Consider the following 57671-nt stretch of genomic DNA (forward strand, 5'->3'; position numbering starts at 1 on the left):
CAGTTTTCGCTTTTCACGGTTGTAAGATCAAATAATCTTTAGTTTTTAAGGCTAAAAATCAGGTTTAGGTGTGTAGTGCTGGTGGTGTTTTTTGACTCTTCCGTACAACCAATAAACATGGTAACTTGTTGTTAGTTTTGCGCTTTTAAACTCCAACAACTAACAAGGCAATTCAAACGGTCAATAAAAACCACTGGTATTGCGAGTTAAATCATACTGATAACTGTGCGAAAAATTGTTATTATTTACCCTGTACTCAAACAGGTTATGCAATTAATCTATCAGTGTTAGTTGCTGATAACTTACCTATATATTGGAAAAATAACGGCAAATGAATAATAAAAATATCGCGTCAGCGAACAATAATCAAAGTTGGAATTTACTATTTTTCGCTTGGATATTAGCCACGAGTGGCACCTTAATTAGCTTGTTTTTTAGTGAAATAGTACAGTTACCTGTATGTGTCTTGTGTTGGTATCAACGTATTGCACTTTACCCTTTAGTGATCATGTTGCCTTTGGCGCTATTTCCTTTCGATGTTAAGATTATTCGCTACGCCAGTCCATTAGTTCTGTTAGGTTGGTTTGTGGCGTTATTTCATGTACTTGTTGTCGCCGGGCTTATCCCCGAAGGCGTGCAACCCTGTGTACAAGGCATACCTTGCTCTGAAACACATTTCACCTTATTGGGTTTTTTAAACATCCCAGTGATGTCATTATTAACCTTTAGCCTTATTGCCCTGTTACTCTTTCTCTCTAAAAAACAATGTACCCAGAACACTTATTAGGAATAACTATGAATAATAAAACTCTTTTTATCAGCGTCGCGGCGTTTATTGGCATTATTTTTATTGTTGGCGTGATGATGTACAAAAGCCAACAACCCTCAACAATAGCGAGTGAATACCTACCCGCATTGGAACGAATTGATGCCCCAGAAAAAGGAGGGCAACACGCTAAAGTGACTATTGTCGAGTTTTTCGATCCGGCTTGTGGTACTTGCAGTCAGTTTTACCCCTTGCTCAATAACCTAGTTAAAAAATATCAAGGTAAAGTGAAAGTTGTTATGCGTTATGCGCCGTTACACCAAGGCTCCGAAGATGTGGTTAAAATGCTGGCAGCTGCGCATCTACAAGGACAGTTTTGGCCGGCAGTTGCACTGTTATTTGCCAACCAAGAACGCTGGGTTGAAAATCATGTATCAAAACCACAACGTGCTTTATTGGCTATAAAAACCCTTGCATTAGATCATGAGCAACTCGATAAAGATTGGCAAAGCAGTACGGTTGCTAAAATTATTGCCCAAGATATAAAAGATGGACAAACCTTAAAAGTACGTGCGACACCGCAGTTCTTTGTGAATGGCAAACCATTGATTATCTTTGGCTATGACGAACTGGTTAAGTTAGTAGAAGCTGCGGTTGCTGAGGCTTATTAGTAATATTTTGCTGCTGCTCTAACTAGAGACTGCAGCAAATTTTTCGATTAAATAAGGCAAAAATTCTTCGCTCACTTTCGACAGGCTTTTATTTTCAAGGTACAAGGCATTAACAGTAAAGGTTAATGGCGGATTAAAAGAAGCAATGGCGGTGTTGTCTGATAAATTACCTTCTGCGGTAAATCGGTCTACCACACAAATGCCTGCGCCCTGAGCCACTAATCTGGCGGCAATGAAATAGGTTTGCACTTTAATTAACGATTCTAGGGTGATGTTGTCTTGCATCATTCTAGTCCAGAGTAGGTCTCCCAAAGGTCCACTGTCGCCAATATCAATATATTCAAATGCTATTAGTTGGCTCAAGCTTAACTCGCTCGGGCAGTCAGGGAAGTTTGCTTTGGGATACACTATAACTAACTCTGATTGAGCCAGCTCCATTGAGGTTATGCCAGGCATAATATTGGGCGCGAACAAAATGGCTAAATCACATTTATGCTCTAACAAGGTTTGCATTACCTCATCGTTATGTACAGTTTGCACGTTAAAGTTTACCTGAGGATGCTTTTGGTGATATTTTGCGATGGCAGTTGGAATAACATCAAAGCCTAATGCTGGACTGCAGGCTAAGCTGATTTGACCGTACTCAGATTTTTTAATGTTCTCTGCGGTATTCTTTATCGACCGCATTTGTTGGTATATTTTATCAACCTCATCAAAAAGCATTTCTGCTTCATCCGTTGGGATCAAACGTCCTTTGACCCGTTTAAATAAGTCAAAGCCGAGTTGCATCTCTGCGTGAGATAACACTTTACTGACTGAGGGCTGGGAAACGTGCAATATTTTTGCTGCATTGGTTATTGAGCCCATGGTGTAAATGGCGTGAAATATCTCAATATGTCTTAAGCGCATTTTTCTTTCCTAAGTGAGTTGAGCTAAATATTAATTTAAGCAAAAAAGTAAACGGTGAGTGTCCATAAACAGCCGGCAAGCGTTGCCGCATATATTGCCGGCACTAATTGAGATTTAACATGGTCCATTAAATCACAGCCTGTGGTCATGGCACTCAGTATGGTGGTGTCTGATATCGGTGAACATTGATCGCCAAACACGCTACCGTTAAGCACAGTGGCAAAACAAACCATCATAAAGAGCTCTGGGTTAGCAAGGCCCTGTGATTGGCAAACCGCCCAAGCTAGAGGCATAGCTAATGGAAAAGCGATCGCATAGGTGCCCCAACTGGTACCGGTAGAAAAAGCGATAACCATAGTGATTAACTGCAATAAAAGTGGCAACAGCCAAAAGGGTAGTTGTTCACCAAGCAGTGATACCAAATACAAGCCGCCACCTATTTCTTTGCTGATACTGCCAATAATAACCGCTAGCATTAAGATCACCGAAGCCAGCACCACGCCTTTTAGGCCATTACCAAAGCCATCAACAACATCAGTTAATGACATGCCTTTTATTAAGGCAATGCCAGCCGACAGTAATAACGCTGCGCCAAAAGCCCAGTTGATTTTAGGCGAGCCTAAAAATATAAAAGTGCTAACGGCAATAGTTATTAAGGTTACTAAAGGTAAGATAAATTCTAATACATGGGCGTTATATCCCGAAGGTACATCACAGGCTTGTAACTCTTTAGCACTTAACGGCCTTGCGCCTGGAGCATCTAACTGACCTGTCTTTAAGGCTCTTTGTTGAGCCTGACGAATTCGTTTACCTGAAAAAGTGGTGATATTTAAACACAATAATAAGGTGCCTATTACCGCAATAATGCCATAAAAGCTAAACGGGATACTGTTGAAAAAGAAGTTAAGTCGGTCTGCTTCTGTTGCCAAAAAGGCTACCCCAGGAACAAAAATTAACGCTTGTACGTAGGCGGGCCAAGCATTAAAAGCGATCACCAAGGCAATAGGCGAAGCCGTTGAGTCAACGATATAACTCATTTCTTCGTGGCTTACTTTGGCTTTATCAGCAAGCGGTCTGACCGTGGTACCGACTAAAACGGTACTCATAGTGCCGCCTTGGAAAAACAATAGCCCCAGCAGCCATGAAATTAGTTTGGCTGAGCGTGGCCCTTTAACAAAATGCTCGGTCATATAGTTAGCAAAAGCTTGGGCGGCACCGGTTTTAGACCAAATGCCTAATAAGCCGCCTAATAACCATAAATACAGTAACAATAGCCCAGCCGTGCTTTCTTTGGCTAAGTTGGGAATGATCACGGCATCCGTTAAATCGTATTTTCCTAACATTATTGCGCCGACTACTATGCCAGCAAACAGGGACGTTAGCGGCTCTCTAGTGAGCAGACATAAAGCAATGGTGATAAAAGCAGGCAGCAAAGACCACAGGCCAAAATGAAATGCCGGTTTAAGTAGGATTAATTGTTGCTCGTCATTTTTAACCCATTGCTGTGTTAATAGTGGCTGTAGGCTTAATTTATTTATGCTTGAATCTATGCTTAGGTTTAAGTTTTCTTGTGTGAGGGGAGATTGATGGTAAGGCACAATATCGGTAATTATGACTTCTTTGCCCTTATATTTATAGGCATCTTCACCTGACTCTGTGTGGTATGTATCATAAAGATAAGATTGCTCTAGCCAGGTTTTATCAACCGCGTTATTGACATAGAAAGCGAAAAACAACCCGAAACTAATAATAAGGAGGGCAAGACTATTATTTTTGTTCATTAATAACAGCCTACTTTGTTAATACGACTAGTGCATACCGAGGTGTTAAAGCTCTGAGTTGATGTAGACATGGCTAAAGACCTTGGTAAGTTGTTCAAGATAAAAAGGATTAAATAAGCGCTTATGAGTAAATAATATTACTCACTATTAATAGTTGAAACTAGTTCTAAGCTATAACCTTAGGTTATAGGATAAACTTCACTAGATAAAGCTGACCAGGCGTTTATTTTAACTTTTTAAATGAGCAGTGCTAATCTACTAAGGGGTTACAAATGGCAGGCTTAAATACAGCTGAATCACCAGGGCATTAGTAATATCTATAAAGAACGCGCCCACTAAAGGGACCACTAAGAATGCTTGCGGAGAGGGGCCATATCTAGCGACCAGTGATTCCATATTAGCAACCGCGGTAGGTGTTGCTCCTAAACCAAAACCACAGTGACCACCGGCAATAATGGCAGCATTATAATTTTTTCCCATGACCCTAAAGGTAATAAAATAAGCAAACATTATCAACATAAAAGTTTGCACTAAAATAATAAGGATCATGGGCAGGGCTAGGTTAGCCAATTCCCATACTTTTAGAGACATCAGGGCTAAGGCTAAAAAGATCGACAAAGCCATAGTGCCCCATAAATCAATACAAGCTCTACTGATAGTGTAGCGTTTAGAAAGCTCAGTTAAATTGGTCGCTAAGACGCCAAATAAAAGTGGCATTAAAAAGGCCGGTAAAATCACATCATTACTTTTTAACTGTAGGTAAATAACATGGCCAACCGACATACATAATAAAATAATGAATAAGGTTTCCATCATTTTTTTTGGCGTCACTAAATCATGATCTTCTGGATTAAAGGTTACCGTATCATCAAGCTCTTCATGATAACTATCGGCTTTAAGATTATAACGACTAATTAGCCTTTTACTGACTGGGCCACCAACTAAGCCACCTAACACCAAGCCCATAGTCGCTGCTGCCATAGCTAGTTCAAATACACTCGAAGGCATATTGTATTCACTAATAAATAAATCGGCATAAGTAGCGCCATTACCATGACCACCAGAGAGAGTGACAGAGCCACCAATTAAGCCCATTAAAGGATCCATGCCGGCACTGATGGCTAAGGAAACCCCCAGGGCATTTTGTAGCAGTAGGTATAAAGTCGCTACCGCTAAAAACAAGATAACTTTTGGACCACCCTTCACTAATAACGAGTAACTTGCCCCTAAGCCTACTGTGGTAAAAAATACCGTCATTAACGGGTTTTTAAAGCTCATATCAAAATTAAAGTGAATATCAAAAAAGCTATGGGCGATGGCGGCTACTATTGAAAATAGTATACCGCCGACAACGGGCTCTGGAATATTATTGTTACGTAAAAAAGCTACTTTGCTATTACAAAAATAACCTGAAAAAAGAATCATTAGCGCCACCACTAACGTTTCTAAGATGCCTATATTTAGGTCCATGATTAAACTCACTTTATAGTTATGCGCCAAGGCTAAGCTCAGTCAATAACGTATCGTTAAAGAGTGACTTTAATTAGGCTGTTTTTAGTATGAGGATTTTTGCTGACGATGGGTTACGCTCGGTTTAAAAGCGCTTACATCTTGTTTAAAACATCTTCTAGGGACTCTGCTTTTCGTATGCATGTCATTGTTAAGTCATTATCCTCACCACTGACAGTGTAAACCGCTACTCGAGGTAAGCTGTTGTAATCAAAATGATTGCTAAAGTAATAACCACCGGTGTCGTGCACCATGACATAGTCATTGAGTTCTAATTTAGGTAACTGTTGATTACTGCAAATGAGATCACCAGCAAAACAACAGGGGCCAGCAACATCGGTAGTTACTACTGCTGAGTTATCTTTTGTTTTTTCTATGCCTTCAGCGCTATAACCAGTGACTCTGATTGGCCATGATTTAGGTAAAAATGCGGTACGAGTCAGAATTTGCGCACCAGCATGGGTCGTGGCGATATGGCGTCCGCCAGCATTTTTTGTGTATTCTACCCGAGTAATAATAACGCCATTTTTTGCGACAATAGCACGGCCAAATTCAGTTTTTACCTGATACTTGTTGGTAAATAATAACGGTACTTGTGCTTTTAATACCTCTGCATAATCTTTAAAACTTGGTTTGATTACTTCCGAGCTAAAATTAACCGGTAAACCGCCACCAATATCTATACGTGTTATTTGCTGAGTACCAATGACAGCGTTTATTTCTTCGGCTAGCTCGGTAATGACCTTGATGCCATGGGCCATTAAGGTGAGTTCACAGCCTTGTGAACCAGTGTGAGTATGAATACTATTTAACCAGGGACGGGCTTTATAAATGGCAATGAGGGTTTGACGGTTATCTTTATCTAGTAGCGCATAACCAAACTTGGACGTTGTGGTCGCGGTACTGGTTGAGCCTATTTTACCACCACCAATTTGTGGATTAACACGAAAACCAATGACAGATTTACTGTCAGGAAATTCCAGCATTAGCGCATCAATGCGCGCAAGCTCTTGTAAGTTATCAATGTTAAGTGCTATGCCAGTTTTTATACAGGTACGTAAGTCTTGTAGGGTTTTTGCGGGTGAATCAAAGATGATATTTTGTGCGGTAAAACCCGCGGTAAGGGCGATTAACAGCTCGCCAGGACTCGCCACCTCCGCGCCCATACCATATTCACGTAGTGGCGCTAATACCTTAACTAAGGCATTGGCTTTTACTGCAAAGGTATGAAAAAAATTAGCGGGAAAAGCGTCATAAACATCACTAACGGTTTTTCTTAAACCGTCTAAATCCATCACGCCAATAGCGGTTAAATTATTATCGATAGCGTGTTCGTTGATAGCTGTTGTTATTATATTTTGTTTTCTGTTCATATTGGTATCTTTTTGAATGAAGGAAACATGCCACTGTTGGTATAACAGATGATTCTTTTTCGATACCCTTAAGATAAGGTAACAATATGAAAAGGGGTAATAGTTAATCTTTGTTAGGTAATAACTTGGGGTTATGCCCTTTAGTGACTTTGCCCATACTGCTAGAGAAACTGCGACTCAAAGTCCCATTTAAAATGCCACGGCAATTGCTCTTAAAGATGACCAGTTAAAAAGTACTCAGCATAAATTGCCATTAAACTTGCTACAACGTTTGGTTATACCTTAGTAAAACAAATGAATTTGCCTGTAAAAGCCGTACTAGCTACGCTTTTCTGTATAGCCATTGTATTAATAATTAATCCTTTGGCGTAGCACCTTTCCCCTGAAGGGAAGGGCTTTTATAATAACAATAAGGCAATTTATCGTGACTGTTACACCTGATTTAGAATTATGTCGTTTTATCAATGAGAACTATCATCAGGCAGATCTTTCTGTTTTTGAACGTTTTTCTCAACAAATGTTTAACAGCTTACTCAATGTTGATTTACACATGCTGTCAACATTACAGCGTTATCAAACCGCTTTTTTATTATGGCAATCCTTTGCTGGTCGTAGCGCCAATGAAAATAAAGTTATCATCAAAAATCGACGCCAACAAGGTGTCTTGGCCGAAGGCTCAGTCATACATATTATTACCGATGATAAAGCTTTTATTGTTGATTCAATTTCTGCGTTATTAAAAGCTCAGGGCTATAAAATTAATTTATTGTTACACCCTGTGGTTAATCGAAAAAAAATATATGCGCATAACACCACTACCTCATTAGGTTGTACTGATGACGAGTCGATTCTATATATTGAGCTTGCCAATCCGTTAGCGACAAATGTGATGGGCGAACTGGTCGAAACTATCCATAAGCTATTGGCTGATATAGCGAAAGTAAGTCAAGATTGGCCGTTAATGATGACTAAAAGTAAAAAAATAAGTCATCAAGCCTCTTGTTTAAGTGACCATAGCACCGAAAGGTTCTTATCGTGGCTTTGTCATCAACACTTTGTTTTTATTGGCTATAATGTTAGAACAATAGATGAGGCTGGTAACGCGGAACCAGTAACGGGCTGTTTAGGTGTTTTTCATGATGAGATTACCACCAGCAATGATGCCTTAATACTTTCATCCGCGGAGCTTAGTCGATTTATTGCTAGCAGCAATGCAATGATGGTCAGTAAGTCATTGCTAAAGTCAACGATACATAGACATGATTATCTTGATATAGTCAGTGTTAAGACGTTTTCTAAGCAAGGCGATCTGCTTGCTATTCATCAGTTTTCGGGCTTATTCACCCAAGTTGCTAATAACCTGCACCCTAATAAAATTCCTTTTATAAATGCTAAATTAACGCAGATTTTACAACTGCTTTGCTTGAAGCTAGATAGCCACGATTATCGTAATTTCATGCATATTCTCGCAGTTTTACCGAAAAGAGAGTTATATGAAAGTAGCGTTGAGCAATTACTGGTTTTAGCGCAGAGCATAGATAATCTTAACGTCAAAACTCAATCAGGCGCATTTATCAGAGAAAATGACTTTAATGGACAAGTGTCGGTGTTGGTCTTTGTTTCACAAGATGCTTTTTGTACCGATTTACGCGAAGAAATAGAGCATGAGTTAACCTCGGCTTATCAAGGTGAAATCTTATCTCGTCGTTCCATGCTTAATGATAATTACCTCGCTCAATGGCATTTCATTGTTAAAAAAGGCGAAGATCTTAGGAAAAAAATAGATATCTCGACGCTTATCGCTAGCATTGAAAGAAAAATACAAAGCTGGAGTGAAAATTTAAATACACTAATCAGCCAGTTATGGCGTGGCAAACAAGCGACTCAGTTGCTGGAAAAATATAAGGGCGCTTTTTCTAAAAGCTATCGAGAGCATTTTACCGCTAAACAAGCCATCAGAGCGATAAAAAATCTAGAGCGTTTAACGATTAAAAATCCCTATCAATTTGAAATTTATCGGTCAGCACAAGGTAAAGGCAATGAGCTTACCTTAAATATTTATACCTTAGGGCATAGCATTGCCTTGAGTGACTCTATTCCTATTTTAGAGCAGTTTGACTTTAGACCCTTGGATGAATTTAGTTTCAAAATGAACTTAGCTAAGACTAACGCCAATAGCCAGGGGGGTAATAATAGTTATAATCAAGCAACTAGTGGCACCCGTAGCAATATTTATAGCTATACCCTTGAGTATCCCAAGAGTGATGCAGATATTGGTGCTTTAAAAATTAATTTAGAACAAGCACTCGCGCAAGTTTGGGCCGGTAAAATTGAAAGTGATGGCTATAACAAGTTATTACTGGCTGCTCATCTCAACATTAGGCAAATTGTTATTATCCGCGCCTATGGCAAATACCTACGTCAATTAGGTCTGGGTTACTCTGAAGAGTACTACCAACAAGCCTTGAGCCATTACCCTGATATTGTTCACGGATTAATTAACTTATTTGAAACACGATTTACGTTAAGTGATCAAAGTATTGCTCAACGCGAAGCAGACGCTGAGGTCATCAAAGCTGAGTTATTAGCAAGTCTCACTACGGTGATAAAAATAGACCACGACAGAATTCTGCGTAACTTTATTGCGGCTATTTCGGCAACGATAAGAACGAATTTTTATCAAGTCTCACCAAGCGGTGAGCCTAAACACTATTGCGCTTTTAAAATTCGCAGTGGTGAAATTGATGATGCGCCAGAGCCTAGGCCTTATGTTGAAATCTTTGTCTATTCACCACAAGTTGAAGGTGTGCATTTACGGTTTGGCCCTGTCTCTCGAGGAGGTTTGCGCTGGTCTGATAGGCAAGAAGACTTTAGAACTGAAATTTTGGGATTAGTTAAGGCCCAACAAGTTAAAAATGTCGTTATAGTGCCACAAGGCGCTAAAGGCGGCTTTGTACCTAAGCAATTGCCGGTTAACGGCTCACGCGAAAGTATTCTTAACGAAGGCATTAGCTGTTATAAGGTGTTTATCTCTGCCTTATTAGATCTAACCGACAATAATTCCGCTGACGGTATAGTTAAACCGAAAGACGTGGTTTGTTTTGATGGTGATGATAGCTATTTAGTTGTTGCTGCGGATAAGGGCACGGCAACCTTTTCAGATATTGCTAATGCTCTTGCTGATGATTATGGCTTTTGGTTAGGCGATGCTTTTGCCTCGGGCGGCAGTGTTGGCTATGACCATAAAAAAATGGGTATTACCGCCAAAGGTGCTTGGGTGTCAGTACAGCGACACTTTAGCGAGATGGCTATTGATGTTCAACAAGATGAAATCAGTGTTATAGGTATCGGTGATATGTCTGGAGATGTCTTTGGTAATGGCATGTTATCTTCAAAAACTATAAAACTAGTGGCGGCCTTTGATCATCGCGATATATTTATCGACCCAACACCTAACAGCGCTTTGAGTTATGTTGAACGCAGCAGACTTTATCAGCTGGAACGCTCTTCATGGCAAGATTACGATAAAGCGTTAATGTCTGCCGGTGGTGGGGTTTTTAGCCGCTCGGTCAAGCATATTGAGTTAACACCACAAATAAAACAGTTACTGAATATTGATAGCAAGGTTAAACAGTTATCACCGAATGACTTAATCCGTCATGTTTTACTCTGCCAGGCGGATTTACTCTGGTTTGGCGGCATAGGCACTTATGTCAAAGCCAGTAGTGAAATGAATACTGAAGTAGGGGATAAGGCTAACGATCTGTTACGGGTTAATGGCAATGAATTACAGTGTAAAGTGATTGCTGAAGGAGGCAATTTAGGTTGCAGCCAATTGGCCAGAATAGAGTTTGCCAAAGGCGGCGGTAAAATAAATACCGATGCGGTTGATAACTCCGCTGGCGTTAATTGTTCCGACGCGGAAGTAAATATAAAAATATTGCTTAATGGCATAGTCGATAAGCAAAACATGACTAAAACGGAACGTAATAGCCTATTAGGCAGTATGACAGACGAAGTTGCTGCTATGGTGTTGCGTAATAATTATTATCAAGCGCAAGCGTTAAGCATTGATGAAGCGAATAGCCAATCTCATTTCGATAGTTTTACCCGTTTAAGCCAATACTTGGTCAATAGTGTCGGTCTAAATCGGGAGTTAGAATACTTACCCGATGATGAAGAGTTACAAGCGAGAAGTGTTGCTCAACAAGGGCTAACTCGGCCTGAGTTGGCCGTGTTGATGGCCTATTCTAAAATGGATGTCCATGATGCTTTATTACGAGAAAAACAATTAATAACCGATAGTTATTTCGAAAAGTACTTATTATCGGCATTTCCTGCAGTTTTAGCGCAAGAATACCAACAAGACATTCTAAATCATCCCTTAGGCAAGTTTCATTTACAACCTGATACCATGTCTGGCTGTGTTGATTCGCCCCTTGCGGTTGAAGGTGTTTGTGCCGACAAAGGCAGTACTGGTCGAGATCTCCGTTTTGATCGCGGTACCACACGACCACTATCTTCTGATGTTAAAAGACTTAACTTTTACACCCATTTTACCCATGAACTTACCGAAGATTTAGAGTTGTTTGCCGAAGGAATTTATTACCAAGCGGAACTTTCAAATCAATCCGAGCAAAACCATGGTGGTAGTAAACATCAATTTACCGTTGGCGCTGATGCTTTCTATAACCCTTTTGGCGAAGAAGTGATTGTGCGTAAATATCGCCCCGTTGATGTTGGACCAAGAACCGTTGTTGTTGATGATAGCAGCTTTAGAGTGCTTGCTGGCTTAAGAGGTTATATGGCGGATTGGGATTGGGAAAGTGCGGCTTTTTATAGTGCAGCTGAAACTAACGATAGCAGTACCCGTGTTGATGTAAATGCCTTTGCTGCCGCAGTTAACAGTACCGATAAAAACACTGCCTATAATATTTTTGGTGGTGCAGATGTCAATAACCCAAATACTATCGGCAATGTACCGTTAGTGCCTTCGTCAATTAGCGACCTATTTATGGTTAATTCCCATGTCGACTCAAAAACTAGCTTAGCTTCTATTGATTTTAAGGCTTCTAATAGTGAAATTTTTGAAATGCCAGCAGGAGATGCCGGCCTAGCGGTAGGTATTGAGTTTCGTCGTGAAACCTATTCAAGTGACAGAGACCAGTATGTAGATGGCAGTAGACCTTTTACCGATGCCTATGGTGTGGTTAATGACAGTTCTTTATACGGCAGTAGTGCCACCTCAGATGCCAGTGCAAGTCGTAATATTGGCTCAGTCTTTGCGGAAGTGATTTTGCCATTACTTGACAGTGGTGAGCAGTATGCAGAAGTGCAACTTGCCGCACGTTATGAAAACTTCTCCGATGCTGGCGATGCCTTAAAGCCTAAAGTTGCTTTCTTCTATAAACCGACCAACTGGCTTAGTTTACGCGCCTCTTATGCCGGTGGTTTTAAAGTACCGGGTTTACAGCAAAGTGCTGATAATAGCAGTATGCCACGTCGTAGTAGTAAATATGATCCGGTACTTGATGATAGTTATGCCATTATTGACAACCGTCTAGGTAATTCAAATCTTGAGTCAGAAGACAGCGTGAATACTTCTTTTGGTATCATCTTTGAACCGACCGACAACTTAACCTTCACCATAGACGCTTGGAATATTGAGCAAGAAAACCTAGTTTTCCTAACACCTTATGACACCGTAATTGCCTATGATTATATCCTACAACAACAAGGCTCAAGTGAGCCTACGGTAATTCGTGGTACTGATGGTACCGTTAGCGAAGTACGAAACAAATATAAAAATGCTTCCAAGCAAGAGCTGGCGGGTATTGATTTTGGCATAGTATATGATTTTGAAACGGCCATTGGTGACTTTGAATTTAACGTTAATGCTGCGTATTTATCTAAGTATGAGGTTTCTGTTGATGAAATTTCAGCCAAGGTACTTGCCGCACAAGAAGATTTAGCAACATACCCTAACCTTGAGAAGGTCACAGTTAAAGGGGTAGGCGATCAAATCTTACAAGATGGTAGCCCAGAATGGCGCGCTAAAAGCTCACTCAACTGGCGATTTAATGGTTGGGGCGCGGGTGTTAGTCTAAATTATGTTAGTGAATTTATTGATACCAGCACGGACGTAAAAATTGATGATGAAAAAGTATTTTTACCTATAGATAGCTTCACTACTATTGATGTGTATGGCTCTTATAGATTCTCAGAAGGTACTATGTTAGAGGGTTCGTATGTAAGAATAGGCGTTCGAAATATCGGTGATGAAGAGCCGCCAGTAGCCGATAATTATTGGCATGGTTACTCGGGTGATTATCATTCAAACCGTGGTCGTTACTTGTACATGAATCTGAGCAAAACTTTTTAGTCGAGCCATATTAATTTAAGCCTTTATTAATTTAAGCCTTTATTCATTATAAGTAAACGATAAACGTTATGGCTCGGTTAGTTAATACTAGTCGAGCCATATTAATGCAAAGCAACTAACAATTAGAAAATATGATGAAATTATTGAAAACTTCTTCGTTGTTATTACCCCTATTCTTGTTTTCTTGTACTACTGCTCATGTTATTGAAAAAGAAAGCCCGTCTGTTGTTGCACACACGACAACAGAGCAACTAACCGCTAGTGTCATAAGCTCGGCTGATGAAACCTCTCTTACTAGCGCAATTAAACCCGTTAAGCTAACGAGTATAACGAATCAATCTTGCGCTATTGGTAAGGTCAGGTTAACCGCTAACTTTGCCGCGGGCCGTATGGACGAATGTAAGCGCGTTGCTGAAAATGAATTCGACATTATTTTAGTCCCTGAAAATACCCCGATAAATTCAAGCCCTTGGTATGCTTTTAAAATACAGGCTGAGCAAAACACTGACATTAAAATCACCATGAGAGTTCGTGGTGATAATCATAGGTATCCGCCAAAAATCAGTCGTGATGGTAAAACCTGGCAACTGCAAAAATATAAGATAAAAGGTAAGCGCTTAATCATGAAGGTGACAGCATCGCCTAAGCCGATTATTATTGCTGCCCAAGAAATCATTAATAATCAATATTATGTAGATTGGGCTAAGAAATTAACCGATGAAAATAGCTTTACCCACAGTGTCTTAGGGCTATCAACACAAGGGCGGCCTATCTATAAAATTGAAAGCAGAAATCCCCAGACTAATGAATGGGTGATTATTCTAGGCCGACAACATCCGCCAGAAGTTACCGGTGCTTTGGCACTATTTCCTTTTGTAGAAACACTGTTATCAAGTAGCGAACTCAGTAATTATTTTCTAAGAAAGTACAATGTTTTAGTTATCCCAAACATAAACCCAGATGGCGTTGATGCGGGAAATTGGCGTAGTAATGCCAATGGTTTAGATTTAAACCGCGACTGGGTAAATTTCACACAAGTTGAGACCAGCCTGATCAATGATTATTTACTGCAATTGGTTGCTCAAGGACAAAAAATAAAGTTTGCGATAGATTTTCACTCCACCAAAAGTGATATCTTTTACACCATGCCAGTTGATTACGGTATTGAAAAGGCTTATTTTGTCAGACATTGGTTAGCTGAACTCGACCGTCAAATGCCTAATTTTAACGTGGTACTAAGACCCGGTAATAATCCTGATTTAGGTGTATCAAAGCAGTATTTCTCTGATAAGTTTGGTATTCATGCCATTACCTATGAAATGGGTGATAATACCGATCGTACTAAGATAAAACGTATTGCTTTTAAATCAGCTAACATACTGATGATTAATATGTTATCAGACGTTGACCATGACAAACAATAGGACCTTTTATGAGTATATTTGATGTGAAATTTCTGGCTATGAAAGTGATAGCTAAAAAGTCACTTAATAAAAAAACAATCGCCATGGCAGTAAGTTTAGCGTTATTAACGGCTTGTTTTGATGAAGGTAAAGTGGAAAATAATGGGCAAAGTGCAATACAAACTACGTTTGCGAGTAAGGTTGATTTATTAATCATTAACGGCACGGTTTACACCGGTGACAGTAGCCAAGCACAGCAGCTAGATATTGCCATTTGCCAGAAAATTATTTGCGGCTTATATCCTAGTGGTGAGCACAGTATTAAGGCGATAAAAACAATTGATGCCAAAGGCAAAATTGTTAGTCCTGGCTTTATTGACCCACATACCCATTCTTTGAGTGAGTTATTAAGTAAAGATAAAAACCACAATTTAAATTACTTAACCCAAGGTGTCACCACAGTAATTAATGGTAATGACGGCGGTGGCCCCGTTGATATCGCGGCCATGGCAGAAAAATTAACAGCCAATGGCATAGGCACTAATACCGCGTTATTAGTGGGGCACGGCAGTTTAAGAGAACAAGTGATGGGTAGAGCCGAGCGTTATGCGACGTCAGCAGAACTCAAGGAAATGTCGGCACTGTTAACAACGGCAATGCAAGCCGGCGCTATTGGCTTATCAACGGGTTTATACTATGTGCCCGGCAGTTATGCCAACACTGATGAAGTGATCCGTTTAGCAAAAATAGCCAGTCAGTATGGCGGTATTTATGACACCCATTTACGTGATGAAAGTACCTTTAATATAGGTTTTACTGCCGCGTTAGCTGAAGCCATTAATATTGCCGACAAGGCCGATATTCACCTGCATTTAGCGCATATAAAAGCACTAGGCGTTGATGTTTGGGGGCAAAGTGAGCAGGCCATAGCAATAATTACTCAAGCGCAACAAAATGGTACTTCGATATCTGCGGATCAATATCCCTGGTTAGCATCAGGGACCAAGCTGCGTAGTGCGGTTATGCCTAAATGGGTGATGGCGGATTCTAAACAAGCTTTTCATCAACGCTTAAAACAAGCGGATTTAGCTGAAAAGCTAGGCCAAGAGATCACTGAAAATATTCGCCGCAGAGGTGGCCCTGATTCGCTTTATATAACCGAGTTTACCGATAAAACCTTAGTAGGTTTGAATTTATTGCAAGTCGCAGAGCTGAAAAATTTGCCGATTGTTGCTACCGCTATTGCGTTAGTGCTAGAAGGGGAGGTTAGAGTGGCATCCTTTAATATGTCTCCACAAGATGTTGAACGGTTTATGGTGCAACCTTGGGTGGTTACTTCCTCAGATGGCACTAACGGTCATCCGAGAAAATACGCCAGTTTCCCTAAAAAATACCAAACCTATGTGGTCGATAAAAAGTTACTCACTATGGCCGAGTTTATCAATAGAAGTTCCTCGCAAACGGCAAAAATTCTGGGCCTTAGTGACCGTGGTAAGTTAAAAGTAGGTTATAAGGCCGATGTCATTGTTTTTGATCAACAAGCCTTTGCTCCTAAGGCAACCTTTAGCCAGTGGAATAATTATTCGGTAGGCGTAGAGCAGGTGATTGTTAACGGTACACTGGTGATAGAAAATTCACAGTATCAAGATATTCTAGCCGGAGAATTTATACAGTAAACTCAACTTGCTTTAGTTAAGCTGCGGCTACGCATAATTTATAAACGGTTTGAACTAATATAGGTAATATTGTCTATTTGCAGCGATTTTATTCTTGCTTATATGAGTTTATTTGAGTTCATTGGCCTTTCGGTAGTGACCTTGATAGTCAAAAATTCTGTTTTTAATACGCCAGTAATATTTCTGTTTTCTGGCAATGACAAAGTCCGGACAAGGTAATACGTTAGCTAGCTGCAATGCTTGTTGCAGGTTGCCCACTTCAAATGACTCAGTTGAGCCCAGTTGCACACCAATTTTAACACTAAGGCGTTTAGCAAAAATATCATTGAAGGCTTTAACTTGATTAGGTTTAGAAAAATCAAAAGATTCATTGAGTTCAGCCCCTTCTTCATCATGGTAAGTGATTTTTAACTTGCCAGCTCCCTTATCAGCTCCTTTGTCAGAGACCTCATCTAAACTCATTCCAGAACAGCGAATAATTTTAGCATCCTTAAGTTGCAGGGCCTTTTTTAACATGTCATCGGGGTCAACTAATACCTCGAAGCACTGCAAACAGGTTCGCGCAGCAATATCATTTTCACCCCCACAGTGCGGGCACTCTTTAAAGACAAAGCGATAGTCACATTGACGCTCTTTTGCTTGCTCTTCACTGGGTTCAGCTACGAGCCCTTGGCATCGTCGGCCGTAATGCTCAACTAAATAACCGTCATCATCACAGATGCCCCAAAATATATTGGGAAATTCACAACTTGGGCAAACGACTTGTACCGGCTGGCTTTTGTCATTCGGTTTTTTCTCACCCACTTCGGGGTGATAGAGGTCAAAATCATTGCCGGTATAGTCAATCACCAAGCAATCTTTTTTGTTCTCACTCAAACGCAGGCCACGACCGATTATTTGCTGATAGAGACTAACCGATTGTGTTGGCCGTAATATTGCGATCATATCGACATGGGGCGCATCAAAGCCAGTGGTTAATACCGAAACATTAACCAGGTATTTAATCTCTTTTCGTTTGAATGCCTTAATTAAATTATCGCGCTCAGTGCTGTCGGTGGCGCCGGTAATTAAGGCACTCAGTGTCGCGGGTAAGTAACTAAAAATTTCTTTGGCATGTTCAACCGTGGCCGCAAATATCATAATGCCTTGACGTTCATGCCCTAACTCAATGACCTGTTCAATAATGCCTTGAGTCACCCGGTGATTTTTATGTAAGAGATGATTCATATCCGTAGAACTATATTCGCCCGAGGCGTTTTCTCTAAGACTACTAAAGTCATAGTGCTCTATGGTGGCATCTACTAAGTTGGGTTCGGTTAAATACTTGCGTTTAATTAAGTAGCGCAGCGGTAGTTCATAAATACAGCGATCAAAAGGCCGTTTTTGTTCACTACGGATGAAGCCGCGATAATGCTTTTGATAAATCCAGCCCATGCCTAAACGATAAGGGGTTGCGGTTAAACCCAATAATTTCACCTCGGGATTAACCTGCATCAATTTCTGAATGATTTGTTGATACTGGTTAGTGCTTGACTCTTCCTTTAACTCTTGCTTTAACTCATCTTTTGACTTGTCTTTCAATTCGGCTTTTGATGTGTCTGGGCTGGCTAGGTTAACCCGGTGACATTCGTCAATAATAATTAATGAATAGGGCTCACTGAAATCATGTAGATTTCGGGCGGCCGATTGTATGCTGGCGAAGGTGACTTGGTGTTGAGTTTCTTTGAGTTTTAAACCCGCTGAATAAATACCTGCAGTTACCCCATATGTTTCGTATTTTTGATGATTCTGCTCTACCAATTCTTTAACGTGGGTCAGCACCAGTATTTTTCGTTTTGCTAAGCGAGCAAGCTCGGCGATCACTAAACTTTTACCTGAGCCCGTAGGTAAAACAATTACTGCAGATTCATTGGTTTTTCGGAAGTGTTTGAGCACCGCAGCAACGGCTTCTTGTTGGTAATCTCTAAGTTGAAAAACTGCCACGCAGTGGTGCTGCCTTATCGTGATGGAAAGTCGCCATAATAGCAAAAGAGTGGCCAAGTCTAAAACTTAAAGCAACTTTTATTCTTCATTAGTTTGCAGCTGGCTAATTTATAGGAAGAATAAAAAGAGAGAGTATTGTATTTTTTTCAGACGATTTATCTAGGTATACTTAGACATTGCTTTATAAACTATTCGTTAATCTTTCTAGCCAACTAGCCAACCATCCATGCAGCCAGCCCAATAAGTCCTATACGGAAAGAACGAGCCAATATCCAATATTAACAAAATGACTTAATTTATTTTTATGTGAGTTGTTAGCCCAAGTATGCTTAAGGATGGATCTTCGGTGGCAGATATATCGAAGGTGAAGACCCGCCGGATGGTTATAAATAGGCTGTTACTCATCCAGTTATATGTTCAGCTCTCGTCGTAGCTTTAGTTATAACCTAGTACATAGCTATAATTGCATTCATCAAAATCAAAGTATCTCATTAAGGGAGCACTTTCTTGGTTATCGTTACTCGCCATTGATTGCTTATTACTTGCTAAGTTAGTCGCTGAATTTTTTGCTGAGCTAGTGGCAAAGCTAGCTACTGGCTTATTGTTGTTATTGGTCTGTTGCTCTTGAGCATCGTCGGTATTAGCCATAATCATCACCTTGTTATAATCGTTATTAATCATCTTGGCTTACCATAATGTAATTTTTTTTTAAAAAATGAAAAGACTTAAGTTTTGTTCACCCATAAATAAAGGTTATGGCCTGATAGACACAGTATTTTCAAGGTATAGCATGGGCGTGAGTTAATTCACTTGAAATACTTTTTTGAAAATATCGCAAAGTAAATTCACCTTGTTAACTTCCCGGGGTGATCTTTTTGTCACCAAGGACAAGTTAAATTGATAGGTATGACTACTGGGTTTAATGATACGAATTTGACCTTGGTTTAATTCCTCTTGAATATAACTTTGTGGCATATAACCAAGATAACGGCCGGATAAGATCATGGCTTTACGGGTATCAAACTGATATGACTTAGCCGATAAATTTAGCTTCATTAACTGCGTTTTACCTTCACTGTCTATATCTATACCGGGATGAATGGCCGCGACTTCTGCTAAGGCTTGCTCTGAAATGGCACTATCAACTTGACTAAAAAAGGGATGTTCTTTCGCGCAACATAAGTAAATAGGCTCGTTTGACAGGGCGGTATAACTTAAGCCCTCTATCTGCTGATAACTTGGAAATAAACCGATATGGGCTTTATCTTTTAATAATTGCTTTTCAATGGTGGCAATGGATTCACCGTCTAAAACAATATGCAAGTTGGGTGAGTCATCGTGCAGCTGTTGAATAACTTGCGCCAGTTTCTGCTGTTTGAACGAGTCTAGCTGATCGGCGCATAAAATGACCAACTCACCACTTAGCTCTTTGCCCAAGGTACCGACCAGTAAAGAGAAGTCATTGAGCGAATCAAATAATTCTATTACTGCCCGGTAAACCGCTTGGCCGTCTTCGGTTAACGAAAAACCGCCTCGGCCACGACGACATAGCGTTAACTTCATCCGTGTTTCTAAGTTAGACATATGCACACTGATGGTTGAGCGGGTAATACCCAATGCCAGCTCTGCGGCAGCAAAACCCCCGTATTCAACCACTGAGCTGAAAATTCGCAATAAGCGTAAGTCATACTCAGTGACTGGCTTGGGGATGATCGAGGTGTTTTTCATAAATAATTCTCTCTATAAGTTTGGTCTAGTCCAAACAATAGGTTTAATGTTTTATATTTAACCTGAGTTTGTTATGGGTTTCAATAGGGACATAGAGAAAAGAGCAAAACACAGACAATTATGAAGGAGTAGGTTATGAAGGGTTTAGTTGATAAACAATTATTGAAAAATTTTTCCTATATTAATGGCAGCTGGCATAGCAGTGCCACTGAGTTTTCCGTAACCAATCCTGCCAATGGCGCAGAGATCATCAAGGTCAGCAATGCCGGCGTGGTTGAAACCAAGCTGGCAGTAAAAGCTGCGAAAGCGGCTCTAGCGATGTGGTCGGCAAAATCTGCGAACCAAAGAGCGACTTTATTGCGTAACTGGTTTGATTTAATGATGGAAAATATAGATGATTTAGCTCTAATTCTCACCTTAGAGCAAGGTAAACCTTTAGCTGAAGCCAAGGGGGAAGTTGCCTATGGCGCCTCGTTTATAGAGTGGTTTGCTGAAGAAGGTAAACGTGTTTACGGTGATATTATTCCTGCGCCATCAAATGACAAACGTATTATAGTAATTAAACAGCCGGTTGGTGTTGTTGCCTCCATTACCCCATGGAATTTTCCTAACGCCATGATTGCCCGTAAAGCGGCGGCGGCATTGGCGGCAGGTTGTACCTTTGTGGTACGGCCAGCAAAACAAACGCCGCTTTCTGCGCTTGCTATGGCAGAGCTTGCTGAAAGAGCGGGTATTCCTGCGGGAGTCTTCAATGTTGTTGTCGGTGAAGATGCGCGCGGCATGGGCGAAGTGTTAACACAGCACCCTGATATCGCAAAATTCACCTTTACCGGCTCAACGGCAGTGGGAAAAACCTTGCTTAGCCAATGTGCTACCTCAGTTAAAAAAGTATCCATGGAGCTAGGTGGCAATGCTCCCTTTATTGTTTTTGATGATGCCGATATTGATGCCGCAGTGCAGGGCGCTATGGCGTCTAAATACCGTAATGCCGGGCAGACTTGTGTCTGCACTAACCGTATTTTTGTACAGCAAGCTGTGCTGGCACAATTTACTGAAAAATTTGCCCAAGCGGTTAGTGAATTAACCCTGGGTGATGGCTTAGTTGACGGCGTAACCATAGGGCCGATGATTTCGGCGCAAGCGGTCAGTGATGTGGAAAGCTTAGTAAGTCAGTCTATTGCCGCTGGCGCGACATTAATCACCGGTGGTAAAAAAGATCCTGCCGGTGAGAATTTTTACCAAGCAACTATTTTAACCAATGTTACTAACGATATGCCCATTGCTGCCAATGAAATATTTGGCCCGGTATCACCTATTATTGCCTTTGACACTGAAGCTGAAGTGATTGCTATGGCAAATGATACTGAATATGGCTTAGCGGCTTATTTTTATTCTCGTGATATCGGCCGAATTTGGCGAGTAGCGGAAGGTTTAGAGTTCGGTATGATTGGCATCAACGAAGGCATAATTTCTAATGCCGCGGCACCGTTTGGTGGCGTAAAACAATCAGGCAATGGCCGCGAAGGCTCAAAGTACGGTTTAGACGATTATTTAGAAATCAAATATTTATGTATGGGCGGCTTGGATAAATAGCTTACCCCAGGGTAAAAATTACAAAAACCAGCACTAAAGTAGATATATTAATGGTGCTGGTCAGTTGATTGATAGAAAAATTGAACTAGGTAAATAAAATGACAAATGCAGAATTACAACAAAGAAAAACCCAGGTTATTGCCCGCGGGCAAGGCAATATGTACCCAGTGTATGTAGAGCGTGCACAAAACTCAGAGATTTGGGATGTAGAAGGTAAACGTTATATCGACTTTGGTACGGGCATTGCCGTGTGTAATACCGGTCACAGTCACCCAAAAGTTGTTGCCGCGGTAAAAGCACAATTGGAAAAATTTAGTCATACCTGCTTTATGGTAAACCCTTATGAAGTAGCAGTTGAACTAGCCGAAAAGTTAGTGGCAATTGCCCCTGGCGACTCAGAGAAAAAAGCTATTTTTGTTTCTACTGGCGCTGAAGCCGTAGAAAATTGTGTGAAAATAGCGCGTGCTCATACTGGCCGTCGTGGCATTATTGCTTTTAACGGTGGTTTTCATGGCCGTACCAATTTAACCATGGCGTTAACCGGTAAAATAACCCCTTATAAAAATTTATTTGGTCCTTTTCCCGGTGATATCTTCCATGCACCGTTCCCAATTGCTTGTCACGGTATTACCGTTGCGCAATCACTTAAAGCCATTGAAGATTTATTTAAAGTGGATATTGCGCCAACCGATGTTGCTGCCATTATTGTTGAGCCTATCCAAGGTGAAGGTGGATTTTATCAAGCGCCAAACGAGTTTTTACAAGCGTTGCGACAACTGTGTGATAAACACGGTATTGTTTTAATTGCCGATGAAATTCAAACCGGTTTTGCCCGTACCGGTAAAATGTTTAATTTTGAATACGCCAATGTTGAGCCCGATTTAATCACCATGGCAAAAGGTATTGCTGGTGGTTTCCCTATCGCTGCCGTTGTCGGTAAAGCTAACATTATGGATGCACCTTTGCCTGGCGGATTGGGCGGAACTTATGGTGGCTCTCCCGTTGCCTGTGCTGCAGCGTTGGCGGTACTTGATATTATTGAAGAAGAAAATTTAATAGCACGCGCTAATCACATTGGCGCACTATTTAACGAGCAGTTGTCACAATTACAACATAAATTTCCTGAGCTGATTTTAGAGGTGAGAAACAAGGGCGCTATGATTGCCATAGAGCTTATTTGTGCTGGTGATGTTGAACAGCCTAATACTGAGCTAACCCAAGCCATTATTGCCAATGCTGCTAAGTATGGTTTAGTACTATTAGCCTGTGGTTTTTATGGCAATGTTATTCGTTTTTTACCGGCATTGACCATCAGTGATGATCTTGTGCATGAAGGCCTTAATGACTTTACTCGCCTATTTACTGATGTAGTTGCCGAAATGGCCAAATAATAGCGATTAACCCTAACAAGCTAACTAACATGGCAAGCTAACGAATGAGTGACTCAGTTAAAAACTGAGTTACTCATTTTTACCTTTAAGTCATACTTTTAAGTCATGCCCTTAGGTTATGTATTATCTATAGATAAGAATGGCTGTTGCTGTAGTTGAGCGCTTTTGCTTGTTTATACTCGGTAATACTAGTCAGTACATTGCTTCATTGAAGCCTTTTTTAGCAAAAAACATGGAATAACTATGCGACAGCTTATAACACTAATAATTATCTTAGCCGCTTTGGGTTTTCAACCTAATGTCACTGCAAATCAAAGTCTTAGTATTACCGGTATTTTACTGGATGAATCACAACAACCCCTTAGTGAGGTAAATGTCACCCTAAACAATAAAACAGTGAGCAGTGATAAGCAGGGCCGTTTTGTCATGCCTATAGATAGCCCAGTGACTAACTCATCGGCGCAACAAGCTATTTATCAGCTTAGCTTTGCAAAAATAGACTATTTCAAAAGTATTCAAACCTTTAGTCATTATGAACTTTTCTATTTGTCCGCAGAAAATCGCCATGGCGTACTTGCTGATATCACCCTAGTGGCTAAAAAAGCTAAGCGAGTAATGCTAGCTTTTGGCGGTGATGTGATGATGGACCGTCGTTATTATAAGCCCTATTTTGGTGATGCTATCTTGATTCATCCAGAAACTCGGCTTAAAGACAGCAAAAAAATTGTTGAGCATATTAAAGCTTATATGAGTATCGCTGATTACGCGGCGGTAAACTTAGAAACACAAATAGCCGATAAAAATCCAGGTGAACGCGCGCCTAAGTCGGTTACCTTTTATTCGCATCCTGAAATTCTTGACGCTTTAGTATGGGCGGGTATTGATTACGTCAGTTTAGGCAATAACCATACCTATGATTACTTAGAACCCGGCATGGCATCGACCATAGCATTTTTAAAAGAAAGTCCACTGGATTTTTCTGGTGCTGGCATGAATGAGCAACAAGCGTTAAAGGCACATCGTCAAACAATCAATAATACTGAATTTTCCATGTTAGCTTATGTCGGTTGGGAAGGGCGCTCTGAGCCAACACAAACCGCTAATCATCAACATGGCGGCGCTGCTTATGGTTCGATGGCTAATATTATTAGCTCGGTGCAGCAAGAAGTAAGTCAAGATAGAATCACCATAGTGCAATATCATGGCAGTCAAGAATATGCCAGTAGCCCAACAGGCGTTACCGAGCAACGATTAAAATCGGCATTAGATCATGGTGCAGCGCTGGCCATTGCGCATCATCCTCATGTAAGCCAAGGTTTAGAGTTATATAACAATAAGTTAATTGCTTACTCAATGGGAAATTTCATCTTTGATCAGAATTTTAGTGCCACCCAACACAGTTTTATCTTGTATGTGTGGTTAGATGCAGGAAAATTCCATCGCGCGGAAATAGTGCCTTTATATGTCAAAGGTTATAAACCAACCCCTGCAACTGGGGTCAATCGTTATACCGTGATGAAGCGTTTAACCGTGCTTTCTAAGCTGCGAAATACCCATATTAGCCAATCAGGTGGTCACGGTGTTATCACGCCAAAAAATACGGCAACAACGGCGTCAGTAACCGTTAAGTCAGTTAACCTTAACCTAGTTGAGCCGACGTTCGTTAAAAAGAGCTCAATGCAACATAAGCTGACTTTTGCTCCGGGCAGTAAAATAGCGAGTTTGACTCATTTACCCTGGCATCAACAAATAAGTGCAGTATCTTTACCAAACGAGCAAGTAAAGTATCGATTAGGGAAAAACTTAATCAATGGCAGTGATTTTGAAGGCTTTTCAAGCTTTGATAGCCCAGAACGTGGCTTGTTTTTTGATAGAAGTATCATGAGCTTAAATAATTATGGTGCTAGCGGTAATACCAGTATGTCTTTAGCCCTGAACAAGCAACAAACAACGACTTTTGGTGTGAAGAGTTTTTGGCGGGTTTATTCAGCCAGTAGACCGATGACCATTAAAGCGAACTATCTGAGCAAAAATGCGGTTAAATTGCATTATTACTGGCAGGGCAGAAAAAGCAGACAAAAATTATTTGATGCTTTTAAAAACAGCCCTAAAAACTTAATCAAAACCCTAGTTCTAGCCGGGAGTGATAAGTGGCAAAGCGTGGAAGTCGATTTTAATTCACCCAGAGTTGGCTATAAAAGTTACCGCATTATGGTTGAAGCTGAACTCATTGATGGCAGCACGACTCAGTTGGCAATAGATGATTTTGCTGTTATTGAATGGCACAGTGCTTTTACTGATAAGGCAACACCACCGTTCTTTTCCCTTGATAGTCGTCAACCGGCTTATTTGGGTCTATCTAATGTCAGTCAACTGGATAAAACCAGCGCCAAAGGGGTTGTTGTTACCACAGAGTAATTTGGCAAGTTCAGTAGCCCGGCACATCGTTGGGCTTTTAAAGACGTGTATTAAATTAAAGGTGTAGAGATAAGTCAATAATCTACTCAGCAAACCAATGGCAGTAACAGCTTTTGTACTTGCATTAACAAATTATTTTCAATAGCACAATTTTACACTAAGGGAGTTGATTCAAATTACATTTTAGTACGTTAAATGTTGATCTATATCAAATAAAAGTGCTTAATATTGCTCTCCAACGATAATTATTTGATTACTAAGCTAAACTTTAGCTTTCAAATTACTTTACCGACTCACCTTTTTGGATATATCTTAATGAACCATACTTCCTCAAATGAAATAACCTTTTCAGCATCCGAACAACTGGTCTCCATTACCGACCTCGATGGCCGAATAACTTACGCTAATGATGAGTTTTGTCGTGTCTCAGGTTACTCCCTAGCTGAGTTGGTTGGCCAACATCATAATATAGTTCGTCATACCAGTATGCCTAAGGAGGCTTTTGCTGATTTATGGCAAAAGCTAAAGCGAGGTGATTCTTGGCGTGGTATGGTTAAAAATCGTTGCAAAACCGGTGGTTTTTACTGGGTTGATGCCTATATAACCCCGTTATATGAAAAAAATAAAGTTGTCGGTTATCAGTCAGTAAGAACTAAGCCAACCGATAGTCAAAAGCAAAAAGCTCAGCAGTTATATGACGGCTTTAATAATGGCAAATCCGTAGTCGATTTTAATGCTAACACCGGTCTAAAACGTATCATTGCTGCCGTTGTCATCCTGCTTGCTTGTATAGCAAACTGGCAGTATTCAGCACCATTAATCTCAACGGCTATTTTATTGACCACAATAGGGGCCATTTTTATCATTTTTACCGAGGAGTTGTTTGTTTTTCCAAAGGTAGCGGCACAGACTAAAATAGCAATTGATAGCCCCTCCCGATACATATTTTCAGGTAAAGGCTTAACCAGCATCATTAATTACCCCGCAGAGTTATATAAAGCAAGAATAAACACCATTTTAGGGCGCAGTAAAGATTCAGGCCGAGGTTTGCTAAAAGTAGCGACTGAACTTGAACAAGCCGCTAATAAAATGCTCGAAGGCATACATGAGGAAAACTCTCATCTTGCACAGTTTGCCACAGCAATCACTCAAATGAGCGCCACCATAGATGAGGTGAGTACCAATACCACCAATACTCATGATAAAATGGTTCATATTCAAGATGAATGTCAGCAAAATATTGAGATCACTAAAGTAACCCAGGCTAAAATAGTTACGCTAGCAGATGAAGTTGGCATAGCGGCAGAAAGTGCTCTTGAGTTAGTTAAGGATGTCGATAAAATTTCTGTCATTATGTCTGAAATACAAGGGATTGCCGACCAAACGAATCTACTGGCTTTAAATGCGGCTATTGAAGCGGCAAGGGCCGGTGAACAAGGCCGTGGTTTTGCCGTGGTTGCCGATGAAGTAAGAACCTTAGCAAGTAGAACCCAAGGTGCTACCGTGCAAATTGAAACGTCGGTAAAAGCGTTACAAACAACGTTAGAGCAATGGAGTAAGGTAATGCTGGCCAGTAAAGCTAATGCCGAAGAATGCTCACAAGACACCATGAAAATAACGGTAGCAATGGAAAATGTTATCACTAATGTCAATATGGTAAGTGATATGACCGCGCAAATAGCAACGGCAACTGAGGAGCAAAGTGTTGTCGCTAATCAAATCAATCAGAGCATTATCACCATAGACGGTATCTCGAAAAATAATGCGGATTTAGCTGAGCAGGTCAATAACTGTGGTATTGAAGTCAATAAAAGTGCTGAGTTAATAGAGGGTTTAAGTACCACCTTTAAATAATCAGCAGAGTCGAAACTAATTTTAACGATAAGACGCTAAATTTCAATATATAGCCAAACCACATCAAGATGCAGCTTCAAGTAGCGTGGCTATAACCTTGCAATAAATAAATCGTGCTACTTTATCCATACGGGTAAATTAGCACGGCTATTATCAATGATTTCAGCAACGTTATGGGTTGAAATCATCGATATAAGGCGCTGTTCTTCTGCCACGCTATTCAGTCTACCCTATCATTTTAAAACCTTAAGCCTTGAAATTCCCCCAAAGCGTACCAAGTTATTATTCATGTTCACTCTGTAAGGATGTTTATGTTCGCTACTTTGTTACCCTTGATCATTGCTGTGGCCATCATTGGTTATTTAATGGCAAAACCGTATTGGCGTGAATATAAGCGCGATCAGCTCAGAAGCTTACCTTTTAAAAAACAATGGCGTAAAATAATCCAGCAAAGAATGCCTTATTTTAGGCAAATGACAACGGATTTACAGCTGCAGCTAAAGCAACATATACAAGTTTTTATTGCAGAAAAAACCTTCATTGGCTGTAATGGCGTTAAAATTACCGATGAAATTAAAATTACCATAGCGGCGCAAGCCTGTTTATTGCTGCTCAATAGAAAAACCGATTATTACCCAAAATTAAAAACCATTTTAGTGTACCCAAGTGCGTTTATTAAAGAGCAGAGCCAACTAAACCCTGATGGGACTATATACACCAAAAGAGTTGCCTTATCAGGAGAGTCTTGGGACTTTGGCAAGATAGTATTATCGTGGCAAGACAGCGTACACGGCGCAGAATTACCTAATGATGGTCACAATGTGGTTATTCATGAATTCGCCCATCAACTGGATCAGGAGAATGGTAAGGCTAATGGCGCGCCTATTTTAGGAAAAGGACAAAGTTATCAATGCTGGTCTAAAATATTTTCACAACAATTTGAAATTCTTAAAAGGCAAGCGGCCTCGGGCACGCCATCAATATTTGACTATTATGGCGCGACCGAGCCAGCAGAGTTTTTTGCCGTAGTCAGTGAAGTGTTTTTTGAAAAATCTAAACAGTTCTCTCAAGAACATCCTGAGCTGTATCGCCAATTAACAAATTATTACAAAGTTGATCCTATTCATTGGTAATCACCTGTTAATCACTTATCAATAACTTGTTAATAACTTGTTAATAATAGGGTATTTGTCCTATTTATTGACGCTTATGCTATAAAAAAAATAACATTAAAGTTATACTATATACATTATAACTTTAATGTTATCAGTACACTTAGCTATACCTAGATTTATTGAGGGCAATAAGTCTAGGGTTCAGGAATAAAATTATTATATGGATATAATCCAAATCTCATTTGCCAGAATTTGTGTTCTGCGCGATGACCTTGCTGAAATCACCGTTGATAGTGGCGTTGATATTAATATGACCATGGTAGCTGAAATTCATCATTGCTTATTGTCACTTTTTAGTCAGTCATTTTCATTACTCATTAACAAAAGCCATTCCTATTCAAGCCAACTTGATGCACTAATAAAATTTGGATCCTTAGCTGCTATAGATAAAATTGCCGTATTTGCGCCAAATAGAATGGCCAAGATGAGTGCTGATTTTTCAGCAACCATTCCAAGTTCTAAAACATTAAACATTGAAGTGTTCGGTAATCGTGATGAAGCGCTTGCTTGGTTGACGTAAAGGGCTTTATTACCGGTATATGAAAGCAGTTTTTTGTCCTCATAAGAGCTTAGTATTACTAGCAATAATCACTGAATAAGGCTTTTGGCTTTAAGCGCTTGCACGAGCATAATCGGTGAACACAGAGCGGCGCAGATAGCAGACAGTGATAAAGCTTATCTCCCTCATATGATCAACGATAGCGGCGTATCCAGCAGTTGTTACCGGTTTTTCGATACAAAGCTAAAGCCGCATGCATCATGCCACTTTGACCTGAGGTTATTTCATGAAAAGGCAGCGCTAGTGTAGTTGCCATACACCTCTGTTACGTCTGGATTTTGTAAAAATGACAGATGCACGCTTTTTAATAAATGTGTTAAATCAGTTACTTGATAACCGTAAATTTTTAAAATATGTAAGGCATGAATTGTACCAGCCGCTCCGGTATAGGCAGACCACTTTGGCCCAATTTTAGCGTAACTCTCCGCATCAAGTAGGTGAGTAAGCCAACTAGCATTTTGTAGTTAGGTGTTGCTAATATAGTAAGCTATTGATTTTACAGTGAGTGTTGGTGGTGTGATAAAAGCGAGCGTCACAAGCATAACGGTAAAGGACGTACCTTATAAGACAATGCATGGAGCATATTGTCCTGATGCTTGTGCAGAGCCCCATGGATGCTGAGGGATCCCCATTTCTTTATCTGAATTGTGCATCCGCGCATGCCTTTAACCCTCCTAGTGCTAGAGCAATGTCAGCAACATTAAACTGATATTGTTCTCGTCTGATTAACTCCTTTCCCAATCGAAAATAAGATAGTACTCGTCTAGATTTAACCGTGTTAGCTTGGAAGTCTTTATAGTAGCCTTTTATGTAAGCCATTTTTCCTACCAATATCAATGAAAATTGGGTAAGCATTGCTATCATGAGTAAAATATTTACTCGTTCTAAACTTGAACTTCGGCAAAAATTTAGTGCTAGGCCGTAACGTTCATTTTTTGTATCTCTAAAGCCTTCTTCTATCTGCATTCGTTGATTGTATAAGTTGACAATCCGCTCTGCAGGCCACTCTAATTCAGGCATGTTGCTCACTAACAACCAAGGCTCTCTACCGCCTTTAGCATACTCTAAGCTTACGCTTCTTCTACTTTTTTTACCGTCTAATGTTTTCGTACTCCTTCCTTTGGAGGCTTTTTTATAAAGGACGGCTGTGCAAGTGTGCTTTTGCGTTTTTCCCAACAGACATGTCCCTAAGTGCTTTTTTTCATTGACTTTTACTTGTGAAAATAATTCATAAACACTCTGCCATTGCTCTTCAACTTGAAGACTCACTCTACCTCGTAAACGGCCAAGCCAAAACCATCCTTGTGCTTCTACTTCTTTAAACCACGGAACCCTATAACCAGCATCGGTTGAAATTATTGGGGTTATATTTTTAGGAAGAACTAACGCTAATTTATTCAAAAAATCTTTATGAGCGGTAACCGTGCCAAGTTGTTTTTCTGGATAAACTTCTTCATAAAGAGTAAATGCTCTGCCCCCTATAGGGATCACCGCGCGCAATATTTGTTTATCTAGCCTATTTACAGGTGACCAATCAATAATAATCAAAGGATATTTGATATTCTTGAGGCTGACTTTAGCAATCGCAGCATAAACACCTATCCGCTCTTGGTGTAAATTTTCATTGCCTAATAGCCGACAGACACGTTTAATGGAGTTTTTAACTTTTGCTTTAGTATTGATGATACCTCTGCCTAAACCTGTAAGGGTAAGCGTTTCATCCATTGCAAGTGAGTCAGTACAATCTAAAACAGCTTTGATCCTCCGTTTATCATTAATAGCATTAAAAGAAGACATTTTGAAAAAGGTGTGTAACATAGTGGATGTATTCATGAATATTGACGTCAATTGGGTTTTAGAGAATTTAATGATCGCCGATATTCATGGGTACACCTAACCTTATTTAACTATTTTTATGCTTTTTTTAATGAGTCTCCCGGCCCAAGGGTTTCGCTTAGGCGAAATTTTCTGCGAAAAGAGAGGGTATCTTTAGTTAGTTTATCTCATCTTTTTTCACCGTAAGCGCTGGGGAATTAAACCCAACTAAGATTAAAAAGTTATGGGGATTCGTCAGCCATGGATGGGTTTATGCGTCTCGCTTGTTTACTCGCCCACACTAAACAACAACAGAGCCACGTATATACAGTAATCCTCGTTATTATGCATAAAAACAATTATTAAGGAAAATTATAATGATAAAGCTATTAGTGAGCATTGACGTTGCAGACTTATAACAAGCGGATATTGGGACTCTATTGCTCATTGTGTGGATCCTTTTGGTAATGGTTTTTGTATTATCAATGAGTAAAAACAAGCAAAGAATAGGCGCCTTGGTAAATGAGTCAGCAGCATGTGTGCGAGATTGACTTATTTTTTACTCAAAAACGTCTAAAAGGATTTTTTCTGACAAGTTATTGTTATTTTCCTCATAAAATAGCTGATGGTGGCTGTTATATCGCATTACAGTTATACGGTGGTACTAGATATATTAAAGAATATGCTTTAGCACAACTAGCACGTGATGTTAGAATCACCACAATATATGAAAGCATGAGTGAGATTCAGCGAGTAATCCTCGTCAGAAACATTTAAGCTTAAATAATCTAAACGTTAACCATCCAAAATTAAAATACTAAAAACGGATACCGTAAAGGAAAAACTATGTCTATAGAAATAAAAGCACTGGCACCGGCGCAGCGTAATTCTTGTCCAAAAGAATACAGTTTTGGCGCAACATTTTCTGATCACATGTTCACCCAAGAATTTGATGAAGGCAAAGGCTGGCATGATGCGCTTATCAGCCCTTATCACGCTTTAACATTGGACCCATCCGCTGCGGTTTTTCATTATAGTCAGGAAATATTTGAAGGGCTGAAAGCCTATCGTAAACCTGATGGCGGTATAAACTTGTTCCGTCCACTAGACAATATTAAGCGCTTTAATCGCTCTGCTGAGCGTATGGTAATGCCTAAAGTTGATGAAGCGCTTCATCTTGACGCAATAAAATCTTTGGTGCAGTTAGACCAAGCTTGGGTGCCCAATGAACAAGGCGCGTCATTATATATACGACCCACAATGATTGCGACCACGGCTAAACTCGGTTTAGGCGCAAGCACTAGTTATTGCCACTTTATCATTACCGGTCCTGCAGGTAGTTATTTTTCCGGTGGCTTAACACCTATTTCTGTTTATGTTGCTGACGAACTTAGAAGAGCCGTTAAGGGTGGCGTCGGTGAAGCAAAAACCGGCGGCAATTATGCTGCCAGTCTTTATGCCTCTGAAGAAGTTAAAAAGCAGGGCTATTCGCAAGTTTTATGGCTTGATGCGATTGAAGGTAAATATATTGAAGAAGTAGGCGCAATGAATATCTGTTTCGTTTACGAAGGTAAGCATATTTATACACCAGAGCTAAGTGGCAGTATTTTACCCGGTATAACCCGTGATTCTATTCTAAAAATTGCACCAACACTGGGTTATGAGATAACTGAGATGTATTTAGATATTGAAACAGTTTTACAAGATATTAAAAGTGGTAAAATAACTGAAGTTTTTGGTTGTGGCACCGCAGCGGTAATTTCTCCCGTAGGTAAGTTGGGCTTTAAAGGCGAAGATTTTGTTATTAATGATAATCAAACCGGTCCAGTGGCTAAGGCTCTTTATGATGAATTAACGGGTATTCAATATGGTACCCGTGAAGACAAGTTTGGTTGGATAGAGTCTCTTTAAGTTATTAGCAAGGCCCTACAACAGACAAAATTAAAGAACATCTAAGTAAAAGAAAAGCCAGTTATTTCACTTCAACATTCAAATTTGATTGGTAGCTGGCTTTGCTCTGAATGAGCAATATCGAACATCTAAAGTAAAATTTTCTGTTTGTGTTATCAATTAAATCATCAATGCTGGTTGAAATCTGTTGGTTTATTTTTACAGTTAAAATAACTAAGCAGCAAGACACTGGCGGTAATTGAGGTTAAATAACCTTTATTGCGCAGGATTATACTTGATGAAGCACCACTGCCACGACATGCAATTTATCCTATAATAAATAGGCAACGCTATATAAGTCGTAATAAAATAGTAAGATTGATGGTTAACATGCGCTATACATAAATTTAAAGGGCATATATGCAGCAGATTATTATTAATTGGCCGCGATTATTTCGATACTCTTTGCTGTTTATCGTCTTTTCTATGTTAGTGACAATCTTCATGCACATTTGGTTCTCTGCCAGTCTAGAAGATGCTTGGAATAATGGTGTGAACTTTTCAATGGCTCAGCTGACAATGTCATTTGAACTATCATTAACCTTGTTTATATTCATCGCTTTCCCGGTGTTATTATTTCGCTTTATATTCTTTTTTTCTAAAATGATCTACCGTGGACGCAAGCCTGATGTTGCAATGCTTAATTTTAAAACCCTCTTTAATCCGCTAAACTTTTTATTGTTTCCTAGTTTACTTAACCCTGTGGGAATGGATTATCGCAGACGCTGTTTAATCTCATTAATTTTATTAATTTCCCTGTATCTTTTGATGATTTTACTCATTAACTAACTTAGCTATGCGGGTTGTTTGGTAATCTAGCAATATCATTCAAGGGAAATAAGTAGTTAAATTATTAAGTATTATCACTAATATTCAATCCTCAGGTTAAACAGTTCAATATAGTTAAAATAAGAACTTGAAATTTAAGGGCTTTAGGGTAAGTTAATAAGTAGATGGAATGACTAAACCGTTTACATAAGAACGGTTATAAGTTTAGGGGTTATCATGAACAACGCTGATATTACTAGTTCACAAGAAATACTTCATCAAGTTACCAAGATTATTGAAACGGAATGTGCCAAAGATGCAAGTGCACTATTAGTTGATGGTTTCGTTTTGCTTGGTGTAGGGAATAGTATTTTTGATGATACAGAAAATCGCTTTGTCTATACTCTTGGTTTTCCCAACCCCATTAAAGAGTTAAGTCACTGGGCGAGTGCTAATTTCTAATGATTTGTATATACAAGACGTTTTTTATTGCTCTATATTACTAACTAAGGTTGCCCATGAACGTGGGTATAGAGCTGTGATCCAACGATGTGTACAAATAGCATGTGTAAACATGCCCTATTAAGTTAACAAATTAAACAGGTATTTAAAAAGTGGAACAAGAATTTAAATCGATTATTGAACAAATAGGTGAAGACCCACAACGTGAAGGTTTGTTAGACACACCTAAACGCGCCGCAAAAGCGTTGAAATTTCTAACACAAGGCTATGAGCAAGATTTAAACTCCGTGATTAACGGTGCTTTATTCAACTCAGATTGTGATTCTATGGTCGTTGTTAATAACATTGAATTATATTCGTTATGTGAACACCATATGTTACCTTTTACCGGTCGCTGTCACATTGGCTATATCCCCAACGGTAAAGTATTAGGACTATCTAAAATAGCACGTATTGTTGATATGTACGCCCGTCGTTTGCAAATTCAGGAAAATTTAACCCAGGAAATTGCCCACGCGATTATGGCGGTTACTGATGCTAAGGGGGTTGGTGTGGTCATGTCTGCTTCTCATTTATGTATGCGTATGCGTGGTGTTGAAAAACAAAACTCCGAAATGAAAACCTCCTGTATGCTCGGTTCATTTTTGAAATGCAAAGACACTCGCGCTGAATTTTTAACGTTGATTAGAGATTGATGAACAGTAAACCTTGGGTATTAGTCACCGGCGGGGCAAAGCGTATCGGTGCGTTTCTCAATCAAGAGTTTGCCAAAAGTGGCAAGAATATTGTCCTGCATTATCATCAAGCTGAAACCGCAGCATTAGCGTTAAAAACGCAATTAGAAGCTTTTAATATTGAGGTATTCTTATGGCAGGCCAATTTAAATGAGCCGGCGACCATTGAACAACGCTTTGAGGAACTTCTTAAGCAGGTGCCTCATATTGAACTATTGATAAATAATGCTTCAGTGTTTGAACAAGGCTCATTACTTACTTCGTCTTTAGCGCAAATTCAAAGTAATCTTAATATTCACCTTACCAGTCCCTGGTTATTAATTCAGGCCTTGGTAAAACAGGCTATAAAACAAAACAAGCCGTGCCAAATTATTAATATTTCCGATGCCAATTTGTCACACCTTTACACCAGTAAAGCGGCCTATTTCATTTCAAAAAAAGCTCAAGAAACCTTAACTGAATTGGCGGCAATAGAATGTGCGCCTAATGTGCGGGTTAATGCCATAGCACCGGGGTTTGTCTTAGAGGCCACAGTTGCTGATACCGAGGTAAGTACCCAGATTAGTAGTCCGTTGAGTAGCAAAAGTAGTGCTCAATTGGCGACCAAAGACATCAATATTTTACAACGAAAAGTGCCGTTAGCTGATTTATTTTCAGCCATTGAATTTTTATCAATAAATCATTCTATTACGGGACAAACACTGCAAATAGACGGAGGGAGTCACTTACAATGTCCACCATATATGTTGAAAAACTAGAAATTTATGCCATTCTCGGCATTACCGATGAAGAACGTGAGAATAAACAAAAACTCATCATTGATTACTGGATTGATACCGACATATCTAAGGCGATGATGTCTGATGATATAGCGGATTGTGTTAATTATCGCACGGTCAATAAAGAGATTTTATCGGTAGTGTTGAATTCCAGTTATAACACTATTGAGCGGTTACTGGGCATACTCTTAGAGTTGATTCTATCGTTTGATGGCGCCTTACACGCCAAGATAAAAATTGCTAAGCCAGGAGCCTTACGCTACGCAAAAAGTGTCTCTGTTACGGCGGAACGTTTTGCCTAATGCCATTTTATATTGTCGGGGTTGGCTCAAATATTGAAGCTGAAAAACATATTCAACAAGCGTTTGAGCAGATTAAAAAAATCGACTCACAGGTAAATATAGCCACATTACTACGTACCAAAGCTGTAGGTTTTACCGAACAGGCAGACTTTATTAATACTGCCTTTTCATTTTATTGTTCGCTCAATGTTACTGAGATGAAAAACCATTTAAAAGCCATAGAAGCACAATTGGGGCGAGTACGGAGCAACAATAAAAATGGCCCGCGTACCATTGACTTAGACATAGTAAAAATAGACCACGACATTGTAGATGACGATTACCATCAATACGATTTTGTTAAAAAATCAGTGGACGAACTGGTAGATAAACAGGCAAGAAAAAGTAACTAATTTCTGCAATGGCACTGTTATGCATAAAGGACAATTTAAAACGCTGTGCTGGCAGACGATATTGTAGCCCTTTATACCTTTATACCTTTATGCCTTTATACCTTTATGCCTTTATAGCATATAAGTAAAGGCTTACAGTTAAACTGCCTAGGGTTATGTTGAGCCGCTATATGTAATAAATTGTAGCTCATGCGGTTAGCTCTGCTTATAAATTTGACGCCATCCTCATAGGACAGGATAATGCGCTTTTGTTTTACCGGTAATAATAATGCTCAAGTATTTTCGTGTCATCAGTATGTTAGAAGGCTTATCTTTCTTAATTCTATTAAGCATTACCTTTGGTTTCGTCAGCCGAGATTATGTTTCTCAATTAGGTATGATCCACGGTTTGTTATTCATGCTTTACCTCTTCTTATCTTTGATAGTTGCTAAGAAGCAACAGTGGTCATTTGGCATTTGCTTGTCGTTATTTATTGCCTCAATTGTTCCTTTTGCTTTTATTGGCGTAGAAATATTCCTAAGTAGACTATTGAACTACAAAAAAACAGCTGAGGCATAGCGCCGAAGATGAATGCTTCACTAGTTGACATTTTAAAAGCCCTTTAAGGGCTTTTTTTATGGTGAAATTTAAGCCAGTTATGGTGCCGACATAATAAACTGTGCAGTAGCATAGTTTATTTGGCCACAGATTTGTATTCACCTATAGTTATTCTTATGAGTTTGATGGTTAATAAGGCAAGTAAACCTGTTGTCGATGTTGGCAAGTCTTTATGTTTAACCGAGTAGTAAAAGTCCTATACGTCCGAGTTTTAATATAAAATAGCCTAAGTTGATTAATTCCCTGAAGATGGGTTAAGTAAGGAATAGTACGTGATTTCAAAGAAAGTAAGAGAGTTATTTGTCTCATTTATGGAAGCAACAGATGATTCTCCCGTTTCATATGATATGGAAACTGAACAATACCGTGGTGCTTTCAATCCTGTCGTAGTTGATAAGTACATTGAATTGGGTGCACTAGAGCTTGTTGATGACGGCAGTGGTGACATAACCATTTTGATCAACAACCGTGATGATTTCTTAAGCTCTTTCGCTGCTGGTATTAGAGAGGCTAAGAACGGCAGCGATCAGGCTTATGCCGATTACAACGCCAATCCCTTTGCCTTTTCAGTGGGCTATGAGCATTTTCACAAGATAGCCAAGAAGAAACGGCCAAACCAAGAATATATTTGCCATGGTTTTGAAAATATTGCAACCGGTTTAATACACCTACAATAGTGCTGTGACTTTAACTTCGCTCTAACCGTTAACTGACTAGAGGGAGGGGGCACCATGAAGGAACGGGCACTAAATTTTGTTCATTAATAAATAGTTAAATTAAAACTTAGGATATATTTGGTTTCTTCCTGAGCTTTTCGCTTGATAGAGATATTTGTCAGCACTGTTGATAGCCTCATCAATACTTTGATTACTATGAAGTTCTTCAATGCCCATACTAAAAGTCACTTTGATTTTTTGACCCTGATAATGAATCAAATGATCTTGCATCTTCTGCTTAATTTTTTCTGTAATGATATAGGCATTTTTTGCGGATGTTTGTGGAAAAATAAATAAAAATTCTTCACCTCCCCAACGAGCAACACAATCTTGTTTTCTTATACTATCGGAGAATATGTTTGCCAGCTCTACTAAAACAGCGTCACCCGCATTGTGGCCGTAGTTGTCATTAACTTTCTTAAAATGATCAATGTCACATAATGCAACTGACAATGGCTCTTTAGTACGTAACATTCTGGCTTGCTCACGTTTTAAAATTCTCAGCGCATCACGCCGATTAGATAAATGTGTTAGGGGGTCAAAGTACGCGAGTTTTTGGTATTCTTTAGTCAACTCTAAAATGCGTTTAAAAGACTGCTGGCGTGAATATTCATATAAAGCGGATAGAAAGGTTACCGTTAAAAAAGAGTAGATTAAACGTAATTTAAATTCTGTGTTGTATGTAGGATGAGCGATAATGTCTGTCGGCATAAACATAATGACACCGACAATAGTGATGAATATGAAAATATCAAATAGACCTCGTTTGAAGCCATGAATAAATAATGACACCGGTGCCACCATAAAAATCCATAAAGGCCCAGAGTTGCCAACACCGCCAGTATAGACAAGATAAAACATTAATAAATACAGAGAATAAAGAATTATTACTGAACTTAATGCGGTGTTTTGGAACTTTTTGTAAACGTAATAGCCGATAAAGTAAATAAAGCTAGCCATCATTAAAACGGCGGCTAGTAGGTTATTATTGTTATAAAACGCAATAATAGCCATGACCGCTGTAATGCACATACCCACTAAAGCAAAGATGGCAACAACATGCGGTTGAGTGACATTTTTGCTTTTAAGGTCATCTATTTCAGGTAGTGTATTCAATAAAGTCAATCTTTCTAGTGAGTTAAACCGATGAGAGCCTCAATTTACCATGTTAGCCTATATAAAGTACAATTATCGTATTTTGCTAGTGACAAATTTGAGTGGCTGTTGGTTAAGTACGGTGCTTAGGTTGTTTTTAAGTACTATCCTAAGAAATATTTTAAGGGTTGTATTTAGGTATATCACCCATAAAACATCTTTTAGGGTACATTATGTCTTTTTACCAATTAACAGCGTATGCCATTGCGGGTGCACTGGGCGAACGAATTAAAATCGCTCGACTCAATGCCAACCTCACCCAAAAAGCATTAGCTCAAAAAGCCGGTTTATCTCTTCTATGGGTTATGGCGCGATGGAATATACCTACCATTTATTAGCTAAAGAATGTGGTATTGATATGATGCCATGCCATTTACTCAATGAAGGAAAACGCAGACATTTTATCACGAGAGGTTTGATCGCCACGGCAATGACAAGATACATATACAAACATTGAACGGTCTTGAGCATATAAGCTACAAGCAGATAAGCTCATACTCATATGCTGAGCTATTTAACACAGCAAGAAAATTGCTGCTGAGTCCAAACGATGCCATGCAGCTATTTAAACGCATGGTCTTTAATGTCATCGCTCGAAATCACGATGATCATGCGAAGAACTTTGCTTTTATATTAGATAAAGAAAATAAATGGCAATTAGCCCCAGCTTACGATTTAGCCTATAGCTACAAACCCGATAGTCATTGGGTAAGTAAACATTAGATGACACTAAACGGAAAACAAGATAACTTCACTAGAGATTATTTATACAGCTTTGAAAAACTGAGGCCAATATTTAGCAAACGAAAGATAGATGAGGTGTTAAACCAGACCATCGAAGTGGTCTCATACTGGAATAAATACGCCTGGGAGCAAGCAGTACCAGACTCACTGATAAAAGAAGTAAGCCAAAATCTGAGGATTTTCTTGTAGCAATTGTGCGAATTTATCAGAAAACCACTCCAATAGAAATAATAGTATGGCTGTAGCAAAAGTAAAAAGATCTTTTTTTTTACATTATATTGTTGTTTAATGGTTTTACATTAAATAATGATTGGATGTAGTTTATTTTATTTATTATAGGATACAGTCATGGCGAATATTAAAACGGGTACTTGGAAGGCAAATGCACTTTTCATGTCAGTGTTTTTGTTATTAACCTATATTTTATTACTTGCTTCCATGGCAAAAAATAGTGCTAACGTAGTGAATCAAAATGGCTTTATAACGGTTGATAAAGCTGAGTTGGTTACCCTGGGTAATCTTGACAAGTTAATAACAACAGTACTGTTAAATCCGCAAAGCTACTTATACCAAGATGAAATTTTTATTATCTCAGGGCAACAGCACACTCAAGTTAACATACACTCATTTGAAGAGCATATATTAGCCTCATTCATTGATATGGCTATCCCTTTTGCCGCATTATTTATTATCGCACTGACCACTGTGGTGATTAATGCCTGGTATTACCGTAACAAGGTGAGTAAAGAAATAGCACCGCTTTGTCGTAAAGTTGACCGTATCATTAACAGCTATAATTTAACTAGCGATAGCCATCAAAGTGCAGCGGATCTAAATGCTTTAAATCATTCTTTAGACTTTTTACAACAAATTAGCAATGAATACCAGATTAAGGCAGAGCAACATAGTTTCTGTGACAAGCTCACTAAGCTTGTTGACCGATATCATTTTTTGGATCATATAAATAAGCAGCTAATACTAACCAATGAAACAGGAACAAAGAGTGGTTTACTCTTTATTGACCTTGATGGTTTTAAGTCGGTAAATGACTCATACGGCCACTCCTTTGGCGACGAGGTATTAATCCAAGTAGCCGAACGATTAAGGTCAATAGTACGTCGAAAAAACCTTAGCTTTAAGCAAGATGACAATGCCCTTGAATACAATTTATCGCGTTTAGGTGGCGATGAATTTACCTTATTTATTAAAGATTTAGAGGACCCTGAGCACGCTATCAGTGTAGCAATTGATATACTGCAAGAATTAGAAAGAGATTTTATTTTAGGTAATAAAACCATAAAAATTAGTGCCAGTATCGGTATTGCTATATACCCTGATAGTGCTGCCACCCCTTACGCTTTAATACAAATGGCCGATGTTGCTATGTACCGCGCTAAAACGGAAGGTCGTGGTGTTTACCGTATTTACTCCGCTGAAATGGGTGCTAAATTACGCCGTTATCATTATTTGCTTGATGAAATGCGTCAGGCAATCGACTCAACTAATTTCTTTTTAACCTATCAGCCAGTCATTGATATTGATGATTTTGGTATTAGTTATTTTGAAGCTTTAGTACGTTGGCAGCATCCCGTTGAAGGCACTATTGCACCCGATGAGTTTATTCCCATTGCAGAAGACTCTAATTTAATACTTGATTTAGGTGATTGGATCCTTGATGAAGCTTGTCGTCAAATGGCGGCTTGGTATAACGCAGGAATGAAAAAGGTACGAATTTCAGTTAACGTATCACCTATTCAACTAAAACATAAATCTTTGTATGATTGGATTATCAAAAGTCTTGCTAAATCGGGCTTACCGCCACATTCATTAATGTTAGAAATAACCGAAAGTTGTTTTATTGAAGCATCAGATGAATTGTTTAATGAACTAGAAAAACTGCGAGCCGATGGCGTGATGATTGCTATCGATGATTTTGGCACTGGTTTTAGTTCATTATCTGTCTTAGCTCATTTACCTGTAGATGTATTAAAAATTGATAAGCTGTTTGTTGCCGAAGCGATACATAATATTAAATACAAGAAAATATTACACTCGATTGTCGATATGGCTTTAAAGCTTGAATTAAAAGTGGTTGCTGAAGGTATTGAAAATAAAGAGCAACTAGAGCTATTAAAAACTTTAGGCGTGAAACATATTCAAGGTTACCTAATTAGTAGGCCGCAACGTTCTAACTATGTCGGAGAGAAAATTTTTGAACAGGGGATAAATCATATGGCACAAACAGGAACAAGCCGCTGGCCGCCACAAATTAATGAAGCTTAGAGCCAAATAATAGCGGTAATTTATTAGAAAATAATCAACTACTAAGGTCGATATAATTAGGCAAAATGATTTCGAACCTAACCCCAATAGGCGAATCTATTAGCCTAATGCGCCCCTGAAGATTGTGATTAATCAAATTACTGATAATACAAAGGCCTAAGCCTAAACTTTTTTTACTTCGCATTGAGGTATAAAAGGGCTCAAATATTTTAGAGGTTTTTTCTACTGAAATACCACAACCACTATCTTGGTAATTTATAATCAATTCATCCTCATCAGCAACAATATTAATATGGATAGTCCCTTCAGTGATATTTTCAAAACCATGTATTATGGAATTTTCGATAAGATTAAAGAATATTTGCCACAATATTTCTTTATTTGCTACCAGGTTTAAGTTCTCACTTTGAATGACCAGTTGATGCGAACCTAATAAACGTCTCATCGCCTTTCTAACTTCGACGAAAAAGTCTTTAATGGCAAAGAGTGATGTGCTGTCAATATTTGTCCAGGTATTAACCTCGTTAAATCGTTGTAATAAATCGCTTACTTTTAATAAGCTTTTTTTGCTAATGGTCACTAAATTGATTAGTTCGGCGTTATTTTTAATAAAAAATTTACGGGTTAAATTCCCGCTAGATAATTTTTCATTCAAGACGATAAGTTTATCTTCAGCAGCAGTCATTGCCGTAAGGGCATTGCCCGCTGGTGTACTAATTTCATGAGAAAATCCCGAAATTAAACTACTGGTGGTTAACATTTTCTCCGTGGTAATATCTAAACGGTACTTTATGTTTTGCTGCTCAATCACTTTACCAAGCTCGGTATTGACCTTTTCAAGTTCTAAATTCCTTTCATTTATCGTTTTATTTAATAAGTTATTGGCATGTAACAATTTTTCTCTATTGGAATTGTTTTCAAAAACAACAGCGGCTAAATTCGCACTCAGTTCAATAAATTTTAGGTTATCTTCGGTAGGCTTTTGCGGCTCGCGATGATAAATAGCAAAAGTGCCAAAAACAATACCATCAGCGCCAATAATAGGTTCAGACCAACAAGCTTGTAGACCAGCATCTAACGCTAAACTTTTATACTGAGCCCAGTAGGGATGAGTATTAATATCTTCAACAATCACGCGTTTTTTAATAAATGCTGCCGTACCACAAGAACCAACGCCAGCACCGATAGCAACGCCGTCTAATGCTTGGCAATAAGAGTCAGGTAAAGAAATTGAGGCAATAGGATGAAGGGTGTTTTTATCAGGGTCTAAACGCAGAACAGAACATAACATTTGAGGATCATAAATTTGTGCTTTTTCACAAAGGGTCTTAAGAATTAACGATAACTGTTCATTACTAGCAACCATGCGCAAAACCCTATTACGCCCAGCTTCAAGCTCGCTGGCCAACTTCCAGTAATTGAAATCCACTTTTGCGTTATCCATATGCAACAACTATTTTAAAGCTTCACTAATTTAATTAAATATCGATTACCTGTATATAGCAAATTTATTGTAAAGTATTATCAGTAGGGCAGTTAAAACCCCTTTTTAGTGACAATTTTATAGCTAATTAAATATTTAAGCCCTAAATAGGTTCGATATTAAAAAAAACATGCCTATGCACTTGGCTCAGGATTGTCATCTCCGTGGTGTTTTAATCGGACATGCCATTGATGGCACTTATTAGTCAATGCATGGAGCTTATTGTCCTGAACCCAGAATCTAAATAGCAATGGATCTTCGATCAGAGACTTCGAAGATGACGTTTACAAATGATTCCTGAGTAAACTACAGAGGCATGAATAAAAATCACTTTGCTTATAGGTTCTACTACAGGTATAGCTAAGGCTTGAATGAACAAAAGGCTCAAACGTTACTGTTAACTGGTAGCACATAATTTTTTAAAATAGAGACGTACTTATTTAGCATACTTGCTGTTACTATTTTTGCATTAACAATTATTATTTGTCTCTTAGTGAGGCCTTGGCTGAAAAATTTTTATGAGTATAATTATAGTTGCAGATATTTTTGGTGTAACTCCCGCTTTGTTAGAAATAGCTAAAAAGCTAGCAGCGTCCACCATTATTGATCCCTACGAAAGTAAAAATATGAGCTTTCATAATGAAGGTGATGCCTACTCATATTTTGTTAAAAATGTTGGACTTGATAACTACCTTGCTATTTTATTAAAGGCAATAGAGTCAATTGAACCTCCCGTAACTCTAATAGCTTTTAGTGTTGGTGCGGCAGTTGTTTGGCGGCTGTCTGAAATTAAGGATCATAATTTTATTAACCAAGCTTTTTGCTACTACGGTTCACAAATAAGAAATTACACCAAAATTGAACCACGCTTTAAAATAAATTTGTTTTTTCCGGCAAGTGAAGCTCATTTTGATGTTGTAGAATTACAAGCTAGCCTTTCAACAAAAAAACATGTAAAAAGTGAAATCGTTAAATACTTACATGGTTTTATGAATTACCATTCAAGTAATTATAGTGAGCATGGGTATACGGAACATATAGAACTTTTGTGTGCAACTTCCAGCTAACCAGCTGCTGTTATATTGTCTGTATCCCTTCGCCTTTTCAGTAGGTTACGAGCATTTCCATAAAGTTTCCAATAAAAAACGACCGAAGCAATTTTACAAAGTTACAGCACGATAAGCGTCAATGATATGTTGCACGTCGTTGGTCTTTCCTTGCTGTATACGTTGGTAATGATTCAGGGTTTTCTGCAAGTATTTATCAGCTATATCGGCTTGTGGGTGTTTTATTGAGTGTTCGTCCGAGGATAAAGCTAAGTCGGTAGTTAAGTCTGTCGTTAATTGTGACTGCCAAATTTTATCGCCAACCGGACTAACTTTTTTATTTACTTTACTATCTGCTGCACTTGCCGATGAAACTAGCAGTATTTCATAGAAACGTCGGTTATCTGCCACTAACATCTCGTCTTTCAAACTGAAATCTAATTCGATTAATTTACTACGTAATGGATATAGGTGATGAACGGGACACAGTAAAAAATCAATAGTTAAGTTTTTGTGTTCTTGATAAATAGCCTCAATAAACTTGATCATTAAATCACCGCCAACACCGGCAATTATAATTAGGTGTTCTCCTTGATATGACGCTAAAGGAAGTTTTGCCACATCAAGACAATGAGTTCGCCAACTTAAAGATGAAGTTGAGTGTTTATTTGCGTAAAAACGCTGCAGCTTATTTTCTACTTCAGCCATTAGATCTGGCACAATATCAACAAAATGAATAGTATCGGCGGCTTGTCGTGACAATAAAGCGCTGCCAAGCAAACCATGATCACAGCAGCAATCCCAAATATGGTCGTACTGTGAGGTCACCATTTTTTCAATTTTCTGTAATCGATTACTTAATTTTAAATTGTGTTTAAAGCTAGGTTTCATGTTGGAGTTTGGGTTGGCTTTCAAGAGCAATGCTTATATGGTTAAAAACGCCGCTATTGTATAGCGAAGCCCCTTAACCATACAAGCATTTAACTAAGACTAAAAGCCTGAGCAGTGATAACGAGTAGGGCACGTTTATCCATTTAAAAAGCTTTGCTACTATTTATTAACATCGTGTAATACTCCTTTTAAGGGTTGTACTTAGGTATATCCAATATAAAACATCTTTTAGGGTACATTATGTCTTTTGAGCCATTAACAGCGCATGCTATCAAGGGCGAACAAATGTTCTCCTGAATTATCAAATAACACCATCCGTGTAGCGTTATTGTCTAAATTGATAAGTTTTTAAGAGTTATCAACACTCTATAACTCAGAAGCTGGCTCAGTTACATGGTCGATTAATATACTTTAGGAATTATTATTGTGTCAGTTTTATTTTCCTCTCAAGTGAAGTCTAGTGAAACTGTGATACTTCTACATGGCTTGGCAAGAAGTGACCGATCGTTTAGCAAACTTGCCTCCATTTTGAATGAAAAGGGTTATCACACCATCAATTGTAACTATCCATCGAGAAAGTACAGTGTTGATAAGTTAGCCGAACATGCCATTAGTACTGCTTTATGCCAATGCCCAGAAGCAAGTAGGATTCATTTTGTCACTCACTCAATGGGTGGCATTCTTGTTCGACAATATTTAAGTACCAAAGTAATCAAAAATTTGGGACGTGTAGTAATGCTTGGTCCACCAAATAAGGGCAGTCAGGTTGTTGATTCACTGAGAAATGTACCAGGATTTAAACTGTTCAATGGTCCAGCTGGTGTGCAACTTGGCACCGAAGCAAGCAGCGTACCAAACAAACTAGGCACAGCGAATTTTGATTTGGGGATCATTGCGGGGACTCGGAGCATAAATCTGATTCTTTCGACAATGCTGCCAAAACCAGATGACGGCAAGGTATCGGTAGAAAATACCAAGCTTGATGGCATGAGAGATCATATATGTTTACCAGTGACACATCCGTTTATGATGAAAAGCAATAAGGTTATCAAGCAAGTACTTTATTATCTTAATCATGGTGAATTTAATCACTAGGATATTTCGTTTCAACGTAATTGATGTAGACGCGTCCTCGCACTTGTTGAAGAGCGGAAGTAATGAGCATACCAGCGAATGCTTACAGGGTTATTATGATGGAGAACTGATACTCAAAGTGAAAGGCTTACGGGTAAATCTATCGTCACTCGCCATTACCAATGGAAAATAGAAAAATCATAAACGACTCAAGTACACCTCAAAAAAGGCTTTAGCTAGCAATTAAGCTTTCAGATCAAAGTAAAACAATCACGTTACCGTATTCTTATCTTTAGTTGTCTGCCAGAATGGCAAAGATGCTTTTACTTGGAGTTCTGTAAAAAACTGTACTAACCATCAATCTTGTAATGACAACAAGGTGCGCTTTGCTGACGCCCACACTCCTGCTCATACACTTCATAACCAACAACTTTTCGGCTATAAATATCCTCGAACAAATACAGGTAATAAAACTGGCCTTTGACGGTTGAGGCCAAATAGGTGATATCCCACGACCATACCTCATTTGCCTTGTATGCTGTATAACTCGTCGGTTTCCCTACATTCTTTGGTGCATGACTACGACCTCGGTGATGCAATTGGTCAGCCTGTTTTAATACTCGGTAAAAGCTCGATTCAGAGCCGTGATAGATACCCTCATCCAGTAAAATAGGAACGATTTGCGATGGCGGTAAATTTGCGTATTCTGGCTTATTACAGGTAGCTAAAATAGTTTGCCGCTCTTCTTTGCTTAATTTATTACTCGGCTCTGGCCGCTTAGCTTCGGATCGCTTATCTACCGTGATCTCTTTGCCACACGACCAGCGACGATAAGTTCTCAAGCTGATCTCCGTTTCCATACAGGCCGCATTAATTCTTCACCCGTCTTTCATTGCTTCTTGAATGAGAGTAACGAGCGTCAGCCTTTCATCGGGAGGCGTTAATCGTCCTCTGGTTCTTCCCCGTAAAAGGCCTTGAGCTTTTTTCGAAGCACCAATAAAGCCGCGGTTTCTGCCAATGCTTTTTCTTTATATCTCAGGTCTTTTTTCAGTGATTTCATTTCTGCTTTATCTTCTTTCGCTTGCTGCTTTATCGTTTTAGTTTGTTGTTCGTTACTCTGAAAGCCTTGAATACATTGTTGCTTCCATTGCTTTACCTGATCAATAAACAATCCTTTTCTTCGGCAATACTGACCTAATTCTGATTCTGATAAAGAGGCTGTTTCAACAACAACAACAACCGCGAACTTCGTTTCATGTGACCATTGATCTGGTGTTGATTTCTTACCTGGCACTGGCTGACCTTGCTCTCTTGCTCTCTTGCTTGATTACGCCAATTATACAGGGTTTGCTCAGCAACACCTTCTTCTCTTGCCACTTCAGCGACTGACTTATTGCTAGGTGGTAATAATTTACTTAAAATAGCTTCTTTTCTTTCTGTTGAATAACTAGACATTTATTGTTCGATTACCACTCCCCGATCTAAAAAAATTTAAATTTTAGGGGTGACAACTATTCTGACACGGGGGGATAATTCGCAGTACTTTTTCTAATGCGTCTCCATATTGGTGTATTTAGAATACGTACTATCTCATTTAGACTATTCTAAATGGTTGTGTTGGAATATATCTACACCTTTTTGTCTGATACCAGATATCCATTCTTCAGCCATGCAGGTACCAACGTTATAGTGTTTTATAGCGGCTAATTTAATAACTCTGTGTTCATTATCTATCGTGGTGGGCATCAAGCCTGAATCGTCAGTGTTAATACAAACGGGGATCGCTCCCTTTCGTATTCCAAAGCGATTGAATTTTCCACCATCTTGTAACCATTCTGGGTTTGGCGGATTCCAACGAAAAATAGGATGCTCGTGGTATTTTTGAAAACGACCGATATAAATATTAGAAGTAGGGCAGGCCTCAAGAATAATACCTTTGCTACTGTAACGCTCCATAAGTAGGTCTTGAATTGCTTGGTATAAATCTAATTCCGCTTTAGAGAGGCTATCGAATAATTTTTTAGCATTTGAACTAGGTATAACACTATCGTCTATCGAGCAGTTAATTGAGAGAACATCATTTCTTTTAGACGTTGAATCTAAGTGACCAGAGTTAAGGTATAGATCCCATAATCTTTTAGCGACACTTTTGGGCTGTTTTTTTAAAAATTCAATATCAGGAATCCAGTCTAACCATTGCGAATCATCATCGCGAAGTGCCATATTCAATTGATTTGGACAGTTTCGACGAAGCATCCATGATTGATAGAGATCGTTGGGAGTGTAATTTTCGCCGTCATATAAATACGAACTCCAATGTCGAATTTTATGTTCAAGAAGTGAAATTACTGATTGAAATGTGTGATTAAATTGAATTAGCGATAACGCTTGATGATGACTCCAAACTAGATTATCTAAATGCTCTCCAACTGTAAGGTAAGCTCTTCGCTGTCTTTCTGCCCAATGTTGAACATTTACGCCTAGAGCTAAGCCGTGACCTATACGATCCCCCTCGGTAAACTTACAAAATTCAATCGATTCATCAATAGCACGTAGCCCACTAACGATATGACTAAAATCCTCACCAGCATGGATCGTCAAAAATGGTTCTGGTAGTCGTTTTCCGAAAATCCCATTAGTTGTATACTTTGCTGATCTTAGTACACGCAATGCTGGCGAAAAAATTTCTATTGGCAGATGATTTTCATTACCTGCGACATCGTAACCTCGAACTAGTTTACGTAGATCAATGCAATCTTGTGCATGGCTTAATTGAATATCACTATAAGTTACAGAACTAGCGAATTGTTGAATTTTTTCTACTTGCTGCTTTAGCGCGTTCCTAAACATATTAAGATGCTTGTCAAACTTACTGTCTTTATTTGGATATGTACGATTGAAATGAACCACAAAGTGGCTATTTTTTTCAAGATTATTTTCATGAATCATATTAGTAAGATTCATAAGTGATGTCGGCTTTAGTTTAAAGCCATATTCCCCCTCATTAACAATAATATCACCTGGTGAAATTCGAAACTCTCTCATGGTTAGCGATGAATTATCATATTTTATGCCGTGGCTTTTATGCTCAAGGCCTGAGTCTTGTGCTGTATTTTTTGGTTTACGATGGTCAAAACCAAAATATTCAACAAATTGTCCCAGCCCGACTCCTGATACGATCATATAATTGCGCAAAACATTACTCGTACGTATAAAGCAATCAAGTATTCTCTGGTAGTCGGGTCTATTATCTTTAATAGGTTCTAAAATTCCGACACAAAATAGAATCCAGCGACTAGCGCTCTGCTGTTGCTGTAAATGAGAAGATGCTAGTAACTTTTGAGCAGTTGTATCAAATGACGTTCTTTTCATATCGGCTAATAAAGAGCCGCTTACAATATATGAATCTAAGCTACCCCATGTTTGCTGGTGTTGGTTAGCGGAGGGAGAATCTCCAAAAATATTTCCACCTAGATAATCAGCCAATTTATTCATTAGTAATGGTAAGTGATTCTTCGATAATTTATCGCTTTCAAATAATGTGTTTTCTGGTCGACGCGGCCAATTTATCTTATTGTTTTTTGGTCTTTTATCTAAATATACAGCAAAATTCAACATCGATAGTGCTGTATTTCCATGTCCTCCGAGATGAATATGGTTATCGGCGATATGGGTGTTTGATTTTGGCAATGCAACAGGGCATTGATTGTTAGTAATTATATAGATAACTTCAGTTACAGATAATACCCCTTGATGAATAAAATTATGATACCCAATAGCAATGACCCAAGTCGGATCGGCTAGTGAGCAAAATGATAACCATTCCTCTAAAAGTTCATGTTTAACTTCAAATAGATCTCCTTTCCATTTAAGAAAGTGATTAAATAGCGTATTTAGACAATCGATTAAATCAACATTCCCCTGTACATTGAGCCATTCGCTGACAGCATATTCCACATCTTCATTACGAAGTAAAGTGTGGGTATAGGACTGAAAATCAAATATTGCACGCTCTAAAAGCGATTTATGTAAATTCTCACTATCTAACTGTACATTTTGCGTATCCATATCTGCATTAAGCAACCTATCAGATGACATTATTGCCGCTGGAATAACCCATTTTATATCTGAAATAAACATTATTGCTTAGCACCATCGCTACTTGCAGATTCTTTTGAATCAGATTCATTTTTTAATGCATCGCTCTTATCACCACTGCTTGCGGATTTACCTGAATCAGGTTTATTAAATTCATTTTCTAATACGTTGAACATTTTTTCTTGTTCTGCTGTCAAGGGCGATTTATCACCACGTTCTTTTCGTTCTTGTTGTGCATTTTCATATATTTTTGAGGCTTCATCAACGTTTTGATCAATCCAATCAACCAAGTCTTTTTTATTGGTTCCTTTGTTATCATTCTTTAATATTTTCTTCCAATTTTTTAAGGATGGTAATATTTCCTGCGGAGCGATTTTAGTTGGTGTCGATGATTTATTTTTGGGCCCATACTTAAATTTTGGATCGCTCATTATTTTTTTACTTTGGTTCAAGTCGACGAAGATTGGATGTGACCAAATAATGTTAAGTAATTTCGTACGAATATCCGTCTTGGATTGGTCGGTGTAACCCTGCATATTTCGCGATAAGGTTTGATCAGCGTTCATAAATTTATCATGATTACGGAGCGTTTCAACACTAGTACCAATTCCTATATTTGCTTGAATAACATACTTTTCTTGAAGCGAACTAGCAAACGCATTAATAATCATGTATTCAAAACGGCGTGCTGTGTCTGTTAAATGTTCAGTTTCATATTTTTTTGCTGTTGAATTTTTTGATGCTGAAATTTCAGTACGAAGTAGGTGTAATTGTGTAAATACTTTATTGAAAACGTAATGGAGTAACGGTATTAAAGATAAATTATCTAATGCAGTTAATTTTCCCTTATGTATTTTTTCCCATTCTCTTATTTGCTCAACCAGTGGATTTATGTTGTATGCGACTTCACTACTACTAATACCTAGTATGCTGGTATCAGGCTCCTCCTCCTCCTCCTCTCCTTCTAAATATTTAGTAGGATTTATTGCATGAACGCAATAAAAAGGCACTCTTTCAATTATTTCACTTAACTGATCTTTCCAGTTTGTGACGCTAATATTATTTGAAAGTGAAAGCAATGAGGTTGATAGTATTTCAAAAGCTCGACTAAAAAATATGCTGTAATTTCTATTTCCCTGTTTACCGTAATAGTCGTGGTGAGTATAGACTGCCAGTAGTAAGTTCGATTTATCTTCTTGAACTGTCGTCTTTGTTATAGTCATAGCGCTGGTGTAGAACTCTAAAGCTGGCATACTGCGTAATGTTTTCATCTCTTGAGTGAAAATACTCTTTATAATATTTGTATTATCATTAATTTCTAATGCTTTTTCTTTATCCTTATCTTTCACTCCCGTACCGATCAAATCTGCAATGGCTACTTCCTGCTCTGATAAGAATTTTTTTGAAGCCCAAGCTACGTTCTCTTGTGCTTGTAAAATAGGATTGAACGCTAAAAGTTGATCAAATCTAAATAAATTATCGGTTGAGTTGTAATCCGACAATTGACTGTTAGACACAGCATTTGTATAAGTTGCGCCATGTTGCTTTTGTTCAGCCCATGATTTAAATGTATTCCATAAATCATGTTGCTCATGATTTTGTAGTTTTGATGGTGTTAGGGTTTTAATTAACTGAGTGACTTCACGAGCGCTGTTAGGCTTTGGGTATTCAGTGCTACGTTCAGACCCATTACATAAGGGAAAGAAAAAAGCAGTCAACATTTTTTCATACTCAAAAAAACTAATGCTTTTACCATCTTCCTTAATTAATAAGTGTGGAAGCAATCGCTCGATTGGTAACAAAGGTAAACGCAGATGATTCGGGAATATCTTCGTCAGATACGACTTAGCCAGTAATTTCCCAATTTGATGACCTGAGTTTACAGTAACGTCTGATATTCTGTCATCAACAGCATTTTTTTCAAAGTGTACACTAACCATATGTGAATAAAGCTCATGGTCGCCGCTGACGATTGGTATAATATAGGGACAACTTAACAACCGACGGACTTCATCTAACACTTCGACAGCACGGTTTAATGCCATATCAACATCGTCAATAGGAACGACAATAGCGTGGCAACCTAACAACTCGATGCATTGTTCTACATATTCATGAAAAAACACTTCGACTTGTATCCCCGAACGATATTTTAAAATTCGGTCTATTCCTGTGTGATCTGAAAAATCACTTTTTTTACCCAATGCTTCAGCTAGTTTTTTTAGTGATGTGTAAAATTTATTCTTTTTAGTAATATCTACAGACGGTGACGATAATCTGTTCTCAACTGCATTATATAGTTGTGCAATAATGACATTAGCGAAATTATCATGCCCATTCAGAAGTGTGGGATCTATTGTCTCTGCAAAGTACAAATCTGTGCAACCGATATCACCACTCGTAGCAGCTATAGAACCCTTCCAAATTTTTTCAGCATTACGTAAAAATACTGTTTTACCAGCGCCGCGACTACCACTAATACAGATGGCATTATGAGCTGCACTAATTTTACCATCAGACCGAGATTTTTTGTATTCTTTTGCATTTTTGCAGGTCTTTATAAGCATCTCGATAAGAATTTTTTTTGCGTCTTTTTGCCAAAATTCATCATCATTAAATGAGTCAAAAAAATCGCTTTTATCCAAATCGAGATTAATTGTGTTTAACATACTACCGCCATGTAATGAATAGTTTTGTAAAGCACACATAAGAGATTGAAATTGTGTCTTATGCGTAAGGTGCTGTTTTTACGTATGATTATCTATTAATACAAGGGTGAATGCAACCACGAAAGGTTAGGTAATGATGTTATGCGGCGAAAAATACAACCGAGAAATAAAGAGTTATATATTTTAGCTTTATATAAAAAACTCACCATTTACGAGAGCCCTGCATTGATGCGTTTCTAGCACAGAAAAGTACATTATTTCAGACGTGTCGCCGTCACTGTCTATACAAAACCGAATCCAAAACCAACACTGGCACAATAAATCCTATGGCGCTATGTGCCCCTTTACGAGATAGAATCATAAAATTTAATACCTAAAATCATATTAATCTAATGTCCGCTTTGGTATTTTCTAATCAGATTAGAATTTTTGACTTTATAGATTCCTGATGAAATTTAGAACCATTCTATTATCTAACGCAGGGCTGATTTGTATCGGTTCAAATGTTGCTAGATAAGCCAAGGCTAAGGTCTTCTTTCGTATCAAAGTTGTCATTAGGTGAGGTGATTTTAACTCGTAAATTTAGACTGCTTTGTGGTACTAACCGCCCTTAATATCTAATTTTAAAAATCAGTAAAGTGTCTACGAAAGTGATGTAAGATCATGGCTCAAACATTTTAGCTAACTATCATTTTCAGCTTATGTAAGCGTTATATGCCAAGGAAAATTATGCACTCTCGAAAATCTCGTAGATTGAGAAAAAAACTTTATTTGGATGAATTTTCTGTAAAGGGGGTTGAATTAGATTGTAATTTAACTTGTAAGGATGAGTCCGAATTAGCAACAATAATGGATGATTTTTTTGTTTATGTTGACACCCTAAGCTTGTGTATTGGCGGTGGTGGTGATCTGACTTCCTTTGCCGGCTTTATTTCTTCCCATGAGCGCTATGGTTCAGTCACTGAATCAGACATAACAAACATCTCTAATTGGTTAAAAGATCAAAATACCGTTTCAGAGTTTAATATTGGCGAACTTGTCGATGCTAACTATGGCGTATAATCGAATCAAGCGGGTGTAGAAAAGCTCTTTTAGAAGGAGCGAAAGTTTGTGCTGCTTGTGGATATTACACTCAAGAGTGGAAAATAATACTTTAAGTTCCAAAGCAGCTGAACATCGAAGAATAGTAGTAGCGCAGTTAAACACGATTTTAATTACTTATTTTCTATATTATTTAAGCATATTGGTTATTTAATCAACTACTTATCACTTATTTAAGCTTATTTAACGTGGTATAATTGACACTATATTTACCTGCAGCCCTTTGTTATCAATACTCTCAGCTTGGTTTGTTTGAATATCAAACTGACGCTACGTGCATTCTGATAAACTTCTGCTGTCATCCCACGGGTAAACAATGATGTAGCGCACTGGATATCCCACTTTAACGAATGATTATTGAGCATATCGAAGAGTATTTTCTGTTATAAAAGTGTATTAAGATCAATGCTTACAGACAAATCTACTTATGACTGGTTAGCGTTTAAATATATTTGCTATATCCGACATACCATTACCAATGTCAGCTTGTTCAGTATATCTCGCAGGCATGTCAGGACTTTTCCAATCACCGGCATCTTGAATTTTTTTCATTGAAACGCCATTTTCTGCCATAGTAACGGCAGCACCAACGCGCGGACTGTGGCAAGTAATTGGTAGGTCAATGCCTGCTTTCTTGGCAATACGCTTGAGTGACTTATAAATATTTACATAAGCAATTTTTTGCATGTGAGCGAGGCGTGTAACCGTTTCGTCAAAAGGCAACATAGTTGTACCCTTAGGCGATATCCCCCGAAATAATATGCCTGTATTAATTCGAGTAGGATCATCTTTAACTTTTTCCCGTTTACTTTTCCTATCGATATTGGCTTCGGCGATATAAGCCGTTACATAGCTAATACTGGTATTGGATATATAACGTAAAGAGCCTTTACCCGATTGGTCAGTTTTAGACGTTGGCACCAAGAGTTTATTTTGTTTGTAATCTATATGTTTTAATTGTACTGGCGCGACTTCATCTGCACGTAATAACCCATCAAACATTATATTAATCATAGCTAAATCACGGAAGTCTAATAAAGTTTTAGGGATAACATGAGTATTTATTTCTTCTAAATCTCTTAATCTTAAGGCAGGTGCTTGATTCGCTCGCGCGTAAATATCATGCGCTTTCATTTGTAATTTAATAAAATCACGCAAGTACTCTGAATTCTTTAACGGGTTAGGAAATTTTGCAATGGCCATAAACTTAGATAGGGTCGCCATACGATGACGGATAGTATTGTGCGCTAATTGAGATTCACACATTGCCAGAACATAAGCTTTAATACTTGTTTCTGTTAAATCCATATCGGGCGTTAAACCTGGCATATCATTGGCAAAACAAAAATCATAATATTGTTTTAAATCACTTTTATATGAGCGCTGGGTATTAGCCGGCAATAAATTAAATATATCAGTAAAATATTTGTTGGCGGCTTCTCGGTGTTTTGAAGGTACCACAACATTAAGATCAGCTAATGATAACTCAGTCAGTTTCATTATCCATACCTAGTATAGCAAGATGATTATCTTCATAAAAACTCAATACTTCATCAAGGCCTTCATCTAACTTGTTAAAGCCGTTGGATTTAATAATGAGATGTAATCTTTTTTTTAAGGTGCGCGATAGCTGTATGGTAGTGATGTCATTTTTAGTGCGTGATTTTTTCTTTTGGGCGCGTCTTGCTACTGTCATCTACGTAATTCTGTCATGGTTATTATACTGGGAAATTCTAATATATAAATTGTCCTATAGGACTAAAGTAACGGTATACTGTATAAGTGTACAGTATACCGTTACTTTAGTCTACTTAATATCGTTTTAGCTTATTGAATAAGATAACTATAATTATCATACGCAATAGCGGTAAATAGATGATAAAAAAGACAATTACAGCCAATTGACTGCTAGTTCGCCTTCATTTTATATAGCTACATCCATTTAGTTTGTTTTTTAGTCTATGGTGTGTTACTTAACTATCATTTACCGTGGTTGTTTGATGGTGACTAAAGCATATAACGATAAAATCGGGGAGAGTGAAGACTGTTTTTTGTACAAAAATAGCAGAGTAAATGGCTGAATAGAGTTTTTTAAGCAAAAACAGGCTAATACTTTAGCTGCCACCATTGCCAAAATGAGGATCTGATCAAGTCAGTTTTTTATTCTCACTGGTAAAGGAAGAAGGGTTACAAAGCGGGTAATAACTATGAGGTAATGTTTTCAAAGACAAGAATTAATGCTTATTAAATCACCATTAATTGACTAATAAGTTACAAAACTTAAAAATATAGCTGAGAAGGATATTTAAGAAGATCAGTAGGGCACTTTAAACAAGTTTATAAATGCCCATTTCCTAAATTTGTACGATATTTATATTATTTGTCTATTTTATCAACTGTTTAGTACGCATTTGAGTTAAGTTAAAATAGCTTAAAATTGACTGTATACCCTACATCCCTTTACTATAAGGCCTTACGGTGGCTTTGTTTAAATATCAAACTCACCGTACGTGCATGCTGATAAACATCGGCTGTCATCACTGGTAAATAATCACCTAGCGCGCTATTTTAGTTGTAATATTCGAGCAATTAAAATGTATAGGGTAGAGCGGTTAATCGACCTTTCTACGCTTACCACTTTCAGCACGTTTCTTATGTTCGCTTTGCACATAGACAGTATCGGTGGTTGCCATGCTGGCATGACCAAGATCTTCTGAAATATCTTTAAGAGGGCGGCCACGTTCAATTTCCATACTGGCACCGGTATGCCTTAACCAATGGGCAGAAGCTTCTTTTAATTTCATCGCCCTGGTTTCACCTTCTACTCTGCGCATATTTTCATAGGCGAGATCAAAAACACTCTGTACTAAACGTCGTAAATGCCTGGAGGTCATACCGCCTTGACCACGTATTTTTTCCACAAGAACCGTATTTTCGTTTCTTATTGGTAAACCTAATAAACCACGGTAACCGCGATAACGTTCTAAAAAATGCAAATAATCTACGGGCACGGTAATATCACGTATTTTTCGACTTTTACCAAATATTTTCAACCACCAGTTTTCATCTTCATCTTGCCAAAAATGGCCCATGGTGGGTGACCAATTGGGCCGTTCAGATAACTCTGAAATCCTTAAAAAGAGGGTTTTCAATGATGCAATTACGAATAAGTTACGTTCAAAGATGGGGTCTTCATCAGCCATTTCAACAGCAGTATCTAAAACGTATTGCCATTGGCTAGCGGTTAAACGTTTAATTTCTTTAACTTGTGAGTCAATGATAAAGTGGCGGCAATCTTTTTTAGCAATTGCTGCCGGATTACCAATACAGAAATCTTCAGCCATTAGGTAATTATAAAAAACGATAAGTGCGGTAAACATCGATGAAAGTGTTTGTTGTGATGGTCGGTATTTTTTCTTATCAATGACATATTGAGATTT

At 38.6% G+C, this 57671-nt stretch carries 44 protein-coding genes and 1 pseudogene (1 of these 45 cut by a window edge); 27 read left to right on the top strand and 18 right to left on the bottom strand.

The genetic code is table 11. From position 1 onward, the window contains the following. Positions 1-331: 331 nt before the first annotated feature. Both CMT41_RS08670 and CMT41_RS08675 read left to right on the top strand, forming a co-directional pair. Positions 332-787 carry a disulfide bond formation protein B gene (locus tag CMT41_RS08670; RefSeq protein WP_058027040.1) on the top strand — a complete coding sequence of 152 codons (456 nt, stop codon included), beginning with the start codon at positions 332-334 and terminating at the stop codon, positions 785-787. 8 nt (positions 788-795) lie between these two features. Continuing rightward, entirely contained in the window at positions 796-1437 is a 642-nt protein-coding gene (locus tag CMT41_RS08675; protein WP_058027041.1) for a DsbA family protein, read from the top strand. Between the two features lie 18 nt (positions 1438-1455). Here the strand turns inward: CMT41_RS08675 and CMT41_RS08680 are convergent, their stop codons facing one another. From CMT41_RS08680 to CMT41_RS08695, 4 genes are all read right to left on the bottom strand, one after another. Further along, positions 1456-2346, bottom strand: a complete 891-nt coding sequence (locus CMT41_RS08680) for a LysR family transcriptional regulator (RefSeq protein WP_058027042.1) — start codon at positions 2344-2346, stop codon at positions 1456-1458. 35 nt (positions 2347-2381) lie between these two features. Next, entirely contained in the window at positions 2382-4127 is a 1746-nt protein-coding gene (locus CMT41_RS08685; protein WP_058027043.1) for a Na+/H+ antiporter NhaC family protein, read from the bottom strand. Between the two features lie 258 nt (positions 4128-4385). Then, positions 4386-5597 (bottom strand): sodium/glutamate symporter, encoded by a 1212-nt coding sequence (gltS, locus tag CMT41_RS08690; protein ID WP_058027044.1) that lies wholly within the window; start codon positions 5595-5597, stop codon positions 4386-4388. A gap of 134 nt (positions 5598-5731) precedes the next feature. Next, a complete protein-coding gene (locus CMT41_RS08695) occupies positions 5732-7009 on the bottom strand; it encodes a diaminopimelate decarboxylase (RefSeq protein ID WP_058027045.1) in 1278 nt (425 codons plus the stop codon). Positions 7010-7433: 424 nt separating this feature from the next. Between CMT41_RS08695 and CMT41_RS19515 the strand changes: the two genes are divergently transcribed. The 3 genes from CMT41_RS19515 (at position 7434) to CMT41_RS08710 (ending at position 16470) form a co-directional block, all read left to right on the top strand. After that, positions 7434-13391, top strand: a complete 5958-nt coding sequence (locus tag CMT41_RS19515; RefSeq protein WP_083494248.1) for a TonB-dependent receptor domain-containing protein — start codon at positions 7434-7436, stop codon at positions 13389-13391. A 131-nt stretch (positions 13392-13522) separates the two neighbouring features. Beyond that, on the top strand, positions 13523-14815 hold the full coding sequence (locus CMT41_RS08705; protein ID WP_058027046.1) for a M14 family metallopeptidase: 1293 nt from the start codon (positions 13523-13525) through the stop codon (positions 14813-14815). An 8-nt stretch (positions 14816-14823) separates the two neighbouring features. Beyond that, the gene (locus CMT41_RS08710; RefSeq protein WP_058027047.1) at positions 14824-16470 is read left to right on the top strand and encodes an N-acyl-D-amino-acid deacylase family protein; all 1647 of its coding nucleotides are present in this window, start codon (positions 14824-14826) and stop codon (positions 16468-16470) included. A gap of 108 nt (positions 16471-16578) precedes the next feature. Here CMT41_RS08710 and CMT41_RS08715 read toward each other — a convergent pair whose 3' ends face one another. From CMT41_RS08715 to CMT41_RS08725, 3 genes are all read right to left on the bottom strand, one after another. Further along, the gene (locus CMT41_RS08715) at positions 16579-18453 is read right to left on the bottom strand and encodes a DEAD/DEAH box helicase (protein WP_058027048.1); all 1875 of its coding nucleotides are present in this window, start codon (positions 18451-18453) and stop codon (positions 16579-16581) included. A gap of 435 nt (positions 18454-18888) precedes the next feature. After that, positions 18889-19101, bottom strand: coding sequence for a hypothetical protein (locus CMT41_RS08720; protein ID WP_157466323.1), 213 nt, complete (start codon positions 19099-19101; stop codon positions 18889-18891). Positions 19102-19254: 153 nt separating this feature from the next. Next, on the bottom strand, positions 19255-20181 hold the full coding sequence (locus CMT41_RS08725; protein ID WP_058027050.1) for a LysR family transcriptional regulator: 927 nt from the start codon (positions 20179-20181) through the stop codon (positions 19255-19257). A gap of 135 nt (positions 20182-20316) precedes the next feature. Between CMT41_RS08725 and CMT41_RS08730 the strand changes: the two genes are divergently transcribed. The 6 genes from CMT41_RS08730 to CMT41_RS08755 all read left to right on the top strand — a co-directional run bounded on the left by CMT41_RS08730 (position 20317) and on the right by CMT41_RS08755 (position 29132). Continuing rightward, positions 20317-21774 (top strand): NAD-dependent succinate-semialdehyde dehydrogenase, encoded by a 1458-nt coding sequence (locus CMT41_RS08730; RefSeq protein ID WP_057180939.1) that lies wholly within the window; start codon positions 20317-20319, stop codon positions 21772-21774. A 98-nt stretch (positions 21775-21872) separates the two neighbouring features. Continuing rightward, positions 21873-23165, top strand: a complete 1293-nt coding sequence (gene gabT / locus CMT41_RS08735) for a 4-aminobutyrate--2-oxoglutarate transaminase (protein WP_058027051.1) — start codon at positions 21873-21875, stop codon at positions 23163-23165. A gap of 243 nt (positions 23166-23408) precedes the next feature. Further along, positions 23409-25583, top strand: coding sequence for a CapA family protein (locus tag CMT41_RS08740; RefSeq protein WP_058027052.1), 2175 nt, complete (start codon positions 23409-23411; stop codon positions 25581-25583). 315 nt (positions 25584-25898) lie between these two features. After that, positions 25899-27437, top strand: a complete 1539-nt coding sequence (locus CMT41_RS08745) for a methyl-accepting chemotaxis protein (RefSeq protein WP_058027053.1) — start codon at positions 25899-25901, stop codon at positions 27435-27437. A gap of 311 nt (positions 27438-27748) precedes the next feature. Then, entirely contained in the window at positions 27749-28570 is an 822-nt protein-coding gene (locus CMT41_RS08750; RefSeq protein WP_058027054.1) for a zinc-dependent peptidase, read from the top strand. A 202-nt stretch (positions 28571-28772) separates the two neighbouring features. After that, on the top strand, positions 28773-29132 hold the full coding sequence (locus CMT41_RS08755; RefSeq protein ID WP_057831365.1) for an STAS/SEC14 domain-containing protein: 360 nt from the start codon (positions 28773-28775) through the stop codon (positions 29130-29132). A gap of 172 nt (positions 29133-29304) precedes the next feature. Here the strand turns inward: CMT41_RS08755 and CMT41_RS19715 are convergent, their stop codons facing one another. Next, positions 29305-29427, bottom strand: coding sequence for a hypothetical protein (locus CMT41_RS19715; RefSeq protein ID WP_257721036.1), 123 nt, complete (start codon positions 29425-29427; stop codon positions 29305-29307). A gap of 380 nt (positions 29428-29807) precedes the next feature. Further along, positions 29808-31004: an IS4 family transposase gene (locus CMT41_RS08760; RefSeq protein ID WP_083494194.1), complete on the bottom strand. Its 1197-nt coding sequence runs from the start codon at positions 31002-31004 to the stop codon at positions 29808-29810. 504 nt (positions 31005-31508) lie between these two features. Between CMT41_RS08760 and CMT41_RS08765 the strand changes: the two genes are divergently transcribed. The 10 genes from CMT41_RS08765 (at position 31509) to CMT41_RS08810 (ending at position 37648) form a co-directional block, all read left to right on the top strand. Continuing rightward, on the top strand, positions 31509-31763 hold the full coding sequence (locus CMT41_RS08765; RefSeq protein ID WP_058027055.1) for an acyl-CoA dehydrogenase family protein: 255 nt from the start codon (positions 31509-31511) through the stop codon (positions 31761-31763). A gap of 69 nt (positions 31764-31832) precedes the next feature. Further along, the gene (locus tag CMT41_RS08770; RefSeq protein ID WP_057180945.1) at positions 31833-32897 is read left to right on the top strand and encodes a branched-chain amino acid aminotransferase; all 1065 of its coding nucleotides are present in this window, start codon (positions 31833-31835) and stop codon (positions 32895-32897) included. Positions 32898-33296: 399 nt separating this feature from the next. Continuing rightward, positions 33297-33725, top strand: a complete 429-nt coding sequence (locus CMT41_RS08775) for a hypothetical protein (RefSeq protein ID WP_058027056.1) — start codon at positions 33297-33299, stop codon at positions 33723-33725. A 216-nt stretch (positions 33726-33941) separates the two neighbouring features. Then, positions 33942-34166, top strand: coding sequence for a hypothetical protein (locus CMT41_RS08780; protein WP_058027057.1), 225 nt, complete (start codon positions 33942-33944; stop codon positions 34164-34166). A 152-nt stretch (positions 34167-34318) separates the two neighbouring features. Beyond that, positions 34319-34861, top strand: a complete 543-nt coding sequence (folE, locus tag CMT41_RS08785; RefSeq protein ID WP_058027058.1) for a GTP cyclohydrolase I FolE — start codon at positions 34319-34321, stop codon at positions 34859-34861. Further along, on the top strand, positions 34861-35658 hold the full coding sequence (locus CMT41_RS08790) for an SDR family NAD(P)-dependent oxidoreductase (RefSeq protein WP_058027059.1): 798 nt from the start codon (positions 34861-34863) through the stop codon (positions 35656-35658). Before folE ends, CMT41_RS08790 begins: the two co-directional genes overlap by 1 nt. Then, positions 35631-35981: a dihydroneopterin aldolase gene (locus tag CMT41_RS08795; protein ID WP_057831360.1), complete on the top strand. Its 351-nt coding sequence runs from the start codon at positions 35631-35633 to the stop codon at positions 35979-35981. The genes CMT41_RS08790 and CMT41_RS08795 overlap by 28 nt, the downstream gene beginning before the upstream one ends. After that, positions 35981-36373: a 2-amino-4-hydroxy-6-hydroxymethyldihydropteridine diphosphokinase gene (gene folK / locus CMT41_RS08800; protein WP_058027060.1), complete on the top strand. Its 393-nt coding sequence runs from the start codon at positions 35981-35983 to the stop codon at positions 36371-36373. Before CMT41_RS08795 ends, folK begins: the two co-directional genes overlap by 1 nt. Before the next feature lie 268 nt (positions 36374-36641). Further along, on the top strand, positions 36642-36932 hold the full coding sequence (locus CMT41_RS08805; protein WP_058027061.1) for a DUF3817 domain-containing protein: 291 nt from the start codon (positions 36642-36644) through the stop codon (positions 36930-36932). 311 nt (positions 36933-37243) lie between these two features. Beyond that, a complete protein-coding gene (locus CMT41_RS08810) occupies positions 37244-37648 on the top strand; it encodes a hypothetical protein (RefSeq protein WP_058027062.1) in 405 nt (134 codons plus the stop codon). Between the two features lie 99 nt (positions 37649-37747). On the opposite strand, the gene CMT41_RS08815 is transcribed toward CMT41_RS08810, so the two are convergent. Continuing rightward, positions 37748-38803 carry a GGDEF domain-containing protein gene (locus CMT41_RS08815; protein WP_058027063.1) on the bottom strand — a complete coding sequence of 352 codons (1056 nt, stop codon included), beginning with the start codon at positions 38801-38803 and terminating at the stop codon, positions 37748-37750. 212 nt (positions 38804-39015) lie between these two features. Here CMT41_RS08815 and CMT41_RS08820 point away from each other — a divergent pair, with 212 nt between their 5' ends. The 3 genes from CMT41_RS08820 (at position 39016) to CMT41_RS08830 (ending at position 41869) form a co-directional block, all read left to right on the top strand. Beyond that, positions 39016-39180 (top strand): helix-turn-helix domain-containing protein, encoded by a 165-nt coding sequence (locus CMT41_RS08820; protein ID WP_232300045.1) that lies wholly within the window; start codon positions 39016-39018, stop codon positions 39178-39180. Between the two features lie 115 nt (positions 39181-39295). Next, entirely contained in the window at positions 39296-39565 is a 270-nt protein-coding gene (locus tag CMT41_RS19520) for a HipA domain-containing protein (protein WP_232300046.1), read from the top strand. Between the two features lie 369 nt (positions 39566-39934). Further along, positions 39935-41869, top strand: a complete 1935-nt coding sequence (locus tag CMT41_RS08830; RefSeq protein ID WP_232300047.1) for a putative bifunctional diguanylate cyclase/phosphodiesterase — start codon at positions 39935-39937, stop codon at positions 41867-41869. A gap of 34 nt (positions 41870-41903) precedes the next feature. Here CMT41_RS08830 and CMT41_RS08835 read toward each other — a convergent pair whose 3' ends face one another. Then, the gene (locus tag CMT41_RS08835; protein ID WP_057180956.1) at positions 41904-43313 is read right to left on the bottom strand and encodes a GAF domain-containing sensor histidine kinase; all 1410 of its coding nucleotides are present in this window, start codon (positions 43311-43313) and stop codon (positions 41904-41906) included. Between the two features lie 557 nt (positions 43314-43870). Between CMT41_RS08835 and CMT41_RS08840 the strand changes: the two genes are divergently transcribed. Next, the gene (locus tag CMT41_RS08840) at positions 43871-44419 is read left to right on the top strand and encodes a dienelactone hydrolase family protein (protein ID WP_057180957.1); all 549 of its coding nucleotides are present in this window, start codon (positions 43871-43873) and stop codon (positions 44417-44419) included. Between the two features lie 93 nt (positions 44420-44512). Here the strand turns inward: CMT41_RS08840 and CMT41_RS08845 are convergent, their stop codons facing one another. Then, positions 44513-45313 carry a tRNA (adenine(22)-N(1))-methyltransferase gene (locus CMT41_RS08845; protein ID WP_232300048.1) on the bottom strand — a complete coding sequence of 267 codons (801 nt, stop codon included), beginning with the start codon at positions 45311-45313 and terminating at the stop codon, positions 44513-44515. Positions 45314-45817: 504 nt separating this feature from the next. On the opposite strand from CMT41_RS08845, the gene CMT41_RS08850 reads away from it, so the two are divergent. Continuing rightward, complete coding sequence (locus CMT41_RS08850; RefSeq protein ID WP_335338155.1) at positions 45818-46384, top strand: esterase/lipase family protein; 567 nt, start codon at positions 45818-45820, stop codon at positions 46382-46384. Between the two features lie 359 nt (positions 46385-46743). Here the strand turns inward: CMT41_RS08850 and CMT41_RS19525 are convergent. From CMT41_RS19525 to rdrA, 3 genes and pseudogenes are all read right to left on the bottom strand, one after another. Continuing rightward, positions 46744-47818, bottom strand: a pseudogene (locus CMT41_RS19525) (transposase); the annotation flags it as partial. A gap of 144 nt (positions 47819-47962) precedes the next feature. Beyond that, on the bottom strand, positions 47963-50503 hold the full coding sequence (gene rdrB / locus CMT41_RS08865; RefSeq protein WP_058027067.1) for an antiviral RADAR system adenosine deaminase RdrB: 2541 nt from the start codon (positions 50501-50503) through the stop codon (positions 47963-47965). Next, positions 50503-53130 (bottom strand): antiviral RADAR system adenosine triphosphatase RdrA, encoded by a 2628-nt coding sequence (gene rdrA, locus CMT41_RS08870; RefSeq protein ID WP_198149797.1) that lies wholly within the window; start codon positions 53128-53130, stop codon positions 50503-50505. Before rdrA ends, rdrB begins: the two co-directional genes overlap by 1 nt. A gap of 729 nt (positions 53131-53859) precedes the next feature. On the opposite strand from rdrA, the gene CMT41_RS08875 reads away from it, so the two are divergent. Continuing rightward, a complete protein-coding gene (locus CMT41_RS08875) occupies positions 53860-54192 on the top strand; it encodes a 50S ribosome-binding protein YggL (RefSeq protein WP_058027069.1) in 333 nt (110 codons plus the stop codon). 474 nt (positions 54193-54666) lie between these two features. Here the strand turns inward: CMT41_RS08875 and CMT41_RS08880 are convergent, their stop codons facing one another. The 3 genes from CMT41_RS08880 to CMT41_RS08890 all read right to left on the bottom strand — a co-directional run. Beyond that, positions 54667-55731, bottom strand: coding sequence for a tyrosine-type recombinase/integrase (locus CMT41_RS08880; RefSeq protein WP_058027070.1), 1065 nt, complete (start codon positions 55729-55731; stop codon positions 54667-54669). Beyond that, entirely contained in the window at positions 55718-55927 is a 210-nt protein-coding gene (locus tag CMT41_RS08885) for a hypothetical protein (protein WP_057180967.1), read from the bottom strand. The genes CMT41_RS08880 and CMT41_RS08885 overlap by 14 nt, the downstream gene beginning before the upstream one ends. A 916-nt stretch (positions 55928-56843) precedes the next feature. After that, positions 56844-57671, bottom strand: the 3' portion of a protein-coding gene (locus CMT41_RS08890; protein WP_058027071.1) for a tyrosine-type recombinase/integrase. Its footprint extends 438 nt past the window's final position; 828 of the gene's 1266 nt are visible here — the last part of the coding sequence; the start codon falls outside the window, past its right edge; it ends in the stop codon at positions 56844-56846.

This window comes from Colwellia sp. MT41, from assembly GCF_001444365.1.
Lineage (GTDB): Bacteria > Pseudomonadota > Gammaproteobacteria > Enterobacterales > Alteromonadaceae > Colwellia > Colwellia marinimaniae.

Coding starts and splice junctions, on each gene's coding strand:
- CMT41_RS08670 (WP_058027040.1), top strand. CDS start 332: ATGAATAATAAAAATATCGCGTCAGCGAACAATAATCAAAGTTGGAAT.
- CMT41_RS08675 (WP_058027041.1), top strand. CDS start 796: ATGAATAATAAAACTCTTTTTATCAGCGTCGCGGCGTTTATTGGCATT.
- CMT41_RS08680 (WP_058027042.1), bottom strand. CDS start 2,346: ATGCGCTTAAGACATATTGAGATATTTCACGCCATTTACACCATGGGC.
- CMT41_RS08685 (WP_058027043.1), bottom strand. CDS start 4,127: ATGAACAAAAATAATAGTCTTGCCCTCCTTATTATTAGTTTCGGGTTG.
- gltS (WP_058027044.1), bottom strand. CDS start 5,597: ATGGACCTAAATATAGGCATCTTAGAAACGTTAGTGGTGGCGCTAATG.
- CMT41_RS08695 (WP_058027045.1), bottom strand. CDS start 7,009: ATGAACAGAAAACAAAATATAATAACAACAGCTATCAACGAACACGCT.
- CMT41_RS08705 (WP_058027046.1), top strand. CDS start 13,523: ATGATGAAATTATTGAAAACTTCTTCGTTGTTATTACCCCTATTCTTG.
- CMT41_RS08710 (WP_058027047.1), top strand. CDS start 14,824: ATGAGTATATTTGATGTGAAATTTCTGGCTATGAAAGTGATAGCTAAA.
- CMT41_RS08720 (WP_157466323.1), bottom strand. CDS start 19,101: ATGGCTAATACCGACGATGCTCAAGAGCAACAGACCAATAACAACAAT.
- CMT41_RS08725 (WP_058027050.1), bottom strand. CDS start 20,181: ATGAAAAACACCTCGATCATCCCCAAGCCAGTCACTGAGTATGACTTA.
- CMT41_RS08730 (WP_057180939.1), top strand. CDS start 20,317: ATGAAGGGTTTAGTTGATAAACAATTATTGAAAAATTTTTCCTATATT.
- gabT (WP_058027051.1), top strand. CDS start 21,873: ATGACAAATGCAGAATTACAACAAAGAAAAACCCAGGTTATTGCCCGC.
- CMT41_RS08740 (WP_058027052.1), top strand. CDS start 23,409: ATGCGACAGCTTATAACACTAATAATTATCTTAGCCGCTTTGGGTTTT.
- CMT41_RS08745 (WP_058027053.1), top strand. CDS start 25,899: ATGAACCATACTTCCTCAAATGAAATAACCTTTTCAGCATCCGAACAA.
- CMT41_RS08750 (WP_058027054.1), top strand. CDS start 27,749: ATGTTCGCTACTTTGTTACCCTTGATCATTGCTGTGGCCATCATTGGT.
- CMT41_RS08755 (WP_057831365.1), top strand. CDS start 28,773: ATGGATATAATCCAAATCTCATTTGCCAGAATTTGTGTTCTGCGCGAT.
- CMT41_RS19715 (WP_257721036.1), bottom strand. CDS start 29,427: ATGGCAACTACACTAGCGCTGCCTTTTCATGAAATAACCTCAGGTCAA.
- CMT41_RS08760 (WP_083494194.1), bottom strand. CDS start 31,004: ATGAATACATCCACTATGTTACACACCTTTTTCAAAATGTCTTCTTTT.
- CMT41_RS08765 (WP_058027055.1), top strand. CDS start 31,509: ATGAGTCAGCAGCATGTGTGCGAGATTGACTTATTTTTTACTCAAAAA.
- CMT41_RS08770 (WP_057180945.1), top strand. CDS start 31,833: ATGTCTATAGAAATAAAAGCACTGGCACCGGCGCAGCGTAATTCTTGT.
- CMT41_RS08775 (WP_058027056.1), top strand. CDS start 33,297: ATGCAGCAGATTATTATTAATTGGCCGCGATTATTTCGATACTCTTTG.
- CMT41_RS08780 (WP_058027057.1), top strand. CDS start 33,942: ATGAACAACGCTGATATTACTAGTTCACAAGAAATACTTCATCAAGTT.
- CMT41_RS08790 (WP_058027059.1), top strand. CDS start 34,861: ATGAACAGTAAACCTTGGGTATTAGTCACCGGCGGGGCAAAGCGTATC.
- CMT41_RS08795 (WP_057831360.1), top strand. CDS start 35,631: ATGTCCACCATATATGTTGAAAAACTAGAAATTTATGCCATTCTCGGC.
- folK (WP_058027060.1), top strand. CDS start 35,981: ATGCCATTTTATATTGTCGGGGTTGGCTCAAATATTGAAGCTGAAAAA.
- CMT41_RS08805 (WP_058027061.1), top strand. CDS start 36,642: ATGCTCAAGTATTTTCGTGTCATCAGTATGTTAGAAGGCTTATCTTTC.
- CMT41_RS08820 (WP_232300045.1), top strand. CDS start 39,016: ATGTCTTTTTACCAATTAACAGCGTATGCCATTGCGGGTGCACTGGGC.
- CMT41_RS08830 (WP_232300047.1), top strand. CDS start 39,935: ATGGCGAATATTAAAACGGGTACTTGGAAGGCAAATGCACTTTTCATG.
- CMT41_RS08835 (WP_057180956.1), bottom strand. CDS start 43,313: ATGGATAACGCAAAAGTGGATTTCAATTACTGGAAGTTGGCCAGCGAG.
- CMT41_RS08840 (WP_057180957.1), top strand. CDS start 43,871: ATGAGTATAATTATAGTTGCAGATATTTTTGGTGTAACTCCCGCTTTG.
- rdrB (WP_058027067.1), bottom strand. CDS start 50,503: ATGTTTATTTCAGATATAAAATGGGTTATTCCAGCGGCAATAATGTCA.
- rdrA (WP_198149797.1), bottom strand. CDS start 53,130: ATGTTAAACACAATTAATCTCGATTTGGATAAAAGCGATTTTTTTGAC.
- CMT41_RS08875 (WP_058027069.1), top strand. CDS start 53,860: ATGCACTCTCGAAAATCTCGTAGATTGAGAAAAAAACTTTATTTGGAT.
- CMT41_RS08880 (WP_058027070.1), bottom strand. CDS start 55,731: ATGAAACTGACTGAGTTATCATTAGCTGATCTTAATGTTGTGGTACCT.
- CMT41_RS08885 (WP_057180967.1), bottom strand. CDS start 55,927: ATGACAGTAGCAAGACGCGCCCAAAAGAAAAAATCACGCACTAAAAAT.